57 protein-coding genes, 2 pseudogenes and 1 riboswitch (1 of these 60 running past the window's edge) are annotated in these 57671 nt (G+C 42.5%); of the genes and pseudogenes, 40 read left to right on the top strand and 19 right to left on the bottom strand.

Translation table 11 applies throughout. The features are described 5' to 3' along the window. Window positions 1–22: 22 nt before the first annotated feature. On the bottom strand, window positions 23–235 hold the full coding sequence (locus tag D4N35_RS11265; RefSeq protein WP_120073606.1) for a capping complex subunit for YIEGIA: 213 nt from the start codon (window positions 233–235) through the stop codon (window positions 23–25). A gap of 13 nt (window positions 236–248) precedes the next feature. Further along, the gene (locus tag D4N35_RS11270; RefSeq protein WP_120073608.1) at window positions 249–1124 is read right to left on the bottom strand and encodes a YIEGIA family protein; all 876 of its coding nucleotides are present in this window, start codon (window positions 1122–1124) and stop codon (window positions 249–251) included. 427 nt (window positions 1125–1551) lie between these two features. Between D4N35_RS11270 and D4N35_RS11275 the strand changes: the two genes are divergently transcribed. The 3 genes from D4N35_RS11275 to D4N35_RS11285 all read left to right on the top strand — a co-directional run bounded on the left by D4N35_RS11275 (window position 1552) and on the right by D4N35_RS11285 (window position 4686). Continuing rightward, window positions 1552–2559 carry an ABC transporter substrate-binding protein gene (locus D4N35_RS11275; protein WP_120073610.1) on the top strand — a complete coding sequence of 336 codons (1008 nt, stop codon included), beginning with the start codon at window positions 1552–1554 and terminating at the stop codon, window positions 2557–2559. Window positions 2560–2632: 73 nt separating this feature from the next. Beyond that, the gene (locus tag D4N35_RS11280) at window positions 2633–3493 is read left to right on the top strand and encodes an ABC transporter permease (RefSeq protein ID WP_120073612.1); all 861 of its coding nucleotides are present in this window, start codon (window positions 2633–2635) and stop codon (window positions 3491–3493) included. Beyond that, a complete protein-coding gene (locus D4N35_RS11285; protein WP_120073614.1) occupies window positions 3490–4686 on the top strand; it encodes a quaternary amine ABC transporter ATP-binding protein in 1197 nt (398 codons plus the stop codon). Before D4N35_RS11280 ends, D4N35_RS11285 begins: the two co-directional genes overlap by 4 nt. Window positions 4687–4730: 44 nt before the next feature. Here the strand turns inward: D4N35_RS11285 and D4N35_RS11290 are convergent, their stop codons facing one another. Next, complete coding sequence (locus D4N35_RS11290) at window positions 4731–4931, bottom strand: hypothetical protein (RefSeq protein WP_120073616.1); 201 nt, start codon at window positions 4929–4931, stop codon at window positions 4731–4733. A 182-nt stretch (window positions 4932–5113) separates the two neighbouring features. Between D4N35_RS11290 and D4N35_RS11295 the strand changes: the two genes are divergently transcribed. The 9 genes from D4N35_RS11295 (at window position 5114) to D4N35_RS11335 (ending at window position 13376) form a co-directional block, all read left to right on the top strand. Continuing rightward, window positions 5114–5995, top strand: a complete 882-nt coding sequence (locus D4N35_RS11295; RefSeq protein WP_164876351.1) for an FAD synthetase family protein — start codon at window positions 5114–5116, stop codon at window positions 5993–5995. A 313-nt stretch (window positions 5996–6308) separates the two neighbouring features. Further along, complete coding sequence (locus D4N35_RS11300; RefSeq protein WP_120073715.1) at window positions 6309–7247, top strand: AEC family transporter; 939 nt, start codon at window positions 6309–6311, stop codon at window positions 7245–7247. Between the two features lie 83 nt (window positions 7248–7330). Further along, window positions 7331–7431: riboswitch (TPP riboswitch) on the top strand. A 104-nt stretch (window positions 7432–7535) separates the two neighbouring features. Next, window positions 7536–8222, top strand: coding sequence for a thiaminase II (tenA, locus tag D4N35_RS11305; protein WP_120073717.1), 687 nt, complete (start codon window positions 7536–7538; stop codon window positions 8220–8222). 68 nt (window positions 8223–8290) lie between these two features. Continuing rightward, window positions 8291–9085: a bifunctional hydroxymethylpyrimidine kinase/phosphomethylpyrimidine kinase gene (gene thiD, locus D4N35_RS11310; protein WP_120073620.1), complete on the top strand. Its 795-nt coding sequence runs from the start codon at window positions 8291–8293 to the stop codon at window positions 9083–9085. A 13-nt stretch (window positions 9086–9098) separates the two neighbouring features. Then, window positions 9099–9725 (top strand): thiamine phosphate synthase, encoded by a 627-nt coding sequence (gene thiE, locus D4N35_RS11315; RefSeq protein ID WP_120073623.1) that lies wholly within the window; start codon window positions 9099–9101, stop codon window positions 9723–9725. A 182-nt stretch (window positions 9726–9907) separates the two neighbouring features. Next, a complete protein-coding gene (locus tag D4N35_RS11320) occupies window positions 9908–11116 on the top strand; it encodes an MFS transporter (protein WP_120073627.1) in 1209 nt (402 codons plus the stop codon). Between the two features lie 178 nt (window positions 11117–11294). Beyond that, window positions 11295–12122 (top strand): LysM peptidoglycan-binding and 3D domain-containing protein, encoded by an 828-nt coding sequence (locus tag D4N35_RS11325; RefSeq protein WP_120073629.1) that lies wholly within the window; start codon window positions 11295–11297, stop codon window positions 12120–12122. Between the two features lie 92 nt (window positions 12123–12214). After that, entirely contained in the window at window positions 12215–12643 is a 429-nt protein-coding gene (locus D4N35_RS11330) for a general stress protein (RefSeq protein ID WP_164876352.1), read from the top strand. Between the two features lie 109 nt (window positions 12644–12752). Then, window positions 12753–13376, top strand: coding sequence for a lytic transglycosylase domain-containing protein (locus tag D4N35_RS11335; protein ID WP_186306602.1), 624 nt, complete (start codon window positions 12753–12755; stop codon window positions 13374–13376). Window positions 13377–13411: 35 nt separating this feature from the next. Here D4N35_RS11335 and D4N35_RS11340 read toward each other — a convergent pair whose 3' ends face one another. Then, complete coding sequence (locus D4N35_RS11340; RefSeq protein ID WP_120073633.1) at window positions 13412–13672, bottom strand: GlsB/YeaQ/YmgE family stress response membrane protein; 261 nt, start codon at window positions 13670–13672, stop codon at window positions 13412–13414. A gap of 322 nt (window positions 13673–13994) precedes the next feature. Between D4N35_RS11340 and acnA the strand changes: the two genes are divergently transcribed. The 6 genes from acnA to D4N35_RS11370 all read left to right on the top strand — a co-directional run bounded on the left by acnA (window position 13995) and on the right by D4N35_RS11370 (window position 18770). Next, window positions 13995–16712, top strand: a complete 2718-nt coding sequence (gene acnA / locus D4N35_RS11345) for an aconitate hydratase AcnA (protein WP_120073635.1) — start codon at window positions 13995–13997, stop codon at window positions 16710–16712. A gap of 349 nt (window positions 16713–17061) precedes the next feature. Further along, window positions 17062–17199 carry an FbpB family small basic protein gene (locus D4N35_RS11350; RefSeq protein WP_120073637.1) on the top strand — a complete coding sequence of 46 codons (138 nt, stop codon included), beginning with the start codon at window positions 17062–17064 and terminating at the stop codon, window positions 17197–17199. A 53-nt stretch (window positions 17200–17252) separates the two neighbouring features. Further along, window positions 17253–17396, top strand: a complete 144-nt coding sequence (locus D4N35_RS11355) for an acid-soluble spore protein N (protein ID WP_120073639.1) — start codon at window positions 17253–17255, stop codon at window positions 17394–17396. Between the two features lie 25 nt (window positions 17397–17421). Next, window positions 17422–17655: a small acid-soluble spore protein Tlp gene (gene tlp / locus D4N35_RS11360; RefSeq protein ID WP_120073721.1), complete on the top strand. Its 234-nt coding sequence runs from the start codon at window positions 17422–17424 to the stop codon at window positions 17653–17655. A gap of 355 nt (window positions 17656–18010) precedes the next feature. After that, a complete protein-coding gene (locus D4N35_RS11365; protein ID WP_120073641.1) occupies window positions 18011–18448 on the top strand; it encodes an acyl-CoA thioesterase in 438 nt (145 codons plus the stop codon). A gap of 1 nt (window position 18449) precedes the next feature. After that, entirely contained in the window at window positions 18450–18770 is a 321-nt protein-coding gene (locus D4N35_RS11370; RefSeq protein ID WP_120073643.1) for a hypothetical protein, read from the top strand. 17 nt (window positions 18771–18787) lie between these two features. On the opposite strand, the gene D4N35_RS11375 is transcribed toward D4N35_RS11370, so the two are convergent. Continuing rightward, window positions 18788–19081 (bottom strand): HesB/YadR/YfhF family protein, encoded by a 294-nt coding sequence (locus D4N35_RS11375; protein WP_120073645.1) that lies wholly within the window; start codon window positions 19079–19081, stop codon window positions 18788–18790. A 90-nt stretch (window positions 19082–19171) separates the two neighbouring features. Then, window positions 19172–19753 carry a glycerol-3-phosphate 1-O-acyltransferase PlsY gene (gene plsY, locus D4N35_RS11380; protein ID WP_120073647.1) on the bottom strand — a complete coding sequence of 194 codons (582 nt, stop codon included), beginning with the start codon at window positions 19751–19753 and terminating at the stop codon, window positions 19172–19174. Between the two features lie 166 nt (window positions 19754–19919). On the opposite strand from plsY, the gene D4N35_RS11385 reads away from it, so the two are divergent. The 21 genes and pseudogenes from D4N35_RS11385 (at window position 19920) to D4N35_RS11480 (ending at window position 45047) form a co-directional block, all read left to right on the top strand. Next, complete coding sequence (locus D4N35_RS11385) at window positions 19920–20333, top strand: CoA-binding protein (protein ID WP_120073649.1); 414 nt, start codon at window positions 19920–19922, stop codon at window positions 20331–20333. A gap of 151 nt (window positions 20334–20484) precedes the next feature. Continuing rightward, complete coding sequence (gene parE, locus D4N35_RS11390; RefSeq protein WP_120073651.1) at window positions 20485–22464, top strand: DNA topoisomerase IV subunit B; 1980 nt, start codon at window positions 20485–20487, stop codon at window positions 22462–22464. Then, window positions 22461–24893 (top strand): DNA topoisomerase IV subunit A, encoded by a 2433-nt coding sequence (parC, locus tag D4N35_RS11395; protein ID WP_120073653.1) that lies wholly within the window; start codon window positions 22461–22463, stop codon window positions 24891–24893. The genes parE and parC overlap by 4 nt, the downstream gene beginning before the upstream one ends. 177 nt (window positions 24894–25070) lie before the next feature. Beyond that, a complete protein-coding gene (locus D4N35_RS11400) occupies window positions 25071–26462 on the top strand; it encodes a sigma-54 interaction domain-containing protein (protein WP_235870370.1) in 1392 nt (463 codons plus the stop codon). 26 nt (window positions 26463–26488) lie between these two features. Continuing rightward, window positions 26489–26896, top strand: coding sequence for an AAA-type ATPase lid domain-containing protein (locus D4N35_RS18425; protein WP_235870371.1), 408 nt, complete (start codon window positions 26489–26491; stop codon window positions 26894–26896). 181 nt (window positions 26897–27077) lie between these two features. Beyond that, window positions 27078–28523 carry an aldehyde dehydrogenase family protein gene (locus D4N35_RS11405; protein ID WP_208646298.1) on the top strand — a complete coding sequence of 482 codons (1446 nt, stop codon included), beginning with the start codon at window positions 27078–27080 and terminating at the stop codon, window positions 28521–28523. 46 nt (window positions 28524–28569) lie between these two features. Beyond that, entirely contained in the window at window positions 28570–29658 is a 1089-nt protein-coding gene (locus tag D4N35_RS11410; protein ID WP_120073658.1) for a tartrate dehydrogenase, read from the top strand. 25 nt (window positions 29659–29683) lie between these two features. Continuing rightward, window positions 29684–30448 carry an SDR family NAD(P)-dependent oxidoreductase gene (locus D4N35_RS11415; protein WP_120073660.1) on the top strand — a complete coding sequence of 255 codons (765 nt, stop codon included), beginning with the start codon at window positions 29684–29686 and terminating at the stop codon, window positions 30446–30448. A 24-nt stretch (window positions 30449–30472) separates the two neighbouring features. Then, window positions 30473–31327, top strand: a complete 855-nt coding sequence (locus D4N35_RS11420; RefSeq protein WP_120073662.1) for an energy-coupling factor transporter ATPase — start codon at window positions 30473–30475, stop codon at window positions 31325–31327. Then, a complete protein-coding gene (locus D4N35_RS11425) occupies window positions 31324–32220 on the top strand; it encodes an energy-coupling factor transporter ATPase (RefSeq protein ID WP_430722757.1) in 897 nt (298 codons plus the stop codon). Before D4N35_RS11420 ends, D4N35_RS11425 begins: the two co-directional genes overlap by 4 nt. Next, entirely contained in the window at window positions 32204–33046 is an 843-nt protein-coding gene (locus D4N35_RS11430; protein ID WP_120073664.1) for an energy-coupling factor transporter transmembrane component T family protein, read from the top strand. Before D4N35_RS11425 ends, D4N35_RS11430 begins: the two co-directional genes overlap by 17 nt. A gap of 27 nt (window positions 33047–33073) precedes the next feature. Further along, complete coding sequence (locus tag D4N35_RS11435) at window positions 33074–33631, top strand: ECF transporter S component (RefSeq protein WP_390615229.1); 558 nt, start codon at window positions 33074–33076, stop codon at window positions 33629–33631. A 3-nt stretch (window positions 33632–33634) separates the two neighbouring features. After that, window positions 33635–34597 carry a P1 family peptidase gene (locus D4N35_RS11440; RefSeq protein WP_120073666.1) on the top strand — a complete coding sequence of 321 codons (963 nt, stop codon included), beginning with the start codon at window positions 33635–33637 and terminating at the stop codon, window positions 34595–34597. A gap of 15 nt (window positions 34598–34612) precedes the next feature. Beyond that, window positions 34613–35815, top strand: a complete 1203-nt coding sequence (locus tag D4N35_RS11445) for a M20 family metallopeptidase (protein ID WP_120073668.1) — start codon at window positions 34613–34615, stop codon at window positions 35813–35815. A gap of 579 nt (window positions 35816–36394) precedes the next feature. Further along, window positions 36395–37428: pseudogene (gene argC / locus D4N35_RS11450) on the top strand (N-acetyl-gamma-glutamyl-phosphate reductase). Between the two features lie 20 nt (window positions 37429–37448). After that, window positions 37449–38228, top strand: a complete 780-nt coding sequence (gene argB / locus D4N35_RS11455) for an acetylglutamate kinase (protein WP_120073670.1) — start codon at window positions 37449–37451, stop codon at window positions 38226–38228. Then, window positions 38229–39356, top strand: coding sequence for an acetylornithine transaminase (gene argD / locus D4N35_RS11460; protein WP_120073672.1), 1128 nt, complete (start codon window positions 38229–38231; stop codon window positions 39354–39356). A 69-nt stretch (window positions 39357–39425) separates the two neighbouring features. Next, window positions 39426–40481 (top strand): carbamoyl phosphate synthase small subunit, encoded by a 1056-nt coding sequence (locus tag D4N35_RS11465; protein WP_120073674.1) that lies wholly within the window; start codon window positions 39426–39428, stop codon window positions 40479–40481. After that, window positions 40474–43602 carry a carbamoyl-phosphate synthase (glutamine-hydrolyzing) large subunit gene (carB, locus tag D4N35_RS11470; RefSeq protein WP_120073677.1) on the top strand — a complete coding sequence of 1043 codons (3129 nt, stop codon included), beginning with the start codon at window positions 40474–40476 and terminating at the stop codon, window positions 43600–43602. The genes D4N35_RS11465 and carB overlap by 8 nt, the downstream gene beginning before the upstream one ends. Next, window positions 43599–44546 (top strand): ornithine carbamoyltransferase, encoded by a 948-nt coding sequence (gene argF / locus D4N35_RS11475; RefSeq protein ID WP_120073679.1) that lies wholly within the window; start codon window positions 43599–43601, stop codon window positions 44544–44546. The genes carB and argF overlap by 4 nt, the downstream gene beginning before the upstream one ends. 69 nt (window positions 44547–44615) lie before the next feature. Then, window positions 44616–45047 carry a staygreen family protein gene (locus D4N35_RS11480; RefSeq protein WP_120073681.1) on the top strand — a complete coding sequence of 144 codons (432 nt, stop codon included), beginning with the start codon at window positions 44616–44618 and terminating at the stop codon, window positions 45045–45047. 157 nt (window positions 45048–45204) lie between these two features. Here the strand turns inward: D4N35_RS11480 and D4N35_RS11485 are convergent, their stop codons facing one another. From D4N35_RS11485 to D4N35_RS11520, 8 genes and pseudogenes are all read right to left on the bottom strand, one after another. Beyond that, a complete protein-coding gene (locus D4N35_RS11485; protein WP_235870372.1) occupies window positions 45205–45600 on the bottom strand; it encodes an rRNA methyltransferase in 396 nt (131 codons plus the stop codon). Between the two features lie 242 nt (window positions 45601–45842). After that, window positions 45843–46361 carry an LAGLIDADG family homing endonuclease gene (locus D4N35_RS11490; protein WP_128205406.1) on the bottom strand — a complete coding sequence of 173 codons (519 nt, stop codon included), beginning with the start codon at window positions 46359–46361 and terminating at the stop codon, window positions 45843–45845. Between the two features lie 175 nt (window positions 46362–46536). Next, window positions 46537–47265, bottom strand: coding sequence for an MOSC domain-containing protein (locus D4N35_RS11495; RefSeq protein ID WP_120073685.1), 729 nt, complete (start codon window positions 47263–47265; stop codon window positions 46537–46539). 392 nt (window positions 47266–47657) lie between these two features. After that, a complete protein-coding gene (locus D4N35_RS11500) occupies window positions 47658–48866 on the bottom strand; it encodes an MFS transporter (protein ID WP_120073687.1) in 1209 nt (402 codons plus the stop codon). A 331-nt stretch (window positions 48867–49197) separates the two neighbouring features. Continuing rightward, window positions 49198–49965, bottom strand: coding sequence for a kanamycin nucleotidyltransferase C-terminal domain-containing protein (locus tag D4N35_RS11505; protein ID WP_120073689.1), 768 nt, complete (start codon window positions 49963–49965; stop codon window positions 49198–49200). A 205-nt stretch (window positions 49966–50170) separates the two neighbouring features. After that, a pseudogene (locus D4N35_RS11510) lies at window positions 50171–51303 on the bottom strand (aminotransferase class V-fold PLP-dependent enzyme). Between the two features lie 138 nt (window positions 51304–51441). Then, entirely contained in the window at window positions 51442–51837 is a 396-nt protein-coding gene (locus D4N35_RS11515; RefSeq protein ID WP_120073691.1) for a VOC family protein, read from the bottom strand. 195 nt (window positions 51838–52032) lie between these two features. Next, complete coding sequence (locus D4N35_RS11520) at window positions 52033–52356, bottom strand: hypothetical protein (protein WP_128205407.1); 324 nt, start codon at window positions 52354–52356, stop codon at window positions 52033–52035. Between the two features lie 275 nt (window positions 52357–52631). Here D4N35_RS11520 and D4N35_RS11525 point away from each other — a divergent pair, with 275 nt between their 5' ends. Next, window positions 52632–53744 (top strand): CAP domain-containing protein, encoded by a 1113-nt coding sequence (locus tag D4N35_RS11525; protein ID WP_120073695.1) that lies wholly within the window; start codon window positions 52632–52634, stop codon window positions 53742–53744. 36 nt (window positions 53745–53780) lie between these two features. Here D4N35_RS11525 and D4N35_RS11530 read toward each other — a convergent pair whose 3' ends face one another. The 5 genes from D4N35_RS11530 to D4N35_RS11550 all read right to left on the bottom strand — a co-directional run. Beyond that, the gene (locus tag D4N35_RS11530) at window positions 53781–54281 is read right to left on the bottom strand and encodes an aminodeoxychorismate lyase (RefSeq protein ID WP_120073697.1); all 501 of its coding nucleotides are present in this window, start codon (window positions 54279–54281) and stop codon (window positions 53781–53783) included. Further along, entirely contained in the window at window positions 54271–54651 is a 381-nt protein-coding gene (locus D4N35_RS11535; protein ID WP_120073699.1) for a hypothetical protein, read from the bottom strand. The genes D4N35_RS11530 and D4N35_RS11535 overlap by 11 nt, the downstream gene beginning before the upstream one ends. A 191-nt stretch (window positions 54652–54842) precedes the next feature. Beyond that, window positions 54843–56576, bottom strand: coding sequence for a sulfate adenylyltransferase (locus tag D4N35_RS11540; protein ID WP_120073701.1), 1734 nt, complete (start codon window positions 56574–56576; stop codon window positions 54843–54845). A 290-nt stretch (window positions 56577–56866) separates the two neighbouring features. Next, the gene (locus tag D4N35_RS11545; protein ID WP_120073703.1) at window positions 56867–57427 is read right to left on the bottom strand and encodes a flavodoxin family protein; all 561 of its coding nucleotides are present in this window, start codon (window positions 57425–57427) and stop codon (window positions 56867–56869) included. Between the two features lie 12 nt (window positions 57428–57439). Beyond that, window positions 57440–57671: the 3' end of a threonine ammonia-lyase gene (locus D4N35_RS11550; RefSeq protein ID WP_120073705.1), read on the bottom strand. The gene runs 710 nt beyond the window's last position; the window shows 232 of its 942 coding nt (coding positions 711–942); its start codon lies beyond the right edge, outside the window; the stop codon is at window positions 57440–57442.

The raw sequence follows: 57671 nt of genomic DNA on the forward strand, positions 1-57671 counted from the left end.
GGGCAAGGCGCTTGCGCTTTTCTTATCTTGCCACGATAATGACAGTTTCATTATTAATTTCATGGGAGGAAGCGTCTAATATTCTTTCTAGGTTTTGGCTCAGCTCCTGCAGCGCCTCCTGGTCCTTTGATAAGAAGACTGGCACACCGCTGTTGATGACCAGATCCTTATCTGTGGTAATGATTGCTTTTATATCTGGGTTTTCAGCCACTTGTTCATTCTTCCTTTCGGACATGGGAGGATTCCTCCTATTTGCCTTTGTTCCCTTCGCTTGGCAGCCTTATCGCGCTGTCAAGCACAGGGACATGCTCGAGCACCGTTTTGATTTGTTGAAATTCCTTCTCTTGCGGCATGAGAAACAAGGCGACTCTCCCGTCATCCATATTTCTTTTTGAGAGGGGAACAATATCTGGTTCACCTGTATCCAGGTAGGCCCCCAATATATTGGCAACGTGATGGAGCATGGCCTGCCTTTGTCCAAGATTTGAGATGATCACAACGCTGTTTTCATTTCTTGGCGTAATGATGGCTCCAACCCCCCGTTCCAAAATCAACTTTCGGCTTGCTTCCAATCCGACATTTTTTATATGAATATCACCGACATAAAGATTAGGCCCTTCAAAACGAATAACCCCCTCGGAGACGTCGGCGATTGCTGCCAAAATGTTCCCTGTCATCTTATGCTTTACTATAAAAAGCATGATGATCCCGGCGACAATGCCTGCCCATGGTAAAAAAACGGTAAACAGGGCGGTAATCAGGGCAGTAAACATGACAAGATAGTTTCTGCTTTCAAAAGCTTGGGCCATCCCTTCTATGAAAGGTGTTCCGCGTTTTACCAGTTCGCTTGAATCTATATTTGTCAGTGTCTCCCGCTCCATTTTTCTCACTTCCCGGAATTGGGTTGCTGCCAGTCCCAAAAAAGTGACGGCGGTCCAATTCGATTCAAGTACCGCCGGGACGGCAACTGCTCCGATAAAAGAAGCAATAAATCCCATTGAGAGGTGAATGATCCGTCCCTGCGGATATGTCGGGTACTGCCTGAAGTCAGTGCGAAGCAACAACCCCCGGGCTATACAGCCAAAAAAAATTCCGATTAGCACGGCCAACAAATTTTGATCCATATAGATACTCCTTTTTAAACACGGCAACTGTCCTAATATATTAGCTTAACCACCCGGAAAGATTATATGCCCGGACGAAGACAAGGAGAATTTGGGCTTGAAAAAAGGAATAAAAAAGTTTATTAAAGCTGAAGCAGGGTATTGGTACCTACCTGAATAAAAATCTATTGAACAGGGTAGATAAACAGAGCATTCAGCAATATAAGTAAACGACGGCAGATAAATTCCAGGCTAACTCTGTCTCAGCGGGATTAATCACTTAAATCGGCGCTTATACTCGTTTGATATCATCATGCTAGTTCGATAAGCTAAAACAGTGGAACATGTTTCGAAGCATTTTATTCAATTTTTCACTCATTTTGTTACGTAATAAAATGACGGACTTCAAGTCTAAAACATTTATAAAAAGAGAAAAGGAGAAGAAAACGTGAAAAAAATCGGCAGCATTCTAGCCGCAGCAACGCTCCTTTTGTTAACAGCTTGCGGGGGAAGCGGAAGCAGTGAAAGAAAATCCAAAAATGGAATGGATAAGATAGTATTTGCTGATGCAGGGTGGGACAGCATCAGGATTCATAACGCAATTGCCCAAAAAATCATTGAAGAAGGATATGGATATAAAACCGATGTGACAGCGGGATCAACCTCAGCCACACTTCAAGGGCTAAGAAAAGGCGATATTGATGTATACATGGAAGTTTGGACAGACAATGTCAAGGAAGTGTATGAAGACGCCATTGAATCAGGCGATATTATTAAAACTTCGGTCAATTTCGATGACAACGACCAAGGCCTGTATGTTCCTTCCTATGTCATTCACGGTGATAAAGAGCGCGGCATCAAACCACTGGCACCGGATTTAAAAACAGTGGAAGATTTAAAAAAATATCCCGATGTTTTTGCGGATCCTGAGGATCCCGACCGGGGAAGGGTGATCAATGCACCGAGCGGCTGGGTGGTGGCTGATCATATTGATGCTAAGTTTGAAGCCTACGGCCTGGATAAAACACTCAACAATTTCAAGCCTGGATCAGATTCGGCAATAGTTGCGTCACTGGTTGATGCTTATAAATCAGGAAAAGGCTGGGTCGGATATTATTGGTCCCCGACAGCGATCACTGCCAAGTATGATCTAGTCCTGCTCGAAGAACCGGAATATGATGAAAAAACTTGGGAAGAAACAAAAAAGACAAAATTCCCTCCAAATGACGTCGTCACAGCGGTAAACAAAAAAATGCCTGAGAAGGCACCTGAAGCTGTGGAATTTCTTAAAAATTATGAAACCAGCAGTGCATTGACGGAGGAAGCCCTGCAATACATGGAAGACGAAGGAGCCTCGGCCGAAGAAGCCGCCATTTGGTGGATGAAGGAGCACGAAGATGTGTGGACGAAATGGATCCCTGAAGATAAAGCACAAAAAGTAAAGGAAGCACTTTAAGTATCTGGCAGCTGGCCGCTTGTGCCGGCTGCTTTTTCTCAATCGAAATTAGAGAATGGGTGAGGGTAATAGTATGATGGAATTTCCGGATATAAGGACAAATTTAGGCAGTTATGCCAGCGATCTTGTCGATTTTCTTGACAGGACCCTGGAAGGATTTTTTGACTTTCTCTTTTTGATTACTTCCAAGTCAATCAATGGGATACAGGATTTTTTATTGTGGATGCCCTGGTGGTTTTTTATCATTGTGGTCTTTTTGCTCGGATGGTACTTCCGATCTGTTTTTTCAGGTGTTTTATATGCGGCATTTATCTTTTTGATCGGTACATTTGGCTTGTGGGAAGATATGATGACAACAATCGCCATTATCGTGACCGCAGTTCTCATATGCCTGGTTATCGGCATTCCATTGGGGATATGGATGTCTTACAGCAAGGGCTTTTCGACAGTTATGCGACCGATTTTGGATGCGATGCAAACAATGCCGAGCTTTGTTTATTTGATTCCTGCCATCTTTTTCTTCGGTTTAGGTAACGTCTCCGCGATTTTCGCTACTCTTATATACGCTTTGCCGCCTGTTATCCGATTAACCGAGCTTGCTATCCGTGGTGTTGATAAAGAAGTCATTGAGTCGGCGCAGTCATTTGGATCATCCAGATGGCAAATGCTGCGAAAAGTCCAGCTTCCCCAAGCTCTGCCTACCATCATGGCCGGAGTAAACCAGACAACGATGATGGCACTTGCCATGGTTGTCATTGCTTCCATGGTCGGCGCATCAGGCCTGGGAGAACAAGTTCTTGTCGCGATTAACCGCATCGATATTGCATTGGGCTTCGAGGCTGGGATAAGCATTGTGTTTTTAGCCATTATTATTGACCGGATTACGAATGGCGCCGCCGATAAGTTTCAAAAACACAGGAGGGTAGGGCAATGACAACACAAATCAAGGTTGAGCATGTTTCAAAAATATTCGGCCCCAAACCGAAGTCTGTCATCCCTTTGATTAAAAAAGGCATGTCCAAGGCAGAAATTCTGAAGAAGACCGGGCATACAGTAGGCGTTTACGATGCCTCGCTTGAAATAAAAAAAGGTGAAATTTTTGTGATTATGGGCTTGTCCGGCAGTGGGAAATCCACTTTGATCCGCTGTTTTAATCTATTGAATAAACCGACCGACGGTGCGATCTATATAGACAATGAAAATATTATGAAATGCGGCAATGCTGGATTAAAGAAAGTAAGGCAGGAAAAGATCGCCATGGTTTTTCAGCATTTCGGGCTGTTCAGCCATAGGACGGTTCTTGCAAATGTGGAATACGGTCTTGAAATCCGCCAAATCCCAAAAAAGGAGCGGAGAGAAATTGCATTGAAAAATATCGAGATCGTGGGCTTGAAGGGATATGAGGATAAATATCCGGATGAATTGTCCGGAGGAATGCAACAGCGGGTCGGATTGGCCCGGGCATTATCAAATGATCCCGACATCCTGTTGATGGATGAACCTTTCAGCGCACTGGACCCCCTGATCCGGAGAGAAATGCAGATTGAACTGCTCGATATCCAAAACAGGCTGCAAAAAACCATCATTTTCATAACGCATGATGTGAACGAGGCATTCAAAATGGGGGACCGGGTAGCCGTTATGAAAGACGGGCATGTTGTCCAAGTCGGCACACCGGAAGAAATAATCGAAAACCCTGCAAATGACTATATCTCCGAGTTTATCAAAGACATCGACCGATCAAGAGTGATTCAGGCCAGTCATGTGATGATCAAGCCGAATGCTCTCGTCTCCTTAAAGGACGGCTTGAATGTGGCAATCAAGGAAATGCAGGCAAACGGAATTTCAAGCGTCTTTGTCGTTGACCGCCAACGCAGCGTGAAGGGAATTGTAACGATTGATGATGCAATCAAGGGACTTAGAGAGAAAAAACGGCTGGAAGAAGTAATGCGTCATGATATAACGGTGGTAGATGAAGATGTATATGTGAGTGATTTGATTCCGAAAGTGTTGGAATCGAAATTTCCACTTGCTGTCGTAAATGAAGAGAATAAGCTGACAGGGTTCATTTTACGTGTCCATGTTCTGGCAAGTTTGACACCGGAAAACGGGATTGAAATACAGTAATCAGAAAAGAGGAGCCAGCTTAATATCTGCTCCTCTTTTTTGTATCACCTTGATAACAGCGACCTGAGCGCTTTTACAATAAGGACTACGGAAAAAAGAACGATGATGATGACAGAAACGATCATAATGACTGTTGAAAAAGCTGCAAGAGGTCCTGGAAGAAGAATTGTCAAATACAGAAGGGCGTATCCGGCAACAATGGCTGCCAGATAAAGGCCAAAAGATGTATTTTCAAAGAAAGACATGGTAACACACCCCCTTTACCATCATTTTATGTACAACCCAAGACATTGGTGAGGCCAATTTATTGAATGAAATAGAAAGGGATTTAAGAATTATATGATAATTATTGAAATCGTATATGAAGTGGTATATGATACAGAAAAGAACAACCTTCCTGTAAAAAACGATGACGGTGGTGTTAGAAGTGGAAACAGTTTATATAAAAGGACCGTTTGATGTGAAAGCGCTGGAAAATGAACCATGTGTCATGGCTCTTGGTTTTTTTGACGGCGTTCATTTGGGACATCGGAAATTGATTGAAACCTCCAGAGGCATTGCCGAACGGAAAAATCTCACATTGGCAGTAATGACCTTCTTTCCTCATCCGAGCAATGTCCTGCCAACGAATCAAAAAATAAACAAATATTTATCACCTTTAGATGCCAAAAAGGAGATTTTTAAAGATTTAGGTGTTGAAAAACTTTTTATTGTGACATTTAATCACGAATTCGCCAAACTTGCACCGGCGGATTTCGTTCAAGAGTATATTTGCGGATTAAATTGCACACATGTTGTGGCCGGATTTGATTTTACCTATGGATACAAAGGCCAGGGAAACATGGACCGCATAAAGGATGACGGAGACGGAGAATTTGATATCACGGTTGTTTCTAAGGAATCGTATAAGAATATTAAGATCAGTTCCACTAAAATCAGGGAACTATTAAATGGCGGAGCGGTAGAGCTGGTCCCTCATTTTTTGGGAAACTTTTACTCTACCTGCGGACAAATTGAAGATGAATCATACGATTTAAAAAATCAAAAGACAATGGTGAAAGTAACTTTCAAGGATTATATGCTTCCTCGCAAAGGAACGTATTTGGTCCGTTTGAAGACGGAGCAGAACATGATTGAAGGAATCTGTACACTTTCTGAAAATACTCCGGACGTCCATACAATTCGTGTTCATTCGAATGATAGGCTGCATCTAAAGCCCACTGTTAAGGTCGAATGGATTTCGGAACTGGAAACGCTCCCAAAAGGCGAAGGGGCCGGGACGGAAGAAAAAGATCAGATGGTTGTTTGATACTGTTCATTTTTATCCCGCATTAACGGGCAGTAAGACTCCACCTCAAAACTTTAGATGAATCGGGTAGTTTAGGCGGTAGATCAACTGCCCGTAACAGCCCGATTCGTTCAACTAACAATCAGTGGGGGATGAAGAAAACGCCCACTGATTGAAGTTTCACTTTATCTGTTGTCTTACAAAAAACTTTATGTATAATTAGACGAGTGAAGAATGATGCATTGACTGCATTCTGTTGAAAAGAGATGCGGCCAATCGATTTCTTCGCTTTTTTCTGTTAATGTCAGTTTTCGGTGCGGAAATGGGGAGAGAAATGGAGTTTACAATTGTTTTTCAATCAATACTTATTATTACGATGATGATTATCATCGGTGCGATATTGGCAAGAACTTCGCCGCTAAATAATGAAACACGGACCTTATTCATCAATATGATCGTTAATGTGGCAATGCCATGCATCATTTTATCAAGTATTTTCCATGTAGATATGAATGAAGATATGTTCCGGAAAATTGTATTGGTTTTTGTGTTATCCATCATTATTAATGTTGTCGGTATCGCAATGGGCTGGATTTTTGCGAACCTTTTTCAAAAAGGGTCGAACCGCACCAGGGAAATTGCTTTACTGTCAGGACTCGGCAATACCGGCTTTATCGGAATCCCGCTGTGCGCTGCATTATTGGGCCCTGAAGGGGCGCTGTATGCGGCTATTTTTGATGCCGGAGTTGACGTCACAATTTGGACAGTCGGGGTTGTGATGCTGCAGAAGAACCGGAAATTTGCATTGCAAACATTAAAATCGATGATTAACATTCCGACAGCTGCCATCGTCATCGGCCTGTTTGCTGCTTTTTTCAATATGAAGCCTCCGGAAATAATCATCGGATTGACAGATCGGCTTGCCGCCCTGGCAGCTCCGCTCGCCATGTTTTATATTGGGATGATGATTATGGGGCTGCAGCGGGGAATTGTACGCCAGTCTGTGCCCCAAACATGGGTTCCGATTACCGTAAAGCTCATATTGCTCCCGATTGCCACCATATTTATGATTCATTTGTTTAATTTTGATGCTGTGTTGATACAAACGGTGCTCATTCAATCGATGATGCCTACCATTACGTTGGCATCCATTCTGTTTGCCAGGTATTCGGCCGATGAACAGATGGGGGCTTTAACTACCGTTCTATCCACGCTTCTCGGGTTGATCACCATCCCGTTCATGGTCTATATCATGAGCTTATTTATCAACTAGGCTTGCTTTTTGAAATATTCCTGCTATAGTGAAGATTGAACGCATCTCTTATTTCTTCGTTTAATCCAAAAACAGAATACGATTGTGTCTGCTAGGGGAGCTTTATGCTGAGAGAAATCATTGATTGATACCCTTTGAACCTGATCTGGTTTATGCCAGCGTAGGGAAGCAGGCTGAGAATACGTTATTTGTATTGCTATGCAGCCGCTTCCTTTTAAGAGGGGCGGTTTTTTGCGTTTAATAAGCGGGGATGAGAGGCGCAATAAACATGAAGGAGCTGTACATAAAATGCGAGTGGACAAGATGTTATTTACTGACAGACTTTATGAAAATGCCAAGGAAATTTGGGAAAAGAGCTATCAGCATCCGTTTGTTCAAGGAATCGGGGACGGGACGCTCTCTGAAGATAAGTTCATCTACTATATGAAACAAGATTATGTCTACCTGATCGATTATGTAAAACTGTTTGCCATCGGCGTGCAAAAGTCTCAGAATCTTGAAACGATGGAGCGGTTTGCCCATTTGCTTCATGAACATCTTCATTTTGAGATGGAGCTGCATCGGCAATATGCTGCGGAATTCGGAATAACAAGGGATGAATTGGAGGAAACCAAACCAACTCCTGTTAATCTTGCCTATACCCGCTATATGTTAAATGTCGCCCACAACGGAACACTTGCCGAATTGATTGCAGCTTTGCTCCCATGTGCCTGGCATTATGCTGAAACCGGCAAACGGCTGAAAGAACAATATAAAGGCAGTTTGGAAAGCAATCCTTATAAGAAATGGGTAGAAACATACTCATCAGAAGAGTTTGGCGCATTGGGAGAATGGCTGATTGAATTACTGAATGAGCTGACAAACGGTAAGCCGGAAAGAGAACTGTCGCTGCTTGAAAAGCATTTCCTGATCACATCCAAATATGAATATCTCTTCTGGGATATGAATTACCACAAACAAGAATGGCAGATCTGATGTTTGTCTTATGAGCAGGAGGGGGGCTCATGATGATATAAAAAATAGAGCGATTGGAGGTTTGCTTCATGAAAACAGCACTTACCATCGCCGGCTCTGATTCAGGGGGCGGAGCCGGGATACAAGCGGATTTAAAAACATTCTCTGCCCTGGGAGTATTCGGGATGTCAGCGATTACAGCCATCACTGCCCAGAATACTGTAGAAGTCAGATCTGTTCAAAATATTGACTTGGATATGATCAGTGATCAGATTGCAGCCGTTTTTGACGATATAGGCGTGGATGCTGTAAAAATAGGCATGCTGGGTACTTCGGCAATCATCAAAACAGTTGCAAAAAGTCTAATAAAATACAAACCGGAGCATGTTGTACTGGACCCTGTCATGGTTTCAAAAGGGGGCCACCATTTGCTGGAGCGCAATGCTGTCGCTGAACTCAATGAAATGCTGCTGCCATTGTCTTCGCTGGTTACCCCGAATATTCCTGAAGCCGAAATTTTATCCAGCAGGAAGATAAATTCGGAACCTGATATGTATAAGGCTTGCCGGGATATCATGGAAAAAGGGCCAAAAGCAGTGCTCATAAAAGGCGGCCATCTGGATGGGGACCCCAATGACCTGTTTTACGACGGAAAACAATTTCATTTATTTAAAGGTGAACGGGTTGAAACGAAAAATGTCCACGGGACCGGATGCACGCTTTCATCCGCCATTGCTGCTCACTTGGCGAAAGGTGAGAGTATGTTGACGGCCATCGGAAATGCGAAGGATTACATTACGGCTGCCATTGCCGAAAGCCTGGACATCGGACAAGGACACGGCCCAGCCAATCATTTTCACCATTTTTATGAGCAGGTCTATTAAGGGGTAGGGGTAATTGAAGTATGATATTAATTATAAACTTTATTTAGTGACAGAAGAAGATATGCCTTTCGAACAGCTTTTGCCGGTCATCAAACAGGCCGTAAGCGGAGGTGTAAGCCTCGTTCAATTAAGGGAAAAAAGTTCCGAAGGGCGGATTTTTTATAAGAAGGCCCTTGAATTGAAAAGCTTCCTCGATACATTATCTATACCATTAATTATAAATGACCGTGTGGATGTTGCTTTGGCAGTAGGTGCCGCAGGAGTCCATGTCGGACAATCAGATCTTCCGCTGGAAGCGGTAAAAAAGATCATTCCGGATTCCATGGTTGTCGGAATATCCGCCCGTACCGTGGAGGAAGCCGTTCTTGCAGAGGAAAAGGGGGCGGATTATATTGGCGTAGGTTCCATCTTTCCGACATTGTCAAAACCTGATGCCAAGCTCCTTCCAAAAAGAATGCTGGAAAAAATAATTGAATCCGTAACCATTCCTGTTGTAGCCATCGGCGGCATCACCGAACAAAACGCAGGAATGCTTCAGGAGTATAAGATAGACGGATTAGCTGTAATATCATCAATTACAAGAGCTGACGATCCAAAATCTGCAGCGGAGCGGTTATTAAAAAATGCATTTAGAGGATAAAATTAAACATGAAAGCCGGCCTTGTTGTCAAGGGCCGGTTTTTTCAGCTGCAAAGGAAAAAGGATTGTTTATGCTTAAACAAAAAGCTTCGCACGACGAAATATTATTCTTGTATTATTTTCCTATTCGCTATATGTTTAAAAGAGCAGTGTTCCAAGTTTTTTTAGCGAAAGGTGAAAATAATGAAAAGAGAAAACAGTTCAACCAAGGGTAAATTATGGACAAAATCCTTCACATTGTTAGTGCTTGCAAATTTGTTTATATTTATGAGTTTCCAGATGCTGATTCCGACAGTCCCGCCTTATGTAAAGAAACTGGGGGCCTCAGGCATTGAGATCGGCATGGTCACCATGGTATTTTCGATCGGTGCTGTACTTATCAGGCCGTTTATCGGTTATTTATTGGAATTTTGCCAACGGCGGTGGCTTATTTTAATTGGAGCGGCAGGCCTTCTGCTTGTTACCATTCTGTATCCCCTTACGCAAATCGTGTTCATCCTGTTGTTATTCCGGTTTCTGCATGGATTTATGTGGGGATGGTCTTCAACCGTTAATGGAACGGCCGCGGTTGATATCGTGCCCAATGACCGAATCGGGGAAGGGATGGGGTATTTTGGGCTCTCCATAACAGTTGGCATGATCATCGCTCCCAGTGTCGGTATATTTTTGTATCAAAATTATTCCTTTGATATCATGATCATTTTTTCCGCAGTTCTGGGTTTTATCGCCCTCATAATGTTTTCTATTATAAAATATCAAACACCGGAAAGCGTAAAAATGATAAAAAAAGAGGATGTTCGTTTTTCATTTTCGGGATCGTTCATCGAAACGTCCAGCTGGTTCCCGGCTTTTATCACATTGCTGGCCACTTTTGGGTATGGCACGATTGTCACGTTTATCGTTATTTTTTCCGAAGAGCGCGGAATTGACCAAATTTTTTTATTCTATATTTTGAATGCTGTTACCGCAACACTTGTCCGCCCGGTAACGGGAAGGTGGTTCGACAGGAACGGGCCAAAGATTTTGGTGATCGTTTGTTCGGGACTGACTTTCATATCCATGTGGATACTATCTTTCTCAACCGGCTGGGAGGGAATTGCCATTTCAGGCTGCTTATTCGGAGCCGGATATGGTTCTTTGATTCCTGCCCTTCAGGCATGGGTACTGGCAAAAACGCCAAAAACCCGGAGAGGGGTGGCAAATGGGATGTTTTATTCAGCAATCGATGTGGGGATCGGAATGAGCGGACTAGTTTTTGGAATGGTTGCCCTATTTATTGATACAGCTAAATTATTCCAAATCTCCAGCTTTTTCTTTATTGCTGTCATAGCTTTCACATTATTTGCCGGGGAAAAAACATTTTACCAGCACAGCAAGGATGTCGATATTTGAAAAGCGCCTTTGTCCCTATTTGCATGCATTTATCTAATACTATCGTAATGTGCCGGATGTAACAGCATGCAATATATTTGTAATAGAAGATAAATAATCCTGTTATTCGTTTGATATGTTCCTCTGTTAGCATAGTCATCGTTAGCGATCTTCGACTAACAAAAAAGGAGGAACAAAAATGAGAAAAAAGCTTATCGCATTTTTCACAGGGGCCATCATTGCAGGGGTATTTGCAGGTGGGCAGGCATCAGCTGCAGCAGAGGCATATGAGGTTCAGCAGGGCGATTCTTTATGGAGCATCTCGCAAAAGTACGGAACCTCAGTCCAACAGTTAAAGTCCTGGAACAATCTTTCCAGCGATCTCATTTTTCCCAATCAGCAGCTACATATTTCTGCCGATACGGCTGTTAATAAGGAACAAAATATAGATGATATATATACAGTTAAATCAGGGGATTCCTTATGGAAAATCTCACAAAAATTTGGAGTCCAAGTCAATGAGTTAAAAGCTTGGAACAATTTATCATCTGAACTGATTCACCCCGGCCAGAAGCTGGCGGTACAAGGCAGTGCAGTTCCGGTGCAGACTGAGGCGGTAAACACAGTTTCAGAACAACCGGCACCTGCTGCTGCACCTGCACCGCAGCCTGCACCTGAACCTGAACCAGCTCAAGCGCCTGCTCCTGCTGAAAAGGAAGTGTCCGCAAGCCCGCAAGGCAAGGAAATGACTGTAACGGCAACAGCCTATACTGCTAGTTGCAATGGCTGTTCCGGTGTTACGGCAACAGGCATCGATCTTCGGGCAAATCCCGGACAAAAGGTGATAGCCGTGGATCCATCCGTCATCCCACTCGGTTCAAAGGTTTTTGTGGAGGGATACGGAACAGCGATTGCCGGTGATACAGGCGGAGCCATCAAGGGCAACAAAATTGACGTTTTTGTGCCGTCAAAATCGGAAGCAATGAATTTCGGTGTCAAAACGGTAAAAATTAAAGTGCTGCATTAATAAATCACCTTTGAGAGACCTAACCACGAACGGTTAGGTCTTGTTTTATATAGGCAGGAAAAAGGGTACGATAATGGAAAGGAGGAATGGGCATGAGTATTAGTGTTGTAGGCATATACGATACAGAGGAAGAAGTGATAGGCGTCATCAAAACATTTCTTCTCGAAGGTTTTAAAGAAGATAATTTCTCTGTTTTGGCAGTGGATGAATCCAAAACAGAATTAATCGAAAATGAAACAAATGTTCACGACAGGCATGCGGCCAGCGAAGAGGTATTTGGAATCATCAGCGGTTTTCTCACAGGGATTAGCGGAGGATTCGTCGTCCCCGGGTTGACGGTTCCGGGATTGGGCCCTATTATTGCCGCCGGTCCCCTGGCATCACTCGTGGAAGGGAAAAGCCATAAGGACGTCAAGGATCTGTTGATTACATCGGGATTAAAAGCGGAAGAGGCAAAAAAGTATGCTGATCAGCTGTATGAAGGCAAAATTATATTATTTTATGAAAGCCGAGCATCATAAGGAGGCCGGTTTTCCTTGCCAAAAACGGAAAACTTTCCGATAATGGGAGAGCGGGCAGGGATGAATGCCCAATCATGGCAGGGTGCTGTTTGAGAAGGAGAGACTATAAATGAATAAAATAAGCAAAAAAAGACCTGCGGTTCAAAGTAAACCATCCAAAAGAAAACGCAGGGTTTTGCTTATGCTCATATTGCCTTTTGCAGCCTTCATGCTGTTGCTTACATATTTGGACAAACAAAACATAGAGAAACAAGATCCACAGCCCAATGAGGAAGTTCCAAGTGAATTCATGCCAATTTATAAAGCCGCCGAAATGGAATACGGTGTTCCCTGGTATTTGTTGGCGGCGCATCACCGGGTTGAAACGATTTTTTCCACAATGGATCCGATGATTTCTCCTGTTGGTGCCGAGGGACATATGCAGTTCATGCCATGTACATTTGTAGGCTGGTCGCATCCCAGTTGCGACGGGCTTGGTACAGGCGATATCCCCGAAGATGAAAAAACCGATCCTGCCGTGATAAAAAAATACGGCGGATACGGCGTTGATGCTAATGGGGATGGCAAGGCCGATCCATGGGATATCGAAGACTCGATATTTACTGCAGCGAATTATTTGGCAAAAAACGGAGCAGCAGCAGGCGACTTCGAGAAAGCCGTTTTTGCCTATAACCACAGCAATGAATATGTCGAGGAAGTTTTATATTACGCTGAAAAGTATCAAAGAAAATAGAAAACGGGAGCATAAGCTCCCGAATCCAAGGCAATTTAAGATTTGCGGCCTCTGGCCATGGCTCCCATAATAAGGCTGAGAACCAATACCAATATAATAGCTCCGATCAACGCAGGAACAATTGCGATGCCTGCCATCGTTGGTCCCCAATTCCCGAATAACGCCCCGCCAATCCATGCTCCAATAATACCTGCAATGATATTACCAATAATTCCTCCAGGAACATCCTTCCCTAAAATCAATCCGGCAAGCCAACCGATAATTCCGCCAACAATCAGATATAATAGAAAGCCCATGTAAAATCATCTCCTTCTTGGATTTTTCTTTTTGCCTTTGTTTTATTATTGCCTGATCGCCTAAAGGATAAACATTTTTTTACCTTCCCATGCTATCCCGTTTTTCATTGTGAAGAGCAAAATTTCCGACCCATTAACTTCGTTGTCATGAAGAAGGATTACATTATTTTAATAAGAGATACTTATTGTTTTCAATAACTTTCTTATTATTTACTTATGCCCCAATATGTAATATGATTAAATTGTGAACAAAGCCAATTCCTTTTCGGGATTGGCAAAATTGTTGTTCGGAAAAGAAAAATGATCAAAAGGGGTAATTGAAATGGCAAAAACCAAAAACGACATTTTTAACGCCCGCTCATCTTTTGAGATTGATGGCAAACGGTATCATTTTTACCGCTTGTCTGCCTTGGAAGATGGGGGAGTGGCATCGATCTCCCGTTTGCCATATTCCATTAAAGTACTCTTGGAATCTGTCCTTAGGCAATATGACGGACGCGTCATTACAAAAGAGCACGTAGAAAACTTGGCAAAATGGGCAACCGGGGAAGTTAAGGACGGGGAAGTTCCATTTAAGCCTTCCCGTGTCATTTTGCAGGATTTCACAGGAGTGCCGGCTGTAGTTGATTTGGCTGCATTAAGAAAAGCCATGTCAGACCTTGGCGGAGACGCAGAAAAAATCAACCCTGAGATTCCGGTTGATTTGGTAATCGACCACTCTGTACAGGTGGATACGTATGGTTCTCCCCAAGCTCTTCAAGTGAACATGGACTATGAATTTGAGCGTAATGCGGAACGCTATGAATTTTTAAGCTGGGCACAAAAAGCATTTAAAAATTACCGTGCGGTCCCTCCTGCAACAGGAATTGTCCACCAGGTGAACCTTGAGTACCTTGCGAATGTTGTTCATTCCATTGAAACTCCAGATGGAGATTATGAGGCATTTCCGGATACTCTTGTCGGAACAGACTCCCATACGACAATGATCAATGGTATCGGCGTTCTCGGATGGGGTGTCGGCGGAATTGAAGCCGAGGCGGGGATGCTGGGACAACCGTCTTATTTCCCTATTCCTGAGGTAGTAGGCGTAAAGCTTACCGGAGAACTGCCTAACGGAGCAACCGCGACTGACTTGGCATTAAAAGTGACAAATGTTCTCCGCACACATGGAGTTGTCGGCAAATTTGTAGAGTTCTTCGGAGAAGGTGTCGCCACATTGCCGCTTGCTGATCGTGCGACGGTTGCCAATATGGCACCTGAATACGGTGCGACGTGCGGATTTTTCCCTGTTGATGAGGAAACTTTGAACTATCTTCGTTTGACAGGGCGTCCTGAAAAACAAGTACAGCTGGTCGAGAAATATTTGCGTGAGAACGATATGTTCTTCACTGTAGATAAAGAGGAGCCTGTTTACAAAGATATTGTAGAAATTGACCTTTCAGAAATAGAAGCAAATCTTTCCGGGCCAAAACGTCCGCAGGACTTGATTCCCCTTTCTCAGATGAAGAGTACGTTCAAGGAAGCATTGAGTGCACCGGTCAGCAACCAAAGTTTCGGGCTTGAACCGGCAGAAATCACTAAAGAAGTGAAAGTCAAGTTCGATGACGGCACTGAAGAAAAAATGAAAACAGGTGCTGTTGTCATTGCAGCCATTACAAGCTGTACAAACACTTCTAACCCGTATGTAATGCTCGGAGCCGGGCTGCTTGCTAAAAAAGCTGTTGAAAAAGGGTTGCAAGTACCGAAATATGTAAAAACATCTCTTGCACCGGGTTCCAAAGTTGTTACAGGATATTTGCGTGATGCGGGTCTAATGCCTTATTTGTCCAAGCTTGGATTCGATCTTGTAGGTTACGGCTGTACGACATGTATCGGAAACTCCGGTCCATTAAAAGAAGAAATTGAAAAGTCGATTATAGAGAACGATCTTCTTGTCACTTCTGTACTTTCCGGAAACCGTAACTTCGAAGGCCGTATTCATCCGCTTGTAAAAGGGAACTATCTTGCATCACCTCCGCTTGTAGTTGCCTATGCGCTTGCCGGGACTGTAGATATTGATTTAACAAAAGAGCCGCTTGGAAAAGATGCTGAGGGCAATGACATATTTATGAAAGATATCTGGCCAACCAAGGAAGAGGTGGCAGAAACGGTCAAAAAGACTGTTACACCTGAATTATTCCGTAAGGAATATGAACATGTATTCAGCGATAATAAGCGCTGGAACGAAATTAAAACGAGCAACGAACCACTTTACAATTGGAATTCTGAGTCAACATATATTCAAAATCCGCCGTTCTTTGAAAACTTATCAAAAGAATTGGCTACAATTGAACCATTGAAGAATTTGCGCATTGTAGGGAAATTCGGGGACTCTGTAACAACAGACCATATTTCTCCGGCAGGGGCAATCGGAAAGGACACGCCTGCAGGAAAATACCTGCTTGAGCATGGCGTACAGCCGCGTGATTTTAACTCTTACGGTTCACGAAGAGGAAACCATGAGGTCATGATGCGTGGTACATTTGCCAATATCCGCATCCGCAACCAGGTTGCGCCAGGAACAGAAGGCGGTTATTCCACATACTGGCCTACAGGAGAAGTCGGATCCATGTATGATACATGCATGAGATATAAGGAAGATGGAACAGGACTCGTCGTTCTTGCAGGTAAGGACTATGGAATGGGTTCATCCCGTGACTGGGCGGCAAAAGGAACCTACCTGCTTGGCATTAAAACGGTCATTGCAGAAAGCTATGAACGTATTCACCGTTCAAACCTTGCCATGATGGGCGTCCTTCCTTTACAGTTCAAAAAAGGTGAAAATGCAGACATACTCGGATTGACAGGAAAAGAAGTCATCAATGTTCAAATCAATGAAAATGTCAAACCCCGTGATATTGTAAAAGTCACAGCAGTTGCAGAGGATGGAAGCAAAACGGAATTTGAAGCACTCGTCCGCTTTGACTCTGTCGTGGAAATCGACTATTACCGCAATGGCGGTATCCTGCCATTGGTTCTTCGCGGGAAAATAGCCGAATAACTGAAAAAGCACTGCAGCCGGAGAAGCATCCTGCCATATGGCGGGATGTTTTTTTATTGTTAGGAAATTATAAAATGCTCAGGTTGTTAGTAACTTATTTGTCACTTAGTGCTGCGTCCGGCTCCAGCGCCTATCGACTAGCAGACTTCACGCTTCTTCCTACGATAAGTCAACATCGCTCCGCTCCGCTGCGCGTGTTTCCTTTATCTCGTCAGAAGCGCTCCAGTCTGTACGTCGATAAACAGGCGCTTGCGCCTTTGTTATATGCAAATTCCATTTTAAAAAGAGTTAGAAAATTGGTTTAACTATAGTTGGTTAGGACAATAATATAGTAAAGGAGTGATCAAGCGTGAGAAGAAGCAAAAGGAAAACATTTTTGAATTTAGTGGAAGAAAATAGAGAAGCACTGCTCAAAGATCTCGATGCTTTGGAAAAAATCGAAAACCGATTGGAAGAGAAGCATTTGAAACGGGGCAAAATCAGTTAAGCTACTCATATTTTTTCCCCTTCGGGAAACAATGATATGGAAGGGGGAGTAATATGGGCAATCCAAAAAGAGGCCAAGAAAACTTTACACCGGATCATCTTGGGGAAAAGTCCGTTGCTGTTGACGCAAACAAAGGAAAGAAAATGGCGGACAAAACAGGACGTCAGCCTCATATCATTCAGACAAAAGGGGAATAACACCATGTTGAAGGGGGAAAATATTATGGCAGACTACAGGCCTAAACCGGATGACCGCAGCGATAACGTTGAAAAATTGCAGGAAATGGTCCACAATACAATAGAAAATATGGAAAAGGCTGAGGAAACGATGCAATTTTCCAATGAGGAACAAAAAGCTCAAATTGAGGAAAAAAATGAGCGGAGAAGAGAAAGCATCCAGGGCATGCGCGAGGAAATCAAAGATGAAGCAGCTGCCCAGCAAAATAACGATTATTAATACAGGCCGGCGCATGCCGGCTTTTCTTTCTGAGTAAGAAAGTAAGAAAGTAATAAGATGCTTTAGCTTTAAAATTTTGAACAAAGCCTTTTATTGTCTAGCTCCAGCGCCTATCGACTAGCAGACTTCGCACCTCCTCCTACGATAAGTCAACATCGGCTCCGACGCACAGGATGTGCTAGTGCAGGCGAAGCGACAGGAAGTCGCTGCTTGAGCCTGCGTTCCTCGCCGTGTTTCCTTTATCTCGTCGGAGGCACTCCAGTCTGTAAGTCGATGGGCAAGGCGCTTGCGCTTTTCTTAGTTCAGCCCAAGATGTTAGAATGAGAATGTACATATAATCATTGGGGTGGATATCATGATCATTTCTGAAAAAAAGATTGAAGTGCGTTATGCGGAGACAGACCAGATGGGAGTGGTGCACCATTCCAACTATATCGTCTGGATGGAGCTCGGAAGAACACAGCTCATTAAAGATTTGGGATTTTCCTACGCGGAAATGGAAAAAAGCGGTATTCTGGCACCGGTATTGGATGTTCAGGTTTCCTATAAAAAGCCGCTGACATATGGAGAAAACGCCATCATTAAAACCTGGATCGATTCGTATGACGGCTTTAAAGTCATCTATGGATACAGCATTCTTAATGAAAACGGGGAGCAGTCAGTTACAGGCTTTACAAGCCACGTTTGCGTAAGGAAAGAGGATTTCCGCCCAATTCGCCTGAAAAAAATGTTTCCGGATTGGCACGAAGCTTACGAAAAAGCAAAGAAAAAGCAGCAGCCCGAGGGCGACTAAGATGGCATTTGGCATTACAAGAGATGAATTGAGAAAATGGAAGGCCTCAATAGATAATGGAAAAATTGCATTTATTACTCATTTCTGGCTGGATGACCGCTTTCCGGATATGAAAACAGTAACAAAGGTCGGCTGTAAGGACTTGGGCCGGCTGGCAGAATGGGGTTCCGGATACGGTTTGAAAAAAGAGTGGATTCACATCAGGAAAGACGGCTATTCCCATTACGATCTTCTGGGAAATAAACAGCTGCAGATTCTTCGGGAAGAAGGGAAGCTGTATCAGCTTTCCCGCTTGACCCAAATCAAACCAGGCAGCTCATGATGAACTGCCTGATTGGATTACTCTTTTTCATAACTGTAGGTGGGGCCATCGCTATTTTCGTCAACATCAACGATCAGGTCATGGTCCTTGAAATACCATAGATCCCTTTCTTCAATAAAAAATGTAATCCCGTCTTTGTTATATTCAACTCCGGGGTCGAGCGGTTCTTCCTTATTCATTCCAAGGGAAAAACCTTCCTGAAGGGGGCTGGAACCGCCATACCTGACAAAAAACCTTACATTGTCGCCTTTTTCTAAAAACATTTCATCTTTAAACCATTCCATTGCATGATCAGATATTTTTATTTGCATATTCGAAAATCACCTCTGTTAATCCCTTTTCTCTTGCTTCTTCCAATGTTCATCTTGAGCCTCCGTCGCACAACTTTTCTGTTAACATTTCTAAAGCCATTTCACTTTCGGCTCTGTTTTATCCCGTATCCTTTTTAAATTTTCCCTGTGACGGTAAACAACAAATATTTCAAATGCTGCTACGACTATAACCAATGGCCAGTCTTGAAGAATCAGGCTGTAAATAATTCCAAATATCCCCGCAACTATTGATGAAAGAGAGACATACTTGGAAATTTTTAAAGTGATCAAAAAGGCACCGACCAATACAATAAAAAGCACAAAGTCATACCCGAGCAATACACCGGCAGATGTGGCGACCGCTTTTCCGCCCCGGAAGTTGGCAAAGACCGGAAACATATGGCCAATTACAGCAAAAAGACCGACAAGCAGCGGGTGAATATGAAGATCAAACAAGAAGGGGAGAAAGACAGTAATGGTTCCTTTTAAAATGTCAGCAATTGTGACAGCTGCTCCCGCCTTTTTACCGAGTGTCCGAAATGTATTGGTGGCCCCGAGATTGCCGCTGCCGTGTTCCCTGATGTCAATTCCATAAAAAAGCTTTCCGACAATCAATCCTGACGGAATAGAGCCAATCAAATATGATAATAAAATAACAACGAAATAAAGCATAATTAATTGCCCCTTTATAAAAGAAAGTGATGCATTTGCTTTTTTATTGTACCATGGATAGCGGCCAAAATGATCAAGATTTCCTGCAATACCTATGATGGCGCTTGCATGAAAGGAAATAGTGGCATACGATAGTGTAAAGAGAAACAATATAAGGAGGCTAATTATGGCAATCGAAAATCCAACCAGGGATGAAATAGGTAAAATTTTAAAAAAGGCAAAGCGGATCGCTGTTGTGGGACTGAGTGACAATCCTGAGCGGACATCTTACAGTGTATCGGAGGCAATGAAAGAAGCCGGATATGACATCATCCCGGTCAATCCGAATGTCGATGAAGTCTTTGGTGTTAGAGCTGTAGGCTCTTTAAAGGATATTGATGGACATGTTGATATAGTAAACATATTCAGGCGCTCCGAATACCTGCCGGATCTTGCAAAAGAGTTCGATGAAATCGATGCAGATGTGTTTTGGGCCCAGCTTGGCGTAGAAAATGAGGAAGCATACCGTTTTTTGAAAGACAGAGGGCATACAGTCATTATGAACCGCTGTATCAAGGTTGAACATTCATTGACACGATAAAGACAAGCGCAGCCGGCGCTTGTTTTTTTTCGCATTTGCCAAAAGGGATCATTGGGATATACAATAAGACATGCTTTGGTAAATATGGTATAGTAGTGTTACGAACAAATGTTTCAATGGCGGTTATAGGCCCTATGAAGGGAGAGCGATTATGGCTGAAAATATGACAATGACTGATTATAATGATGACTCCATCCAGATATTGGAGGGGCTGGAGGCTGTCAGGAAGCGGCCGGGGATGTACATCGGATCAACGGATGCGCGCGGCCTGCATCACCTTGTTTATGAAATAGTTGACAACGCGGTGGACGAAGCCCTGGCAGGATTCGGCGATCGGATCATCGTTAAAATTCATAAAGATAACAGTGTGAGTGTTGAAGACAAGGGAAGGGGCATGCCTACCGGCATGCACCAATCGGGAAAACCCACAACTGAAGTTATTCTGACTGTGTTGCATGCAGGAGGGAAGTTTGGGCAAGGGGGTTATAAAACGAGCGGCGGACTTCATGGAGTCGGTGCATCGGTTGTAAACGCACTTTCCGAATGGCTTGTAGTAACGATTAAAAGAGACGGATATGTTTACGAACAAAGATTCCGCGATGGCGGGATGCCGGAAACGACACTTGAACGTTTGGGGACGGCCAGACAAACAGGGACCACAATTCATTTTAAGCCGGACCCGGCTATTTTTAGTGTCACTTCTTTTAATTACGAAGTGTTGAGCAGCCGTTTAAGGGAGTCGGCTTTCTTGCTAAAAGGACTTACAATTGAACTCATCGATTTAAGGAACGATCAGCAGGAGGTCTTCCATTATGAGAATGGCATAGAAGCCTTTGTAGAATATTTGAACGGGGAGAAGGATGTCCTTCATCCGGTTGTTTCTATAGAAGGGAAAGCGGGAGGCATAGAAGTGGAATTTGCCTTCCAGTTTAACGATGGCTTTTCAGAGAATATCCTGTCTTTTGTAAACAATGTCAGAACTAAAGACGGTGGCACTCACGAAGTAGGGGCAAAGACAGCCATAACGAGAGTATTTAACGAATTTGCCCGTAAAAATGGAATGCTGAAAGAAAAGGATAAGAACCTCGAAGGAACCGATATCAGGGAAGGCCTCGCCGCTATCGTTTCGGTTCGTGTTCCGGAAGATATGCTGCAATTCGAGGGCCAGACAAAAGGGAAGCTGGGTACGGCAGAAGCAAGATCGGCCGTTGATACAACTGTTTCGGAGCATTTATCTTATTTTCTTGCAGAAAATCCAGCCATCAGTTCCCTGCTAGTAAAAAAAGCAATCAAAGCTGCCCAGGCAAGAGAAGCAGCCAGAAAAGCGAGGGAGGATGCCCGCAGCGGAAAACGCAAAAAACGGACAGATGCTTTATTGTCTGGAAAACTTACTCCCGCGCAATCAAAAAATCCGAATAAAAACGAGCTCTATCTCGTCGAAGGCGATTCGGCAGGGGGATCTGCCAAACAAGGGCGTGACCGGCGGTTCCAGGCGGTTCTTCCTCTAAGGGGAAAAGTCATCAATACGGAAAAAGCAAAGCTTGAAGATATTTTTAAGAATGAAGAAATCAATACGATCATCCATACAATCGGCGCCGGAGTGGGACCAGACTTCAATATTGATGATGTCAATTACGATAAAGTGATCATCATGACAGATGCCGATACAGACGGCGCCCATATCCAAGTGCTGCTGTTGACGTTCTTCTATCGCTATATGAAGCCTTTGATTGAGGCGGGGAAAGTATTCATTGCCCTTCCTCCCCTTTATAAAGTGAGCAAGGGTACAGGCAAAAAAGAAGTGATTGAGTATGCATGGACTGATGAAGAATTGGACGGAGTGACAAAGAAGGTCGGTAAAGGCTTCATGCTTCAGCGTTATAAAGGTCTTGGAGAGATGAACCCGGACCAGCTGTGGGAAACGACAATGAACCCTGAAACGAGAACGCTCATAAGGGTCCTTATCGATGATGCGGCAAGCGCGGAAAAACGGGTGACGACATTAATGGGTGATAAAGTTGAACCCCGCAGGAAGTGGATTGAGAAAAATGTCCAATTCGGCATGCAGGAAGATACGAATATATTAGAGAATGAAAATATCACATCAGAAGGGGGATCTGCAATTTCATGAGTACAGCAGAAAGATTTCAAGATTTGCCCCTTGAAGAAGTGCTTGGCGACAGATTTGGCCGTTACAGTAAATACATTATTCAAGACCGGGCCCTTCCGGATGCGCGTGATGGATTAAAACCCGTACAAAGAAGAATTTTATACGCAATGCATACAGATGGGAATACGGCAGATAAAGGCTTTAGGAAATCGGCAAAAACAGTGGGAAATGTAATCGGGAATTACCATCCCCACGGTGACACTCCTGTTTATGACGCGATGGTCAGGATGAGCCAAGACTGGAAAGTGCGTAATCTTCTTGTTGAAATGCACGGCAACAACGGAAGCATTGATGGAGATCCTCCGGCTGCCATGAGGTATACGGAGGCCCGGCTTTCCGAACTGTCTGCGGAGCTGCTAAGGGACATCGACAAAAATACTGTAGATTTCATTCCTAACTTTGATGATACCTCCTCTGAACCGACAGTCCTTCCGGCAAGATTCCCCAACCTGCTGGTCAATGGATCTACTGGGATTTCCGCAGGTTATGCGACCGACATTCCTCCCCATCATTTAGGAGAAGTCATCGAAGCCGTCATCATGAGGATTGAAAAGCCGGCTTGCTCAGTGGAAGAAGTAATGACTGCAATCAAAGGTCCGGATTTTCCAACAGGCGGCATCATTCAAGGGATAGATGGAATAAAAAAAGCCTACGAAACCGGAAAAGGGAGAATTGTCGTAAGGGGCAAGACAGATATTGAGCCGATCCGGGGGGGAAGACAGCAAATTGTCATACACGAGCTTCCGTATGATGTCAATAAAGCGAACCTCGTAAAAAGGATTGATGAATTCCGCCTGGACAGAAAGCTGGAAGGAATTTCGGAAGTCCGTGATGAAACAGACCGGACAGGGCTTCGAATCGTCATCGAATTGAGGCGGGAAGCCGATGCTGAAGGAATACTGAATTACTTGTTTAAAAACAGCGATCTTCAGGTCACATACAATTTTAATATGGTGGCGATCAAGGATCAAAGGCCGAAGCTGATGGGCATACTGGACCTGCTTGACTCCTATATTCAGCACCAGAAAGAAGTCGTTGCAAACCGTTCCCGATATGACTTGGAAAAAGCGCTTGAGCGTCAGCATATCGTTGAAGGACTGATGAAAGCTCTCTCCATTCTTGATGAAGTCATTGCAACGATTCGGGCTTCAAAGGATAAGCGGGATGCAAAGGACAACTTGATCAAGAGATTTGATTTTTCGGAAAAGCAGGCCGAAGCCATTGTTTCTTTGCAATTGTACCGTTTGACGAATACGGATATCACCGCATTGCAAAAGGAAGCCGAGCAGTTAAACGCATTAATCAAACAGCTGACCGCTATTTTGGAAAGCGAGAAAAAATTATTAAGTGTCATTAAGAAAGAATTGAAAGACGTCAAGAAAAAATATGCTGATGAACGCAGGACGGTCATTGAAGATAAGATAGAGGAAATTAAAATCAATCTGGAAGTCACAATACCGAATGAAGACGTAATCGTTACGGTGACAAAGGATGGTTATGTAAAAAGGACCAGCATCCGGTCCTATTCAGCATCCAATGGCCAGGACTTGGCTATGAAAGAAATGGACAGGCTGCTGCTTCAGGAAGAATTGAATATGGCCGATACACTGCTTCTCTTCACCGATAAAGGCAACTACATTTATTTGCCTGTCCATGAGTTATCGGACATCCGCTGGAAAGATCTCGGGCAGCATATTTCCGGCATTGTACCGATCAACCAGGATGAAGAAATCATCAAAGCAATATCGGTCAAAGAGTTTAAAGAGGAACAATACCTGTTTTTTGTCACAAAAAACGGCATGGTGAAAAAAAGTTCCCTTCAGCTTTATCAGGTGCAGAGGTATTCCCGGCCGCTCGTCGCCATCAACTTGCGGGCTGATGACGCTGTCGTCGATGTACATATTACCGACGGCAATTGCAATATATTTATGGCAACACATCTTGGCTATGGGGTCTATTTCGATGAATCAGAGGTAAACCCCATAGGCGTACGTGCACTTGGTGTCATCGGAATGAATTTGGTGGACGGAGATTTCGTCGTTGGCGGAGAAGTCTTCTATGAAGAAGACAGTCCGGCAGTATTCATTGCAACGAACCGGGGCGCTGTCAAGAAGATAAAGCTGTCAGAATTTGAAAAGAGCGGACGTGCCAAACGGGGCGTAGTCATGCTGAGAGAGCTGAAAAGCAATCCTCACAGAGTCTCGGGATTTAAACTAACAAACGATGACCGGCCTATAAATATACAGACCGACCGCGGCAATATCGAAAAAATTCTTCCTTCCCAATTAAGGTTCAACGACCGCTATTCAAACGGTTCATTTATCATTAACGAAAAAGAAAGCGGCCATATTATTGAAATATGGATCGACCCTGAAATCGAAACTTCATAATAGTGAAAGGCAGTCCTTTAGCTTGGGACTGTCTTTTTACGTGTTTTTTAAAAGAAGTTGATGTTTATTTTCTGATTGGTGATATTTTAGAATCCCAAACTAAAAAGGGATTTTGCAGTATGTATAGAATATTTTATATCAGGAGCAGCAAAAACCTCATTTTGGGGGAATGATAGTATGATAGCTCTTTTTAAAATGAATGATGTCTACGAAGGCCAAATAAAACAGTTGTTAACAGAAATGGGATATGAAGTCGTCAGTTTTTATTCGATTAATTCGATATTGGATCAAATCATGAACCCGATGGTAATTATCACTCCGGCAATTTTTCGAAAAGAATTAGCAGACCTTTCTTTTCCGGTTATCCCCATTCACCTCAATGCTGACGATATCGAAAGATGGATGAAGGCCGAATCTCCAGATATAAAGGAACTCACTTTTATTGCCTCAGACGAAGAAATAGCGTGGTTGAAACATTCTTATACGAATAAAGCTTTTCACATGTCCTATCTAACCGAAAATCAGACTTCAGCGCTAAATTCCAGCATGATGTATTTAACACCAATTTGGCTAAAAGGGTTTATTCCCAACCCTAGTATGAAAAATATTCATTTTATTAAACCGACGTTTATCTCTTTGATACCCTTTTTACAAACAGCCGGTTCGTTAGTGGCTTTAACGGAGGAACATTTAAGAGAAAGATACCAGGTTGATGCCATTGTCCATTCAACGCATGATGGGGTGATTGCCATTGATCGGAACGGGAAGGTTAAGCTTGTGAACGAACATGCGAAAATCCTCCTCGGCGTAGAAGCGGAAATGAAGGGAAGAAACATTACTGAGTTTATTCCGCAATCCGATATGATCCGGATTTTGGAGAAAGGAGAGATTGAAAGGAATGATATTGCGACAATCGGCGGCCGCCAAGTGGTCATTAACCGTTCTCCTGTTATCGTTAAAGGAAAAATTGTCGGAGCCGTTTCCAACTTTAAAGAAATTACCGACATTCAGAAAATCGAATTGCAGCTGCGCAGAAAACTTCATCGCCACGGACTGGAAGCCAAGTATCGCTTAAGTGATATTATTGGAGATACTTCTGAAATAAGAGAGGCGGTAAATCTGGCAAGGAAATTTGCTGGAACGGAGTCTACGGTCTTGATTACCGGTGAGTCCGGAACTGGCAAGGAATTGTTCGCCCAAGGAATTCATTCCGCAAGCAGCCGTGCACTTGGACCATTTGTCGCGGTGAATTGTGCCGTATTGCCGGAAAACCTTCTCGAAAGTGAAATGTTTGGTTATGAAAAAGGCACCTTTACAGGAGGACTAAAAGATGGTAAGCCTGGCTTGTTTGAACTGGCCCATGGAGGCACACTTTTTTTAGATGAAATCGGTGAAATTTCCTTGCGTATTCAAGCGCTCTTGTTAAGGGTTCTTGAAGAAAGAGCGATCAGGCGTGTGGGAGGCGAACGGATTATTCCGGTAGATGTCCGCATCATTACTGCAACCAATCGAAATTTAGAGGAGCGGTTGAACAAAAGCAATTTCGCGCTGACTTATATTATCGTTTAAATGTTTTATCTTTGGAATTGCCCCCTTTGCGCAAGCGGCTGGCAGATACCCCAAAGCTGGTGGAATCGTTTATACAGGAATATAACGATAAAAGAAAAATCAAAATTGAAACAGTTGAAAAGGAATTACTTTGTTTATTTCAGAAATACGACTGGCCTGGCAATATTCGCGAATTAAGAAATACCATAGAGCGGATGGTGGTACTTGAAGAAGGAGCGGTGTTAAGGCTAAAAGATGCAAAATTTCTTATAGAAAAAATAAACAGGAGGAGGAACACGCAGGACCATGACATGAAAGGCAGCATAAAAAATAAGGAAAGAGAACTCATCCTGACGACACTGGAAAGGTATGGGAATAACAAAACATTAGCAGCTCAATCACTTGGAATTGATCGTTCAACCTTATGGAGAAAAATGAAAGAATATAAATTATGATGTTTCAAAATGCAATCAAATGTTGCATTTATAAAACGTCAATAGAAAAACAGGGCTGGGCTGCCCTGTTTTTCTCTGTCTATTTTGAATATTTGGTTTTGGCATAAAACTTGCAATCACATAAACCAAGACTGTTTCCATTTCATTTGAATAAAGGCCGGTTCGAAAGGAGTTGCAGATAATGAAGATGTACATGAATACTCAATGGACAAATGCTGTTTCAGGAGAGTTTTTATCCGTATATAATCCTGCAAATCAAGAGGAGATAGACAGAGTTCCCAGGGCGGGGAAAGAAGATGTTGAGTTGGCTGTCTCGGCGGCTAAACAAGCCTTTGAATCACCGAAATGGCAATCCTTGAGGCCGAGCGTAAGGGGCCATGCACTTTACGAAGTGGCGTGCAAATTGCGTGAAAGGATAGAAGAGATAGCAATGGTTGAAACAATGGATACGGGAAAACCGCTGGCCCAAGCGAGAAGTGATGTAGAAAGTGGAGCTCGCTATTTTGAGTATTATGCAGGGGTTGCAGACAAGTTTTTTGGTGAAACAATCCCTGTAGCACCAAATATTATTGACTACACGGTGCGTGAACCAATGGGTGTTTGTGCGCAGATTATTCCTTGGAACTATCCGCTGCAAATTACATCAAGGGGTGTAGCAGCAGCTATTTCTGTTGGAAATACGGTCGTTGTTAAGCCTGCTGAAGATACCCCTTTATCGGCATTAAAACTGGCCGAGATCTTCTCGGAGATTGATGTACTGAAACATGCGCTTCAAGTTGTCACTGGCTATGGTGAGGAGGCTGGAGCTGCCCTTGTGAATCATCCTGATGTCAATCACGTCACCTTCACCGGTTCAGCCGCCACAGGAGCCAGCGTGATGATATCGGCTGCAAAAAATATTATCCCGGTCACACTGGAGTTGGGAGGCAAGTCGCCGCATATTGTATTTCCTGACTGCGATCTTGAAGAAACGGTTTCATGGGTGCTGCGATCGATTATTCAGAATGCCGGCCAAACGTGTTCGGCTGGCTCCAGATTACTGGTTCATTCCACGATAAAGGATAAGCTGCTCGGAATATTAACTGAGAAAATGCGGCAAATAAAGATTGGCCCAGGGGTAAATGACAGTGAGTTGGGGCCAATTATCTCCCAAAAGCAATTTGAGCGGATCATGGCCATGGTTAAAAGAGCAAAGGAAGAAGGCGCCCGGATTGTGATTGGCGGCAAGCGGGCGACAGGGGGACATTTAAATAAGGGGTTTTACTTTGAACCAACCATCATTGAAAACGTTTCCCGAACCAGTGAAATTGCGCAAGAGGAGATTTTTGGCCCTGTCTTGACGGTGTTTGAATTTGAAACGGAAAATGAAGCGATTGAACTTGCAAATGGCACTCCATATGGCCTTGTAACAGGAATCTGGACCAATGATATTTCCCGGGCGCACAGAATCGCCGGGAAAGTTAAAAGTGGTCAGGTTTTTATCAATGACTACGGAGCAGCAGGCGGAGTTGAACTTCCATTCGGGGGTTATAAAAAGAGCGGTATCGGCCGTGAAAAAGGCGTTGAGGCATTGCGAAATTATACACAATTAAAAAATATCGCGATCAAAATTAAAAGTAACGAGTAAATCCTCATACAGGGTTAGAAAACAGAAAATGAAAGGAGTGAAACATGTGCAGTTTTTTTCAATGGCAGTTATACCGGGCGATGGCATTGGTCCGGAGGTCACCAATGAAGCTCTAAAAATGATAAAAAAGGTAGAGGAGCTTCATGGCGGTATGAAATTTTACAGTGAACATTTCGAATGGGGTTGTGATTATTATCTCAAAAACGGCAGAATGATGCCTGAAAATGGTCTGGAAATTTTAAAAGATTTTGATGTGATCCTTTTTGGGGCTGTTGGAGCAAAGACCGTGCCTGATTACATTTCTGTTTGGGAACTAATCCTGCCGATTCGCCAGAAATTTCAACAGTATGTCAATTTGCGGCCAATTAAACTGCTTCGAGGAATGGAAAGTCCGTTGCGCTATAAAAACCATGAGGATCTTGATTTTGTGGTCATTCGGGAGAATACCGAAGGAGAATATTTCAATAGCGGCGGGCGCGTTCATGAGGGAACCCCCTATGAATTGGCTATGCAAAACAGCGTATTTACAAGATTCGGAATGGAAAGAATTTTAAACTATGCTTTTACTTTGGCTGAAAAAAGAAAGAAAAAAAGTCTTACGGCAGCTACCAAATCCAATGCCATTAATTTTACCATGCCATTCTGGGATGAACTGGTGAAAGAAATCAGCGGCAATTATCCCGGCATTAAAACCCAACTCTATCATATTGATGCCCTTGCCGCTTACTTTGTTTCCCGGCCGGAGGAGTTCGATGTAGTCGTAGGCAGCAATTTGTTCGGCGATATTCTTACTGATTTGGGCGCAGCGATTGTCGGGGGATTGGGCATATCGCCATCCGGGAACATCAATCCGGAGCGGGCTTACCCATCGATGTTTGAACCGATTCATGGATCGGCTCCCGATATAGCCGGAAAAGGCATTGCCAATCCAATTGCATCCATTTGGAGTATTGGTCTCATGATGGATCATCTCGGTCATGATCATATTGGCAAACTCATAGTGGACTCGATTGAAGCTGTTTTAGTTGATGGAAATATTAGGACACCTGACCTCGGCGGGACAGCAACCACCGTTGAAATGGGAGATGCAATCATCTCTAAAATGGCCCAATTGGCTGTTGGCCATAATCTATAAACCACCTTTATAAGGGGGATTCGTTATGAGTCTATTAAAGGGAAGAACGGCAATTGTTACAGGTGCAGGTTCAGGAATGGGAAAAGCGATTGCCCATTTATTTGCCAAACAAGGGGCGAATGTAACAATTGCGGATATAAATGATGAGTCTGCCAAAACAACGGCTGATACGGCCGCACATCAGCGTGTACAAACGATCCAAGCCGATGTGGCCAGTGAATCTGATGTTGACAGTTTAGTGTCCAAAACAGTGGCTGCTTATGGCGGCCTGGATATAGTCGTGAACTGTGCCGGAGTTCCCCAATCCTTCACTTCCATTGAAGAATTAACGATGGAGCAATGGGATGCCATTATGAATGTAAATTCAAAATCTATTTTTCTGATGGCCAAATATGCAGTACCCTTCATGAAGAAGCAAAAGAGTGGAAGTATCGTAAATATAGCTTCCATCGCCGGGATCAGAGCAAGGCCTGGTTTAAATGCTTATTGTGCCTCGAAAGGGGCTGCCATCATGCTGACCAAAGCATTGGCATTGGAGTTGGCTCCTTTTCAAATTAGAGTGAATGTCATCAATCCCGGCCCTGCCAACACACCAATGATCGGTCAATTCCTGGTTGGAGATGAGACAGATAAAGAAGAGGGAATGAAAAGGATTTTTCAAGACAGTGTTCCATTGGGCATGTTAATTGAACCGGAAGACATTGCTCAAGGGGCCCTTTATCTGGCTTCCGATCTTTCAAAGATTGTCACGGGGGAGATCTTAAATATTGATGGAGGACGCGGCATATAATCGATATAACGGAAGGAGAACAAAATGGAACCTATTATTCGTGTTGAAGATGTATCGTTTTCCTACAAAATCAATGAAAAAAACTCCGTCCCCGTTCTAAAGGGTGTCTCGTTTTCGATTTTTCCCGGCGAATATGTGGCGATCATTGGCCACAATGGATCCGGAAAATCCACGCTGTCCAAACATTTAAACGGGATTTTAATTCCTGAAACAGGGGATGTTTGGGTACACGGCTATAATACGCAAGATGCCACGAAGAAGAGGGAGATTCGCAAAACAGTCGGAATGGTTTTTCAACACCCAGATAACCAAATTGTCGCGACGATTGTGGAGGAAGACGTTGCATTTGGCCTCGAGAATATTGGTGTACCAAGAGAAGAAATGAAAAGACGTGTCGATGAAGCTTTGCATGTCGTCCAAATGTCGCAATATAGGCTAAGGCCCCCCCATCATCTATCCGGAGGCCAGAAGCAGCGAGTCGCCATTGCCGGCGTGCTGGCGATGCAGCCGGATTGTATTGTTTTTGACGAGGCAACGAGCATGCTCGACAGTTTTGGCAGGAAAGAAGTTCTGCGGGTTATGAGAGAAATGAACGAAAAGGGAATGACGATTGTCACGGTTACTCACCACATGTCGGAAGCAGCAGAGGCAAATCGGATTATGGTGATCGAAGAAGGACAAATTGTCATGGATGGACCACCAAGGGAAATTTTTAAACATAAGCAAGAATTGGAGAATCTTCAGTTGGATGTCCCCCCAGTCAGCCAGATAGCCGAAATCATTCACAGCAAATTTAGCTTCTTTTCAAATGACATCATCCATGAAAAGGGGTTGATTGGAGAAGTCGTTAAATTTTCCAGTGGGGAGGTGGGCTCATGATAAAAAGGCCAATCATAGAGGTTAAAAACCTGACCCATACGTATATGAAAGGAACGCCGATGGAGCATGTAGCGTTAAAGGGAGCAAATCTATTGGTAGAACAAGGGGAATGCATTGCCATTATTGGCCATACTGGTTCGGGGAAATCGACATTGATTCAGCACTTAAATGGGCTGATGAGGCCGGAATCAGGAAAAGTCATTATCGATGGAGAGGATTTATCAGAGAAACATGTTGATTTGAAGAAGCTCAGGCAGAAAGTGGGTCTCGTGTTTCAAAACCCTGAGGATCAAATTTTTGAAAAAATCATTGGTGATGATATTGCCTATGGGCCTTTTAAGATGGGGCTCCCTCTAAAGGAGGTGAGAGAACGCGTTAAATGGGCGATGTCGGTTGTTGGGTTGGACTTTGAGGAAATGAAGGACAGACAAACTTTTGCCTTAAGCGGCGGGCAAAAGCGAAAAGTCGCATTGGCCGGGATTCTTGCGCTAAAGCCAAAAATATTGGTCCTGGATGAACCGACAGCAGGCCTAGATCCGAGGTCAAGAAATGAACTGCTTGAAAAAATCAATCGATTAAACAAGGAAGAAAAGTTAACGGTCATCTTTGTTTCACACAATATGGAAGAGGTAGCAAGGCTTGCCGACCGGATCTATGTAATGGCGGATGGAGGCATTGTTTTGACAGGCACCCCGAAAGAAATCTTTACAGATAAGAAAAAACTGATAAGGCATCAAATTGGGACTCCGGAAACGGTGCAAATTCTATATCGTTTATCGGATCTTGGATATCAGGTGAATACGAATGCATTCTCGATTACAGAAGCAGCGTACGAAGTAATGAAGGTTATTGCCGGAAACAAGGAGGGTTCACAATATGTCCAGCGAATTTGATATTTCCCGTAATATTACTATTGGCCAATATGTACCGACAGGCTCGTTTATTCATCGCCTGGATCCGCGAATAAAGCTCCTTGCCTTTGTGTTTCTTGTATTGGCAATCGCCTTGAATACAAGTTATATCGGAAATGCCATTGGTTTAATTCTGTCGCTTTATTTATTCCGGGTGTCTAAAATACCGATCAAATACGGGCTTTCGGGTGTAAAGCCGGCGATTCCCTTTATCATCATCCTGGCAGTCTTGCAGTTGCTCTTTCAAGGTCAAATCTTTTCAGGAGGGACAGTTTATTTCAAATTTGGCTTTATCTTAATTACAAGTGAGAGCATCCGCTTGGTGGTTGTCTCGGCTGTTCGTTTTATTGAAATCATTTTCTTAAGCAGTGTACTCACCTTATCAACTTCCACCACAGAATTAACCCACTCCATACAAAGTTTATTAAGCCCTTTAAAGAAAATAAAGTTTCCAGTCCATGAAATCTCACTGATTACCACCATTTCAATCCGATTTGTGCCAACCTTCGCAATCGAAATGGAAAAAATGATGAAAGCACAAGCCTCCAGGGGAGCGGAGTTTGGCAACGGCGGTTGGTGGAGAATCATCCAAAGAACAAAAGAAATGTTTCCCATTATTGTTCCGTTATTTAATATTGCTCTATCAAGGGCCGAGGATCTGATTCTGGCAATGGAATCACGCTGCTATACTCCTGGCGGTGAACGAACCACCTTCTCCGTATATAGAGCAATGGCAAAGGATTATCTGGTGTTGGCAATCGGCTTGTTATTCGCATTTTTGTTGCTGTTTTATCCTTTTCCAATTTAATTCATGACCAAAAAGGGGAGGTTTATAATGAGGAAGTTATCAGTTCGCGATATTGTTATTGCTGGTGTATTAGGTGCAGTGGCGATCCTTTTGGGTGTCACACGGTTAGGGTACATTCCTGTCCCGACTGCCGCCGGGAATGCCACTATTATGCATATCCCCGCGATCATCGGCGGAATAATGCAGGGGCCGGTTGTCGGCTTAATAGTAGGAGCCATTTTCGGGATATCTTCCTTCCTCAACGCAACGGTTCCTCTATTCAAAGATCCGCTGGTGGCCATTTTACCACGCCTGTTTATTGGTGTTGCCGCATGGCTCGTATATGCTGGTCTGCGTCGTAAAAGTGAATACTTGGCAGTGGCAGTGGCTGCATTTATCGGCACATTGACCAATACTGTACTGGTGTTAATCATGGCTGTTTTGCGGAATTATTTAACACCGGGAGTAGCTTGGACGGTTGGAATTACGAATGGGATACCCGAGGCGATTGTCGGTACGATTGTTACATTGGCGGTTGTTTTGGCTTGGAAGCAGATTGGCAGAAAAAGTAATAAATCAAAGATTTCCAAGGATGTGGATATATAGGAAATGCATAATCAAATCACGGATGTGCCCGGAGTAAAAGTGGGCAATAAAGAAAACAAACAAGCGCTGACTGGTTGTACCGCGATTCTTTTTGAAGGCGGTGCGGTGGGGGGAGTAGACGTAAGAGGGTCTGCTCCCGGTACCCGGGAAACAGATCTTCTAAATCCTATTAATCTGGTTGATAAGATTCATGCCATCTGTTTGAGTGGAGGCAGCGCGTTTGGCTTAGACGCCGCTTCCGGGATCATGAAGTATTTAGAGGAACGGGAAATCGGGCTGGATGTGGGGGTTGCAAAAGTTCCAATTGTTCCGGCTGCCGTGCTGTTTGACCTTTCAGTTGGGGACTCAAAGTTGAGGCCGGATAAACAAATGGGGTATGAAGCAGCCAAAGCGGCAACGAAAGGGAATTTCGCAACCGGAAATGTTGGAGCAGGCTGCGGCGCTACCATTGGTAAATTGGCCGGTTATGACTTCTGTATGAAAGGCGGACTTGGCAGCGCCTCGCTGCGTTTGGATAATGGGGTTGTCATAGGTGCAATAGTGGCGGTTAATTCTGCCGGGGATGTTCGCGAACCTTCCACAGGAGAAATAGTAGCCGGTCCTTATCAACAGGGAAAGCTTCTTGACAGTATCGAACTACTTAAGCAAAACTATCAACCTTCAATTTCTGCTGGATCAAATACCACTATCGGGGTGGTAGCAATGAATGCGGAGTTGTCGAAGGCAGAGGCAACGAAGGTGGCACAAATGGCACAAAATGGGTATGCGAGAACCATTTTTCCAGCTCATACAATGTTTGATGGCGATGCCATTTTTGCTGTTGGAACAGGGGGAGAAAAAGTCCCTGTTGATGTCATTGGCGGACTGGCGGCTAGTGTGATGGAGCAAGCGGTGATCAATGCGGTGAAAACGGCTGAAAGCATCGGCGGAATTACCGCGTATAGGAGTTTACCAAAAATGCAATAATACGGAGGGGTTTGGTTGGCTGTATATGATTATGTTGATGATCAGGAAGTCATCCATTTAACGCAAGCGCTAGTACGGATTCCAAGTGTTTACCGCCCTCAGGACCCTCAGGCAAATGAAAGTAAAGCAGCACAATTTGTTTATGATTATCTGAAGGAAATGGGACTTGAGGTTTATATCGAAGAGGTTGTCAAGGGGCGTCCCAATGTTATTGGCATTCTTGATTCTGGCAGACCCGGAAAAACAATTTTGTTTGAAGGGCATACCGATGTAGTAACAGAAGGAGACCGGGACTCCTGGAGTTACGACCCGTTTGGAGCGGTGATTGAAGGAAACAGAATGTACGGAAGAGGGACGAACGATACAAAAGGAAATCTTTCAGCGGCAATTGCAGCGGTCCATGCAATTAAAAGAAGTAATATAAAATGGAAAGGGAAAATTATTTTGTGTGTCCCTTGTGATGAGGAAGGCATGATGATTGGCATCAAGCATTTCATTAAACGCGGCTGGGCGAACGGGGTGGATGGCGCCATCATCTGTGAACCGGAGGAAAATCAAATTTGCATTACTCAAAAAGGGGCGATGAGGGCGGTCATTCACACTTATGGAAAAATGGCACATGGCGCCATGCCGCTTGCCGGAATCAATCCGAACACGAGAATGGCACAAGTGATCTGTAAACTAATGGAGCTCGAGAAACGGGAGAAGGAGCGTGTCGGAGAGCACAAATATTTAGGTTGGCCAAGCATCACGCCGACGGTGATTTTGGGCCCTGAAAAAGGAGAGCCGCAAATCAACGTCATCCCTGACCATTGTTACAGTACACTTGATATACGGACCGTTCCCGGACAGGATCATGATCAGCTTCGTGCAGATATCGAGAATATTTTAGCGGAATTGGCTTCAAAAGACGAGGATTTTATGGCGGAAATTGAGGTGATTGAAAGTCGGCCTTGGACGGAAACGGATTTGGACGATCCCATTGTGAAGGCAAGTGTGCAATCCTACCGTACCGTAACTGGAAAAGAACCAATTTTTAATGGTGTCCCGGGTGCTACCGACGGAACATTTCTGCATCTTGCGGGAATTCCGATTGTTACAACAGGAGCGGGTGACCGCCATATCCCACATCAAATTGATGAATATATAGAGCTGGATGAATTAATAGAAGCGTCGAGAATCTATGCACAAACAGCGATGTTGTTTTTAAAACAGTAAAGGACTGTGTAGTTTTCTTAGCATTCGGCGTTCAATAAAACCTTTCAAAAAGCCTGATTGGGATGATCAGGCTTTTAAATAGTTATACAACTTTATATAAGAGGCGTTTCCGCTTTTGTCTATAACCTGATATAAAAATTTTCTTCAAAAGAAGCTATTATTTGTCCAGCTCCAGGCGCCATCGGCGAAAGGATCAAGGCAGCCAGGAAGCCCATTCAGGAGGAATTTGCTCCTGCGGCACCGGCTAAGTTCACCTCGTCGCAAAGCTGCATGAAGCATATTCGGTGATGTATCTCACGAAGTGATTGAAATCAGCCGTTTTNATATTCGGTGATGTATCTCACGAAGTGATTGAAATCAGCCGTTTTGCTGTGGCGGCTGAAGAACTGCCTCATCAAAATTCTCCTCGTGCTTGTCATCTAAGGCTGCGCGCCTTGCTCTTTTCTTAATCATTTATCCCTTTTTTCTAATAAGTTATAAATATACTATTGAATTAATTTTTATACATAGTATAATAAATTACATCTTCAAATTAAACGGAATTGTTAACGGCAAGTTTAAAGCAAGGAGTGGTTGTAAGTGAAAGCAGGGGTTATTGGAGCAACGGGATATGGAGGAGCTGAACTGCTCAGAATCTTGCAATCTCACCCAAAATTTCAAATTGAATCGGTCTATTCGTCATCACAGCAGGGAAAAAGCATTGTGGATCATTATCCACATTTAACAGATATTGTGCCAATGACATTGGAGGAGATTGATCCGGCAGCCATTGCAAAAAAACCGACATCGTCTTCCTGGCAACTCCTTCAGGGGTATCGGCGGAAATTGCACCGTTGCTTTTAAAGGAAGGCTGTACAGTCATTGATCTTTCCGGGGATTTTAGGTTAAAGGACATCAACGATTACAAAGATTGGTATAAAAAAACGCCGGCACCGCAGGAATGGGTAGACCAGGCTGTTTACGCCCTTCCTGAGCTTAATCGCTCATCCATCAAGGATACAAAATTCATTTCAAATCCGGGATGCTATCCGACCGCCGCGCTTCTTGGACTGGCACCGCTTTTGCAGCAAGGTCTCATCGTAGATGGATCGGTTATCATAGATGCAAAATCAGGTGTATCAGGAGCAGGGCAAACGGCATCTTTCCAGACTATTTACAATGAACTAAATGAAAATTTTAAAATATATAAAGTGAATGCCCACCAGCATATTCCGGAGATTGAACAAATGCTTTCAGGCTGGGGCTATGAATCTCCAATTACATTTAATACTCATCTGGTCCCTATGACAAGGGGAATTATGGCGACTATCTATGTTTCATTGAAGTTTGATAGCAGCCAAGAAGAAATAAATGAGATTTATAACGAATTTTATAAAGATGAGCCGTTTATAAGGGTTCGAAAAAATGGCATTTTTCCGGCCACTAAGGAAGTTTACGGCTCCAACTTTTGTGATATGGGTATTGGAATGGACACGCGGACAGGGAGGGTGACCATCGTATCGGTCATCGATAATCTTATGAAAGGCGCTGCAGGCCAGGCTGTTCAAAATGCCAATATCCTATGCGGTTTGGATGAAACTGCGGGACTGCATTTTACGCCTGTTTATCCATAATTCATGGAGGATGACAAGCAATGAAAGATATTATTGTAATCAAATGCGGAGGGAGCATGATCAGTTCGCTCTCCGATGATTTTTATAAAAGCATCAAAACGATAAAGGATAGGGGCTTTCATCCAGTCATTGTACATGGCGGAGGGCCGGCCATCGATCAAATGCTGGAAGAATTAGAGATTAAAAGTGAGTTTAACAACGGATTAAGAAAAACTACTTCGGAAGTAATGGATGTAGTTGAAATGGTTTTATCAGGTTCCATGACGAATAAGCTTGTAAGAAACTTGGAAAAACACCAGCTTCCTGCCCTCGGGATGACAGGTTTTGACGGCTCTCTTCTAAAAGCCAAGGCGAAGGATTTCGAAAATTTGGGATTTGTCGGGGAAATTACAGAAGTAAACAGTGACTTCCTTTTTAATATCATCTCCATGGGAGTCATTCCTGTCATTTCACCTTTGGCAGCGGGCATTGATGGTGCATCTTGTTACAATATTAATGCTGACACGGCTGCGGGAAGCATCGCAGTGGCATTAAAAGCCAGCAAACTCTTATTTGTCACGGATGTTCCCGGCGTTTTAAAGGAAAAAAACTTAATAGAAAACGCAACAGTTCCCGATATTTTAAATCTTATAGATGACGGCACAATTACTGGAGGAATGGTTCCAAAAGTGATGGCAGCCATCGACAGTTTGGATGGCGGTATGTCCAATGTAATGATTGTCAGCGGGAAAAACAGCCTGCTCAACGGGGAAAAACTCATTGGAACGACGATATACAAAGAATTGGAGGCCGCATATTAAATGTCACACTTATTCAACACATATGCCAGATGGGATGTCGAACTCGTTTCGGGAAACGGAACGAAGGTTATCGATATAAATGGCAAGGAATATTTAGATTTCACTTCGGGAATTGGAGTTTGTAATTTGGGTCATTGTCACCCTGACGTTGTTAAGCCGGTCCAGGAACAACTGAACAAGCTTTGGCACACATCCAATCTTTTTCAAAGCTCCCTTCAGGAACAAGTGGCCATGCAGCTTACCGAACATTCTTCCGGAGACGCCGTTTTCTTTGCGAATAGCGGTGCGGAAGCAAACGAAGCCGCAATCAAATTAGCCCGAAAATATACAGGAAAATCAAAGATCATCACCTTTTTGCAATCATTCCACGGCCGCACCCTGGGAACGATCGCTGCAACGGGACAGGAAAAGGTAAAAACAGGATTTGGTCCAATGCTTGAAACTTTCGTTCACATTCCTTTTAATGATGTCAACGCATTAAAGGATGAGGTGGATGGCGAAACAGCTGCCATTATGCTCGAAGTCGTCCAAGGTGAAGGAGGGGTCCTTCCAGCGGAGAAGGATTTTCTGAAGGAAGTTGAAAGCATCTGTAAAGAAAAGGATGTACTAATGATTATAGATGAAGTACAAACGGGTATAGGCAGAACAGGGAAGCCTTTTGCCTACCAGCATTTTGATCTATCGCCGGACATCATCACAGCAGCAAAAGGCCTTGGCAATGGTATTCCTGTCGGTGCGATGATCGGCAAGGCAAAATTGAAATCAGCTTTTACTCCGGGCAGCCATGCAACAACTTTTGGCGGAGGGCCGCTGGCCATGACTGCAGCAAATGAAGTGCTAAAAATCATTTTTAATGAGGATTTCCTTTCGGATGTCGATAAGAAGAGCGATTATTTGGTTCAAAAGCTATCATCGAGCATGCAGAATGGCATGGTTGACATCCGCCATAAAGGCCTCATGGTAGGAATTGAATTTTCGGATGATGTCAGCGGACGGCTGGCAAAGTTGAGGGAAGAGGGGCTGCTCGTTTTAAACGCAGGCCCGAACGTGATACGGATGCTCCCTCCATTAACTGTTTCGATTGAAGAGATTGATGAAGCGGTTGATATTTTCCAGAAGAATATCTAATTTTTTTAGGTCCGATTGCATAAAAATGCATAAAATGAAATAAAAATACGAAAGCGGGGAGAGGAAAAAATGAAAGGATCCTTAATACTCGCTAATGGTGAAAAGTTCACCGGACAGTGGCAAGGCAAACCAAAAGATCACATCGGAGAGCTGATATATTTTACAGGAATGGCACGATTCCAAGAGTTCATAACAGATCCGGCCAATAAAGGGAAAATTGTCATTGCCACTTTTCCCGGAGTCTTAAACAGCGACTTGGATCAATCAATGTTTGAAAGCGACAAAATCCAAATCGGAGGGTTCATCACTCAGCAGGATGCCTCCATGCCCATTGATGTAAAAGGCATAAATGTCTTGGATATATTTTATAAACAGAATGTACCTGTCCTGACAGGTATGGATACAAGAGCCTTGGTTAAAAGAGTGAAAAAAGAAGGCGAAATGCCTGCTATCATCTCATCAGAGCATACAGCGAACCGTATATCCGCTCATACGGAAGATCTTCAAGGTGATTTCGGAACGGAATACATTATTCCAAATGGCAATAAACACATCGTTATAATCAACTTCGGCTATAAAAAATCACTTATTCAGGTACTCTCCCAATCTGGCAATAAGGTAACCGTCGTTTCAAGCAACATCGATATAAGCTCAGTGAATGCTTTGAAACCGGATGGGATCATTTTTTCAGGAGGTCCCGGAAATCCGCTTCAATGGAAAAAATGTTTCCCGGAATATAAAAAACTGGCAATGAAATATCCGACAATCGGGCTTGGACTCGGGCATCAGATACTCGCTCTTGCGTTTGGGGCTAATATTGAAAAAATGCCTACAGGCCACCGGAATTTCAAAGAACCTGTCATTCAGCCGGGCTCAAACAAAGTCTTTATGTCCAGCCAAAACCATGGGTTTACAGTCACTGAGAAAAATTTAAAACAAAACGGCCTCCGCGTTTCTTTTAAAAATGTCCATGACGGAACAGTAGAGGGCCTTGTTCACGAACAATATCCGGTTGCGACATATCAATTCCATCCTGAACAGATGAATAACCCATTAAATGAACTGATTTTTAATAACTTCTTTAGAACAGTAAACGAAAGCAAAGGAGCACGTGTTTATGCCTAAGGGAAAAGACATCAAGAAGGTTCTTGTGATCGGTTCCGGGCCTATTGTCATCGGGCAAGCGGCAGAATTTGATTATGCCGGTACGCAAGGCTGCCTCGCCCTTCAGGAAGAAGGGTGTGAGGTGGTCCTTGTCAATAACAACCCCGCCACCATCATGACGGATGAACAATTCGCCCAGACGGTCTACTTTGAACCGCTGACAGTGAATAGCATTGTCGAGATCATCAAAAAAGAAAAACCCGACAGCATTCTCGGGACTCTTGGAGGACAGACCGGCCTGAATTTGACCGTTGATTTATATAAGCAGGGCTATCTGGAAGAATTTAATATCCGGGTCCTTGGCACAACGCCGGAATCCATCATTCAGGGAGAAGACAGAGAGGCTTTTCGCGCCCTTATGCATGAACTTGGAGAACCCGTTCCAAACAGTGAGATCATCCACTCCGTTGAAGAAGCTTTATCGTTTGCAAACAAGCAGGGCTATCCGATTATCATCCGTCCGGCCTACACACTGGGAGGCGGGGGCGGAGGCATCGTCAATAACGAAGAAGAATTGCTTTCAGTAGTAAAAAAAGGGCTTGAATCTAGCCCGATTACCCAATGCCTGATTGAAAAAAGCATTGCCGGCTTCAAAGAAATCGAATTTGAAATGATCCGCGATGCCAATGATACATGTATTGCCATCTGCAGCATGGAAAATTTCGATCCTGTCGGTATCCATACGGGGGATTCCATCGTGTTCGCTCCGCAGCAAACGCTGACTGATACCCAATTTGATGCTTTGTACCAATCGGCAGTCAAAATCATCAGGGCTTTAAAAATCATCGGCGGCTGCAATATCCAATTTGCGCAAGATCCGAAAACAAATCAGTATTATTTAATAGAGGTAAATCCGAGATTAAGCAGGTCTTCCGCTTTGGCATCCAAAGCGACCGGCTATCCGATTGCAAGGATTGCCGCAAAACTGGGGCTTGGCTATCATCTTCACGAAATCATTAATCCCGTGACAGGAAGCACCTTTGCAAGCTCGGAGCCGGTTGTCGACTATACGGTCGTAAAAATGCCGCGATGGGCCTTTGATAAATTTCCTGATGCCAAAAGGGAACTTGGAACGACAATGAAAGCCACAGGGGAAATCATGGCGATTGATCGCTTGCTTCCAGCAGCCTTGCAAAAAGCGGTCAGATCCCTTGAGTTAAAAACAAATGGACTGGAACTAAAAGGACTTTCCGATAAAAGCGATCAAGAGCTTTGGCAATCTATCATTCACGCCGATGATACCCGTTTCTTCGCCATATTGGAGCTTTTAAGAAGAGGGGCATCAAGCCTAGAAATTCATGAAAAAACAGGCATTACCCCATATTTTCTAGATGTTTTAACAGAACTGATTCAGATGGAAAAAAAGGCTAAGAAAGAAAGTTTCGCTGGGGTGAGCCCTGAGTTTTTACGGCAGCTAAAAGAAAATGGATTTTCCGACGCGTGGCTGGCTTCTGTGTGGGATACATCTCTAGGCCAGATCAGAAAAAAAAGGAAAGACCATGAAATCAAGCCTGTATTCCAGATGGTCGATTCATGTGCCGGTGAATTCATGGCAGCAGCCCCGTATTTCTATTCAACTTGGAGAGGAGAGGGCGACCAGATTGTCCCTGACAAAAATAAGAAAAAAATTGCGATAATCGGATCAGGCCCTGTACGGATCGGCCAAGGAATCGAATTTGATTATTGTACAGTACGCGCAGCTTTGGCCCTGAAAGAGTCCGGGTTCGAGACCATTTTGATCAATAACAATCCAGGTACGGTCAGCACCGACTTCCAAATTGCGGACCGCCTTTACTTTGAGCCTCTCCATATTGAGGATGTACTCAATATATTGGAATATGAAAAGCCGGATGGAGTCATTGTTCAGCTTGGCGGACAAACCGCCATTAATCTGGCGAATGAATTGGCTGAGAACGGTATTCCGCTTCTTTCCATCACTCAGGACCAAATTGATGCAGTAGAAGATCGTGAAAAATTCTACTCCTTGTTAAAAGAACTTGGGATCCCTCATATTCCAGGTATTACTGCTTACGATGAAGACGATCTGAAATCAAAAACGGCTGACATCGGCTTTCCTGTTTTATTAAGGCCATCCTATGTGATCGGCGGCCAGGGAATGCTGATTATTGACAGCCAAGAAGAGTTGGATAGCTGTCTTGAAAATATAGAATATCCTGTTTTAATCGACGCCTATTATAAGGGACTGGAACTTGAAGTGGATGTTTTGACCGACGGAAATGACATTTTTATCCCAGCTTTTTTTGAACATATTGAAAAAGCGGGGGTCCATTCAGGTGACAGCATGACGATCACGCCGCCGATCAATGTAACTGAAAAGGTAAAAGAAACAGTTAATGAATACTCCAAAAAGGTCGCCCAAAAGCTGCAATTCAAAGGGCTGTTCAACGTCCAGTTCGTGATTTACAACGATACGGTTTACATGCTTGAGGTAAACCCAAGGGCTTCAAGAACTGTCCCGATTGTCAGCAAGATAACAGGCATAAAGTTGATCGATGAGTGCGTGAACATTTTGAATGGATCGCAATTATCTATAAAAAACCAGGATCAACCGGCTTTTTATACTATAAAAAATCCTGTTTTTTCTACTGGAAAGCTTGATGGGGTGGACCCTAAGCTTACTCCCGAGATGAAATCCACCGGGGAACTGATCGGAATCGGCAAAACGGTGGAAGAGGCGCTTGCAAAAGCGATGGTATGGAACGAAAGACTGGCAGCACAGCAGCAAAAAGCCTGCCGGGAAATATATGTGGATGCTGATAATACGGATGAAAAGATCATTGAGAAATTAATGGCGGAATCAAATGCCATTATGGTAACGGAAAAAATGGGAATCTCTTTTGGGGACTGGATTAAAAACGGCAACGGATCAGTCTTATTGAGCCTTGGAAAAAGCCCGGCATCCGTTCAAAAAAGGCAATTGGCTCCTGCTGCCCAACTGCAAGTAATAACTGAAATTGAAACGTTTAAAACCTATTTGACTGCCATTAAACAGCAATTCAGCGAGCCAAAATCGCTTCAAAGCTGGCTCGGAAAAATAAGAAAGGACGTGGTGACATCATGACAGCGACATCCGTTTCACTTAAAGGGAAGCATTTTCTTACATTGGCGGACTTTACAAAAGACGAAATCATGCAAATCATTCTGGATGCTATCAAGCTGAAAGACATGCAAAAGAAGGGGGAAACCCACCATTACTTAAAGGGCAAGACCCTGGCAATGATTTTTGAAAAATTATCTACGAGAACCCGTGTTTCGTTTGAAGTCGGCATGTTTCAATTGGGAGGCCATGCATTATTTTTAGGGAAAGATGACCTCCAAATGGGGCGCGGTGAGACAGTGGAGGATACTGCAAAGGTTTTATCGCGTTTTGTGGACGGCATCATGATCAGGGCATACAGCCATGAATCTGTCGAGCAGCTCGCAAATAATTCCAGTGTACCTGTTATCAACGGCTTGACAGATGATTACCACCCCTGCCAAGTGTTGGCTGACCTTATGACTTTGTATGAAGCAAAAGGAAGCCTGGAAGGCAAGAAACTGGCTTATGTAGGCGACGGAAATAATATGGCTCATTCCTTGATGATCGGCTGCGCCAAACTGGGTGTCAACTGCTCTATAGCTGCTCCAAAAGGCTACGAGCCGAAACAGGCAATCGTTAAAAAGGCCCAGGAATTCGCCAACGACACTGGAGCTGTGATAGAAGTTACAAACGATCCGAAAGCTGCTGCGAATGGTGCAGATGCCGTTTATACAGACGTATGGACGAGCATGGGCTGGGAAGCTGAGCAAAAAGAAAGATTAAAAGCTTTTATAGATTTTCAGGTGAACAGCGGGCTAATGGCAGAAGCTGATCCCAAAGCAGTCTTCCTGCACTGCCTGCCTGCACATCGAGGCGAGGAAGTCAGTTCAGATGTTATTGACGGTCCGCAATCACTTGTCTTTGAGGAAGCGGAAAACCGACTTCATGTACAGAAAGCATTAATGGTTGCACTGATGGCCGACTGATCAAGTCATCACCACTTATGGGCCTTTGTCATATAATAGCGCAAAGAAACCGGAAGGGGGAGATGACGTATGGAAAAATTACAGCATGACCAATTTTCAGTTGCCATCTTGCCTCCCGCGACAGCATACCATCCAGTGGACGGAAGGAAATATACGTTAATTATGTCAACTGGTGAAATGAATTGCCATTTGGCAATTGGATTTAAATATGAAACAGATCTCCTGAATGCTGAAAAAGAAAAAATTATTACGGCAGAATGGAAGCCAAGGCTGGGCGAATATGTTTTAACCGGAAAAATTGATCTTGGCAGCCTGAATAATTTTCATCTAATGCAGGCAGAACTGGCTAAGGCTATTTCCATGATGGTGAAAGCGGACAAAGGTTTATATACACATGTTCCTTGGCTCCTGGATGCGCCCATATATATGGAAATTGATTCGTATATTCATAAATATAAGACCATCCAGTATTTCGGAACACCAAGACAATATTTAAAATAATTAGCGTTCGTATGCACAGGTTTCTGAGGACCTGTGTTTTTTGTTTTTTGTCTCACTATTTAAAGTATACTTTGGATATGAGATGAAATACAGTTTACTACCGATAATTTATATTATGTCTACTAGAAAAAATATAAAAAAAACAACCTCTTTTCCCTTATTTATGACTTGCAACATCAATAAATTTAACACTATGTTCAATTACATCATTTATAGACACTCGATGCTTCTTGGCAAATCTTCTTACGTCATCTAACAATTCATTATGATATGTTGTTTTATACTGAACTCGATCTTTTGGTCTGGATTCTGTATTGAAAATATATTGTTCCTGATCTAATAAATTTTGTAATCCATTTTGAATCAAATGATTCCTGGGGATATTATAATCTGCCGCTAAAATATCTAACTGATCAAGAATCGATTTGCTTACATTCGTTCTAAATTTTACTATTGTTTCATTATTGTTTGTTTTTATCAGTTTTCCGTTTACCATTTTCCAAAATAATTTATTTGTCAGCACATACCCATCGTGATTTAACAATTGTTCCAAGTACTGCATTTGTTCCTTTGAATGTTGAGACATGTTAAGTCTTTTATAGGTTATAAGCTTGCCAATATCATTTTTATAGATTATCCGAGACAAGCAAATTAAATCATTTTTACCCTTAACCCATACACGGTAAATGGTCTTTCCGGTTTAGGTTATTTCCTGGGTTTTGGAAGTATGAAGGCTCCAAGAATGCAAGATAGCCATTAATTTTTCTCCGAATAATTTGCTGGCGGATGTAATGTTCATAGTATAGCCTTCCCTGTCCACCCACCATCACCATCAATAACGCCTCTTATGAATGATGGCAAAAATTCTTTCGGAACATCGGGGAACGGGACATTGAAGGATTTATTTGAGGTTATCCCCATCTTTTCAAGATCTTTTTTTATCATTTTTGAATTGATAATTAAGGTCGGTGTTGTTGCTGTTGGTCCTTTTGCACCCAATACGTAATGTGCACCCATGCATTTTGCTATATATTTCAAGATCCTCTCATCTTTTTGGGCAAATACTATGCTGTGAGTACTACGGTTTACATGCCCATCTGTGATAAACAGCCCCAATACCCACGCCATTTCATGGGACCATGACTTAAAAAAGTCTTCATTAACTTTATGCTTTCGCGGCTGGCCCGAAAACTGCATTCGATTCATTTCAATACCGTGCTTATACATCACATTGCGAATGGCCCGGTCAGATAATCCAACAATGGGGCGCATTTCTTTAAAAGGCATGCCGCTTTTATACATTTCTATAATCATTTCATCGGTTATACCCGGGTTTCTCATCAACTTTCAAACCCCTTCCAAAAAATAATTTTTTCCAGGATCTGAGATGTTACATTTATTATACCAAATGTTTGTTCGTATTTGCAATATAGATTCCACGCGACATTTATTTTTTTCAAGTCGGGCTTCTGTTAGGAATTTTCAAAATTCAATCAAAAAGAAGGACCTCATCACCCACATGAATTTCACCTGTTTTCATCACAGAAGCATAAACCCCGAAATGGTTATTTCTTTCTTTTACAACAGTTTTAAGCAAACTTGAATCTCGTTCCGCATCATCAGGATCAACAGTAATAATCATACACCTTTCACAATGCCTTTTTAATTGTATTTCCACGTTCTGCCCTATTTTTATTCTCTTCCCAAACCATTGTTCTTCAATGAATGGAACTTTGTCTTTTAACGAAATTAATAAATTAGGGCGGAAGCGTTGATAATTGATTTCTTTCTTTCCCCATACCTCTTTTAATTTATTCAGTGAAGCATCCGTTACCAGTTGAATATGTTCTTCTTCAATGGCGCCTATAGGGACATGTAGAGGCGTATAGGAAATAGGGGAAACTTTACGTTTCGATTTGTTTTCTATTTCTTTTGTTAATTCTTCAACTCCCCAATAAAAAACTTTTCCATCGGGTGTTATTATTTCGACCTTGGGATACTCCTCCAATAGCTCTTCTCCAATAAATCTTGCTTTATATCGAACCATTCCCTGGAACTGTGTGATTGTTAAAAACTTTTCCGGCCTTGTCTCATCCAAAAAAGCGTGGCTGCGGTCGCCATATAAACCATAATCCATTACTTTAGTTTTCTGTACACTCTCTCCATGAAAGGATTTCACAGGATGGCGGACTATTTCCTTGATATGACCGATTACCATTTCATTCTCTCCTTATTTAGATTTAGAGATTTGCTTAACAAAAGTATATCAAATAAACAATCATTTTAATTTAAAGCTATACTGTCAAACCACCTGGTGTTCGCAATCAGTCCTGATGCCACAGCTCCAGAGGCTTTGTTATTTATTTTGGCGAGATTTTCTAATAAAGAGCCGTCAGCTCTATTGACCGTGGCATAATGACCAATAAAGCTGACGGTACTTCATAGGAAAAAGTTATTTGCTCCCCTAAGCTTGCCGGCCAGGGAACAAATACCCCCCCACTTCTATTCCTATTTACTTGAATGTCCACTTCCTATAGCGTCTGTGTCAACCATAGTATCAAGCACGCGTTTTACCACGGTGAGATCCCAGTTACAGCTTTTTTCAATGTATTATTCCAACGTATAATTGTCAGGGAATCGCTTTTTAACGATCAGCATATAGATTGCCGATCCTGTTAAGAGCAGCCCTGAGATAAGAAATGCAAGTTGCACGCTAAATTCTGCGATTCCTCCGAAAGCTAATGTAGAAAATCCAAAGACCAATGTAACCATGGAATATTGCGCACTATATATTTTAGGTAAATCCTCGGCAGCTGCTTCTTTTTGTAAATATGTGCGTATTGTTATACCTTTAATTTGATCGATGAATCCACTAAAAGCTACCAATATTAATGCAACCCAAGCTATTGAATTTAATCCAAACAAAAATGTTATTATGGAAACACCAAACGAAGAGAATAACACTGTCTTCCTCATGATCTTTTCAATTTTTAATGAAAACCTCGAACAGATTACTCCACCTAGTATCAATCCTAGAAAAAACGCAGTGTTTATATAACCCCACCATGCTTCTGTTACATTTAATACTTCATTTACAAATACATAAAGTATGGCTGCCACCCAAACTACGTTCGCCATAGCTTCCATAAAAATCATGACATGGATGCTTCGAAAAGTGGGATTTTTCCATATTATAAACCAGCCTTCTTTTAAAGTTTCAAATGTCTTTTGTTTCTCATCTTTAACTTGGAAAGGTGTATCATCTACAATCCGTATCATCATAACTGTAGACAGAACAAACAAGACAAAGGTAAGCCAAATTACATTCTGTCCATTTATTAGTGCAACCAATATTCCACCCATGGCCCAACCACCTAATTGAACCGTTTCATTAATAACTGACATAAAACTATTTGCTTTCAATAATTCGGATTCTTTGACCAATCTGGGGATAAGCGCATCCGTCGCCGGCATTGCCCATCCGTCAAAGAAAGCAATTAATAAGATACAACAAACAATAAACCAAATTCCAAGTGATGACTGAAAACTAACCCAAAATGCTAGTATTAATAATATAGTAGTTTTACTTAATTGTGAGTTTATCAAAAGTAATTTAAGTCTATATCTGTTCAATAGTAATGGAGAAATGAAACTGCTTATAAATCTTCCAAACGTATTTAAAAAGGGTAACAATGCCAAATACATTACCGACTCTGTAACTGTATATAAAATAGAGATTAACCCAACTACATAAAACACGTCACCTAAATTAGCGAATAATTGGCCTATCCATAAGAAACGGAATGATTTACTTTTCATTTTTTCTACCCCTTATTTATCATTTTGCTTTTTTGTGATAAAAAGGGAATTTCACACTGGACATGCCCCCCACTTTTTATATTTGATTATAGAAATATTTATTTTAAATTAACCCGACACTAATTTGAATGAAAACTCAACGTTTAAGGGTAGATAAAAATGTTATGTTATAAGCCAATTTCGCTATTAAAAAATAATAAATCTCGATTGATTTTCCTTTTAGCTTACTAGTATGTATTATATTTTATTGTAAAATTGTTTATGTTCTTTTTTGCTGTTTTTTACCAAAGTTATACAGAGACAGCCCCTTTTTACTTCCTTTTATAGTTTTCTATTTAAATGAAGGTAACTCCTGAATCCTATATACAATTCCAAGTTCTTCATACCATTCATTTAAACCGTTCAATAAACTTTCGCATAATTGGTAGACATATTCTATATTGCTTAGTTCTCCACTCATAACACATTTAGCAAGTTCAACATATCCATTAGGTTTAGAATCGATCTTAATTGATTCCTCTAAAGTTCTAGCCCTTGTACTATAATATTTCCTATTTGCAAGGCCAATTAGTTTTGCAGTTTGCCATGTTAAATCTTTAGCTCCCAAAGGAATATAATTATAGTTTCTAATCATAAAATTATTTCTAATTTTAGCGATTGTTTCGTAAGGTTCCCAAATCATAAATTCCCTCATGGTTTCTCGTATTGCAGAATCCGAGACACTTAAGGGGAGTTTTCTAATTTCTTCAAATATGTTTTGTGGATCATAAATAGGCAAAATATTTATAAAAACCCCCGCCTTAACGGCCCATGAATCATCCACTTTTATTGCTTGCTTAAAAAACTCTTTTTTTTGCTTTACACTAACTTCTATTTTAAACTTATCATAAATAAATTCATGACTATTTATGGATACTTCATCTCTTGTAATAACATGCAATTCAATATCGGAATAAGGCAAATCATTTTTTAATCCTATTGAGCCATATCCACCAATTGCCAATATATTATTTGGATGTGCAATTAATAATCTTTCTTTAATTTCATTTATTATATCAAATTTTTCTTTTCGGCTTGTAGCAAACGGAAAAGATAACATACCTATCTACCTTTCTTTAGAAACTCAGTTAAACATGATTTTAAAATGATTGCAGATAAACATAATTATTAGGTAAGAAACTTCTGTCATATCTTTAGAAAATCAGCTTGGATAGGAAAAGCAGCCAAGCATTAATAAATTAATGCCCCCTTTCATAATAAACAAAACGGACCTTTTTTTAAGGTCTGTTTGAGTAAATCCTGCCTCAATCCCCATTTGCTAAGATTGCCAGCTCATCTATTGCATATTTTATGTCATCTTTATTGTTATAGAAATGAGGGGCAATTCTTATTACATCTTTTCTTGCAGAAACAATAATTTTTTTGTCTCTTAACATACCTTCCACTTTTGATGCATTTTCTACATAAAAAGACATCAGACTCGTTCTTTTATTATTAGATGATGGACCTATGAGCCGCAATCCTTTCTCTTTTCCGTAATGTATGGTGAATTGGCTCAGCCCTTCTAAATAGGTTTCAATAGTCTCAATCCCAACTTCAAGCAGCAATTTTAGTGCCTCGTAAGCTGCATAGATACTTATAAAAGAAGGCGTACCCGTTTCAAAACGACGTGTCCCCGCCGCAAAAACAGGATTATAAATGTCAAATGAAGATGTTTGTTCTTGTCCCAGCCATCCGGTAACTCTTGGTTTTAATTGTTCTGCCAGTTCTTTTTTTATATACAAAAACGCTACGCCGGGAATTCCTAACATGTATTTACGAGTTCCCGTTGCTAAAATATCAATATCCATCTCTTTCACATCAATCGGAGTATGCCCTGCAGATTGGTAAGCATCAACGAACAAAAGCGAGCCTTTTCTATGCGCAATACTAGCGATTTCTCTAACGTTTTGCTTATAACCGTTGTGATAATTCACATGGGGAATACATGTAATCAGCGTATCAGCTGTTATTTCTTTTTCAATTGTTCCAGAGGTATTTCCCCATTGAAAGAACGAATTACTGAAATATCATCCTTAAAAGGTTTTTGTGCAAACCATATATGGCCAACAGTTGGAAAATCTATATCCGTAAACACAATTTTACTTTTCTCCCGCTGAATAGGAAGGGAAGTTGCAATAGCAGAAATAGCGTCAGATACAGAACATAGTAGAGCAACTTCATCCGCTTCGGCTCCTATAAATTCAGCAAATCTCACCCTGGTCTCCTCTACTTTACTTATCGCTTCATTCCAATTACTGCCCGACAGAAGTAGACTATTGTGATATTCCTTAATTGCTTTTGAAACAGACTTTGCTAAAGCACCTTGGGAACAACTAGCCAGGTGTGTGTGAGTAGATAATATGGGAAATAATGAGCGATAAAAGTCATGGTTCAATTCCTTTTCCTCCTTCTTCACTCAAATAATTCTGTATGTAAACTTTAAATCCTTCCTCAACTATATGGGCCTTAACATAAAGAAAGAGCACAATTCCTAAATGCTACGGAATTGCGCCCGATTATGATTATGGAACAGTCAGGGTGCTACAAGTTCCACTTTTATTCTGTCTGGATCTTCAAAGTAAACAGCATAATGATTATCTCCTCCGGCGAATGGGTGCTGGTTTGTATAGAGTAAATTAATTCCTTTAGCTTTCAATTTATTAGTCATATCATCAACGTGTTCACGTGAACTTGCGTGAAATGCCAAATGATTTAAACCTACTCGACATCTATGATATGTAACTTCCAAATACCGTTCTTCTGCTTGCACAAATACAATATAGGTGTTCTCTATTTTCCAACTCTGTCCGCTATCCCATTTTTGAAAGGAACTATATCCTAATTCCTCAAGAAACCAACCCCAAAAATCGGTTGATTTTTTTAAATCAGATACATATATCTCAATGTGATGAAGTAATCCCTTTGACATGATACACTCCCCTTTCTTCACTACGTTAAATGGCTAAATAAGCTAATACGTTATTAGATTAAAACGCCCGATTATTGAATATTATCTATTGACCGTTGGAAAAATTGGAAAAGGGTATATAGACGCTTCAATATATTAGCTCCGATACCTATTAATATAAAAACCCCAAGTATACATAGGATTAATGTGTCTATTTTAATGATAGAGACTCCAGAAATATATAATGTAAGCACAATAGCCTGGCTCCCAAAAAAGAAGAACATAGAGGACAATCACTAAATAGTTTTGAATAATTTTTATAGTTCTTTCATCATTAATTGGAATATTACCCTTGCTTTTTTCTCTATAAAATGAACTTTTGATTTTGATTTCTCCGTTTTTCGGGTATGGGTTAAATAAAGAACCGAAAGGAAGGAGATATTGATGGGCAAAACCACCGAAATTGAAAGAGTCACAAAGGCTATGCACCCTACCCCCTTTAATTAAGGTACTACCATTTTTTCTTTTTACAACAAGCACAACACAGCCTGTTGTAACCCTAATTATTTATTTTAAGAAGGTCAGATTCCCACCGAATCATTCTATTGTTAGTTGCGGATAGCACGATCAGATAATCCGACAATCGGGCGCATTTCCTTAATTAGACGTATTTTCAATATAAATGGTCACATTTCAGTTCCCTTCTTCATATCCTTTATCTTCCCCCCCCCTTGCCGTTTCCATTTCCATGATTAACAATATACAATATTCATATAGGACAAAAATTCAACAACACCAGAAGGAGTGAATCCTATTTGAAATTTTTTAGAACATTGCTTATATGCCTGCTCATTGTAGGATTCATTTTATATAAGCAAGGAAATGAGCAGGTGGTTACATCCGTCCATTCCATGGCGGACTCCTTACGCTCGTATTCTGAGTCTATAACAAAACGGCCTGAGGTTTCCAATATCATTGCTAAATTGCAAGAAGGATATCAATCTTTGAAAGGCGAGCTTAAAGAGATTGAGACTCAGGAACAAGTGGAGATCCCTTCATTAAAAACGCCTGAGGAACAAACGTTTTCAGTTCATAATATTGAGATTGGCGATACAAAAGCTGAAGTAGAAAAGCAGGCCGGCAAAGCGAAGCGGGCCTCCTACAATGAATATGGAGTCAAATGGTACGCCTATCATGAAAACTATCAAAACTTCTTCATGGCTGCTTATGACGACCAGGGGAAAGTTGCCGGATTATATACAAACCAGGACTTGGTTTCATCAAAAAACGGAATTAAGCTAAATGAGTCAAAGGAATCTGTTGTCCAAAAGCTCGGAGAGCCTGTTAAAGGGATCAGAAAAGGATTCGTCATGTACCAAGTTCAGGCCAGTGGCGAATATAACATTTATGAAATGGATCATTGCTATGTTACTGTGTTTTTTGATAAACATAAAAATGATACTGTGACAGCTTTACAAATCATCAGCACCGGCCTTGAGCAGGAGAAGAAAGAATTCTTTGCTCCCGGCAGTGAAGAATTGGAAGAAGGATTCGAGTATCAATTATTTGACCTCACCAATGCTGCAAGAGTGAAACACGGCCTCCCGGTTTTATCCTGGGATGATCATGTAAAAGTGACGGCGCGCGGACATAGCACCGATATGGCCCAAAAAAGTTACTTCAGCCATGAAAGTTTAGACGGGTTATCCCCTTTTGACCGTATGGATCGCGATCATATCGCCTATAGGGCGGCGGGAGAAAACATTGCATCCGGCCAGGTAAGCAGTATTTTCGCGCATGAAGGCCTGATGAACTCCATGGGCCATCGCAAAAACATTTTGAGCCCGAATTATAACTCTCTTGGAGTCGGAGTAGCCTTTGACTCTGAATCAAGGCCTTTTTATACGGAAAACTTCATTGGAAAATAAAAAAGCGCCAATTCCAGCTTATGGCGCTTTTTCCCTTTATTTAAATATCGCTGCAATGACCTCGTCCTGCGACATATCACTTTCCACTTCATAGGACCCGGGGCGCAATTTGTTTTCCACTTTTTTCTTCTCAACAGCCTTTGAGAATCTAAAAGCATCATCAACAATTTTAGCCTTCACCAGCATTTTTCCCACATCAATACTTGTCATGCCGTCCGTAACATTGATTACTACCCGGTAAACGACTTTTTTATCCTCTGCTTTGTCTTCTGCCGCTTTTTCTTTATCAGCAGCTTCTGCTTTTGCCTCTTCCATTTTTTTATTATATTCTTCAACAGTCTGGACAATATAGCCGGAGGACTCAAGGCCGGCTATCATCTCTGCTTCAGATGGCTCATTTTCCGTAACTATTTCTTTTTCTGTTGTTTTTGCCGGAGCTTTGGAAGCTTCACTTTTAACTGAAAAATATGCCGCACTGCAGACAGCGGCAGCCAGGAAAATTCCGGCTGCAAAACTGGCCAATGGATTAAATCTCATTTGCAACCCTGCCCCTTTCTTCCTTTCCTGCTATGTAAGGAGCTATCATTTTCCTGATTTCATTTTCGGACACATTTTTTTCAGCCGCTATGTTTTCGATTGAATATTTCCGATTATACAAATCCAACACTTCACGCATCAGAATTCTTTCCTTCGATGAAAGCCGAATGCCCGATTCCTTCATAATGATCTCTATATCAAGCTCCATGTTACGGATTGATTCCCGTATATCTCTTATCTCATTCATCGTTGATACATGAATTAAATCAAGCTCTTTCATCTCTTCCTTGGAGGCCTTGCGTCCTTTGATTCCCGATATAATGAGCAATAAGGCAGAGGCTGCAAACAAACCTCCCAATGTCCATTCCATCAAAATTGGATCCCCTCTCCATTTTTAATTTATTCCAGCTACTAATTATACAACCACAGGCAAAATTTTTCGACCGTATCGGTGGAAATATGACCAAAGTCGGGTATATTTTGTAAATTTCTCCTGTTAAAGGGACACATTGAAAACCCCCGCTTAACATGCGAGGGTGCATCGAGGTTGATTCCAGTTTATTATTTTTCTTCAGGTTCATCACTGCCGCGGTAGCGGTTGTATGGAAGCGGATTCCAAACGCGATATTCCAGTTCATCGGCACGCAATGCCGGAGGAATATCTGCAAGAATTTTTTTGGCAACTTCAAGTTCCCGCTGCGATTCATCTTTATCCTGATATAAAAATTCGTCGGAAGCTTTTTCCGGAGCCTGCTTTACTTTTTCTTCCAAGTCTTCAACAACCATTTCCTGCTGGTTGCGCAAAGCTTCACGGGCTTCTGTTACCCACTGTCTCTGCATGTCGCGATCTGCATCCCCGACGTACGTATATTCTTCATAGATGTCCTGATAAATACGATCAGCATTCGAACGGACATCCATTGTCGCCGCCTCCAAATCACGTATGGTCAACTCCTCAGGTGTCAGCTTCTCGCGCCGGTATGTGCCGCCGAGCCTTGTTGCTTCCAGATAAAACGGAAACATGCTTTTAATCGTTTTGCCCACCGGCGCAATAGACTTCTGATTCTCATCCAGTCCTTTAGGCTGGATCCCCTGCATGGCAATCCGGCTGGATTCCGGGCGGACAATCTCCTTTGGCGGCATAATTCCATGACGGAGCATTTCCCGGATGCCCGTTCCGGAAATTTTCAGCCTGAAGCGCTCATCATGGGAACAGGTCTTCTCAGTCGCATGATTTGAACAGCGTGTGCAATAAAAGACTTCATGGTACAACTGGACATCAATGCCTAATTCATCTGGAGAAAACTCATCGAATATCGAATGGCTGGCATACTTATCGTAATAATCGCCGACACCGGCATGGTCTCGTCCAATTAGTGCGTGGGTACAGCCGAAGTTTTTCATGATCAGAGCATGCAAGACGGTTTCCCGCGGCCCCGCAAAAATGTATGTAACCCTTAATGGTGCAAGGGATACACGTTCTTTTGGATAATAAGTATCCAAGACACTGCGGTAGGAAAGCATACGAAATTCATTTCTCGTATATTCCCGTTTGGCCATTTCTACAAGAGGCTGGACCAATAAACCATCGATCGTCTCCAGTGCGTTCTTGTGAATATACTCATGTCCCCTGTGAAGCGGATTCGCACCGGTAATGAAACCGCCTACTGAGCGGAATTTCTTTTCTTCATAAAAAATTCTCCAAGTATCATTGGGCTCCAAGCGAATTTTTTCGAATGGCCCCCAATCGACCCGGCGTAAAAGTGAAATGGGACCCCCTAACGCAACGTCCCCCATCCTTCGGAAGATCGAATCTACGCCCGGGTGATTCCGATCCGTAGTTCCAAAAAGCTGGGCAGCACGCTCTTCTTTGTTATATGCGAAAAGATCTTCAATTTTCAGGATGGCAACCGGCTCTTTGCTTTCATCGGCCAATGCAACTTCATCTCCGATGGAAAGGGATGCAACCACCTCTTTATTTCGGTTTCCGATTGGCGCAAAGCTGAGGGGAACCGGCCAGACCACCCCATTTTTCAACCGGCCTTCATACAGTACGGATTTATAGTCCTCCTCATTCATAAAACCCTCATTCGGTGACAGAACCCCCGTAGCGATCATTTCCAGTGTAATCACAGCTTCCAAATCAACCATAATGGTTGGCAGCTGCCTGGCCCTGAACAGTTCTTCTTCCCGTTCTTTCCCTTTTAATACCCTGTCAACCAGCTTTCCGCCATGGGGCTGCTGCGGATAGTTGGCAAATTTTCCGGCTTCCGGGATTACAACTTTTTGTTCCATGCTCCTCTTCCTCCCATTTCTTCTAACAGTTTTCTCCAATGAGTTTATCCCCAAATCGACTCCAATCTATTAACCTACGAAATTTTACTTCCTGTCATTATGTATATGGTTTTATTAAATTTTTTGTAAACGCTTTTACAAATTTGAATGGTTTTTTCGATAAAAAGAATGAGTTGTACGGTCTTGTCGATCAGGGAAACAACATTGTTGTATAACAGATATGGATTTATTATATAATCACCACGTTTAAATTACAAGAAAATTAATAATAGAAAAGCAGCTGCGTGGTCTTAGTATGCAGCTTTTATGGCTTTAAGCTCCTTGTTTAATTTTTTAGCGGAAAGCAGCGCCATCTCATCCTGTAAAATATCTTCCGGTTTATTGCCTTCCCCGATAATATACCCTGCGAATGACATTCCGACAAATTGAAAGATCCACCGGAATTGGTCAATCATCGCCAGGCCTTTCATATGAGGTTCGTCTCCTCCAACAGCCAGCACATAGGCTTTCTTCCCGCTCATGTTCTTCTTGAAATCCGGAAACTCCGGATCCCTTAAAGTTTGCGACCAGCGATCAATGAAATTTTTCATCAAACCTGACATGCTGTACCAGTATATCGGTGTTGAAAAAAGAATAATATCACTTTGTTCAACCTGCTTAATGATCGTGTCATAATCATCATCCACTTCATCAAATCCATGCTCTGCATGGCGGCCATCCACTATCGGTTTGACCGTAAAATCCCTTAAGTAAATTTCTTTTGCATCCAATCCGGCAATGGCTTTTTTTGTCAAAAGTTCCGTATTGCTTGTTGTTCTGCTGCTTCCATACAACACGACTACTTTGGCCATAAAAACCCCTCCCTATTTCAATAATTTTGGAATGAAATCTGTATCAACGTTTCCGCCTGAAATAAGCGCAACAATCCGTTTGCTTCCAGGATTTCTTTTCATCGCTCCCGCAACAGAGACCGCTCCGGAAGGTTCAATCACCTGCTTCATCCTCATTAATACATAGATAAAAGCCTCTTTGATTGATTCCTCGTCAACCAGTACGATATCATCCACATAACGTTGAACAACCGGGAAAGTCAGC

It is taken from the genome of Siminovitchia fortis (assembly GCF_003605365.2).
In the GTDB taxonomy this organism is placed as follows: Bacteria; Bacillota; Bacilli; order Bacillales; family Bacillaceae_C; genus Siminovitchia; species Siminovitchia fortis.

Bases quoted from the DNA above. Each gene is read 5' to 3' on its own strand.
- D4N35_RS11440 (WP_120073666.1), top strand. From the start codon at position 33,635: ATGCATAATCAAATCACGGATGTGCCCGGAGTAAAAGTGGGCAATAAA.
- plsY (WP_120073647.1), bottom strand. From the start codon at position 19,753: ATGCTTTATTTCGTTGTTATTTTATTATCATATTTGATTGGCTCTATT.
- tenA (WP_120073717.1), top strand. From the start codon at position 7,536: ATGCGAGTGGACAAGATGTTATTTACTGACAGACTTTATGAAAATGCC.
- D4N35_RS11515 (WP_120073691.1), bottom strand. From the start codon at position 51,837: ATGTCAAAGGGATTACTTCATCACATTGAGATATATGTATCTGATTTA.
- D4N35_RS11270 (WP_120073608.1), bottom strand. From the start codon at position 1,124: ATGGATCAAAATTTGTTGGCCGTGCTAATCGGAATTTTTTTTGGCTGT.
- D4N35_RS11365 (WP_120073641.1), top strand. From the start codon at position 18,011: ATGATCATTTCTGAAAAAAAGATTGAAGTGCGTTATGCGGAGACAGAC.
- acnA (WP_120073635.1), top strand. From the start codon at position 13,995: ATGGCAAAAACCAAAAACGACATTTTTAACGCCCGCTCATCTTTTGAG.
- D4N35_RS11325 (WP_120073629.1), top strand. From the start codon at position 11,295: ATGAGAAAAAAGCTTATCGCATTTTTCACAGGGGCCATCATTGCAGGG.
- D4N35_RS11435 (WP_390615229.1), top strand. From the start codon at position 33,074: ATGAGGAAGTTATCAGTTCGCGATATTGTTATTGCTGGTGTATTAGGT.
- D4N35_RS11465 (WP_120073674.1), top strand. From the start codon at position 39,426: ATGAAAGGATCCTTAATACTCGCTAATGGTGAAAAGTTCACCGGACAG.
- D4N35_RS11425 (WP_430722757.1), top strand. From the start codon at position 31,324: ATGATAAAAAGGCCAATCATAGAGGTTAAAAACCTGACCCATACGTAT.
- D4N35_RS11385 (WP_120073649.1), top strand. From the start codon at position 19,920: ATGGCAATCGAAAATCCAACCAGGGATGAAATAGGTAAAATTTTAAAA.
- D4N35_RS11420 (WP_120073662.1), top strand. From the start codon at position 30,473: ATGGAACCTATTATTCGTGTTGAAGATGTATCGTTTTCCTACAAAATC.
- D4N35_RS11340 (WP_120073633.1), bottom strand. From the start codon at position 13,672: ATGGGCTTTCTATTATATCTGATTGTTGGCGGAATTATCGGTTGGCTT.
- D4N35_RS11280 (WP_120073612.1), top strand. From the start codon at position 2,633: ATGATGGAATTTCCGGATATAAGGACAAATTTAGGCAGTTATGCCAGC.
- D4N35_RS11400 (WP_235870370.1), top strand. From the start codon at position 25,071: ATGATAGCTCTTTTTAAAATGAATGATGTCTACGAAGGCCAAATAAAA.
- D4N35_RS11530 (WP_120073697.1), bottom strand. From the start codon at position 54,281: ATGAGATTTAATCCATTGGCCAGTTTTGCAGCCGGAATTTTCCTGGCT.
- argD (WP_120073672.1), top strand. From the start codon at position 38,229: ATGTCACACTTATTCAACACATATGCCAGATGGGATGTCGAACTCGTT.
- argF (WP_120073679.1), top strand. From the start codon at position 43,599: ATGACAGCGACATCCGTTTCACTTAAAGGGAAGCATTTTCTTACATTG.
- D4N35_RS11405 (WP_208646298.1), top strand. From the start codon at position 27,078: ATGAAGATGTACATGAATACTCAATGGACAAATGCTGTTTCAGGAGAG.
- D4N35_RS11495 (WP_120073685.1), bottom strand. From the start codon at position 47,265: ATGGTAATCGGTCATATCAAGGAAATAGTCCGCCATCCTGTGAAATCC.
- D4N35_RS11415 (WP_120073660.1), top strand. From the start codon at position 29,684: ATGAGTCTATTAAAGGGAAGAACGGCAATTGTTACAGGTGCAGGTTCA.
- D4N35_RS11290 (WP_120073616.1), bottom strand. From the start codon at position 4,931: ATGTCTTTCTTTGAAAATACATCTTTTGGCCTTTATCTGGCAGCCATT.
- parC (WP_120073653.1), top strand. From the start codon at position 22,461: ATGAGTACAGCAGAAAGATTTCAAGATTTGCCCCTTGAAGAAGTGCTT.
- carB (WP_120073677.1), top strand. From the start codon at position 40,474: ATGCCTAAGGGAAAAGACATCAAGAAGGTTCTTGTGATCGGTTCCGGG.
- argB (WP_120073670.1), top strand. From the start codon at position 37,449: ATGAAAGATATTATTGTAATCAAATGCGGAGGGAGCATGATCAGTTCG.
- D4N35_RS11500 (WP_120073687.1), bottom strand. From the start codon at position 48,866: ATGAAAAGTAAATCATTCCGTTTCTTATGGATAGGCCAATTATTCGCT.
- D4N35_RS11320 (WP_120073627.1), top strand. From the start codon at position 9,908: ATGAAAAGAGAAAACAGTTCAACCAAGGGTAAATTATGGACAAAATCC.
- D4N35_RS11535 (WP_120073699.1), bottom strand. From the start codon at position 54,651: ATGGAATGGACATTGGGAGGTTTGTTTGCAGCCTCTGCCTTATTGCTC.
- parE (WP_120073651.1), top strand. From the start codon at position 20,485: ATGGCTGAAAATATGACAATGACTGATTATAATGATGACTCCATCCAG.
- D4N35_RS11300 (WP_120073715.1), top strand. From the start codon at position 6,309: ATGGAGTTTACAATTGTTTTTCAATCAATACTTATTATTACGATGATG.
- thiD (WP_120073620.1), top strand. From the start codon at position 8,291: ATGAAAACAGCACTTACCATCGCCGGCTCTGATTCAGGGGGCGGAGCC.
- D4N35_RS11540 (WP_120073701.1), bottom strand. From the start codon at position 56,576: ATGGAACAAAAAGTTGTAATCCCGGAAGCCGGAAAATTTGCCAACTAT.
- D4N35_RS11505 (WP_120073689.1), bottom strand. From the start codon at position 49,965: ATGTTATCTTTTCCGTTTGCTACAAGCCGAAAAGAAAAATTTGATATA.
- D4N35_RS11545 (WP_120073703.1), bottom strand. From the start codon at position 57,427: ATGGCCAAAGTAGTCGTGTTGTATGGAAGCAGCAGAACAACAAGCAAT.
- D4N35_RS11490 (WP_128205406.1), bottom strand. From the start codon at position 46,361: ATGATTATAGAAATGTATAAAAGCGGCATGCCTTTTAAAGAAATGCGC.
- D4N35_RS11430 (WP_120073664.1), top strand. From the start codon at position 32,204: ATGTCCAGCGAATTTGATATTTCCCGTAATATTACTATTGGCCAATAT.
- D4N35_RS11335 (WP_186306602.1), top strand. From the start codon at position 12,753: ATGAATAAAATAAGCAAAAAAAGACCTGCGGTTCAAAGTAAACCATCC.
- D4N35_RS11285 (WP_120073614.1), top strand. From the start codon at position 3,490: ATGACAACACAAATCAAGGTTGAGCATGTTTCAAAAATATTCGGCCCC.
- tlp (WP_120073721.1), top strand. From the start codon at position 17,422: ATGGCAGACTACAGGCCTAAACCGGATGACCGCAGCGATAACGTTGAA.
- D4N35_RS11480 (WP_120073681.1), top strand. From the start codon at position 44,616: ATGGAAAAATTACAGCATGACCAATTTTCAGTTGCCATCTTGCCTCCC.
- D4N35_RS11355 (WP_120073639.1), top strand. From the start codon at position 17,253: ATGGGCAATCCAAAAAGAGGCCAAGAAAACTTTACACCGGATCATCTT.
- D4N35_RS11330 (WP_164876352.1), top strand. From the start codon at position 12,215: ATGAGTATTAGTGTTGTAGGCATATACGATACAGAGGAAGAAGTGATA.
- D4N35_RS11370 (WP_120073643.1), top strand. From the start codon at position 18,450: ATGGCATTTGGCATTACAAGAGATGAATTGAGAAAATGGAAGGCCTCA.
- D4N35_RS11265 (WP_120073606.1), bottom strand. From the start codon at position 235: ATGTCCGAAAGGAAGAATGAACAAGTGGCTGAAAACCCAGATATAAAA.
- D4N35_RS11375 (WP_120073645.1), bottom strand. From the start codon at position 19,081: ATGCAAATAAAAATATCTGATCATGCAATGGAATGGTTTAAAGATGAA.